This window comes from Psychromonas aquimarina ATCC BAA-1526 (assembly GCF_000428725.1).
Lineage (GTDB): Bacteria > Pseudomonadota > Gammaproteobacteria > Enterobacterales > Psychromonadaceae > Psychromonas > Psychromonas aquimarina.
Map to the genome: position 1 here is coordinate 1 of NZ_AUAM01000037.1, position 48,545 is coordinate 48,545.

The window sequence follows — 48,545 nt, forward strand, 5'->3', positions numbered from 1 at the left end:
CTATTTTAAAAGCTTCAAACTCAGCCTGGGAAATCATACCGCTGCCGTCACTGTCTATTTTATTAAAGTCAGCTAATAAGCGTCCCTGCACATCATCTCTGCTTAACTGGCCGTCATCACTGCTGTCCAGCTGTGCAAATGTCGGACGCTGCTTGTGCTGTTTACCGCCTTTGCCTGCGTTATCTATTTTAAAAGCTTCAAACTCAGCCTGGGAAATAGTACCGCTGCCGCTTGTATCAGCATCATCAAAATGTACTAATAAACGACCACGCGCTTCGGTTTTACTTATTTCACCGTCGCCGTCCTTATCAAGCTGCGCAAATGTCGGACCTTTATGCTGTTTATCTGACTGAGCCGAGCTGCTGTTTTCCGGGTAAGTAACCACGTTCTCATTTACCAGGTTAGCAAAGGTATAGCTGGCGGTGCCCATTAATACTGCTGCTGTAATCAATGCGTATTTTTTCATAATTATCTCACTTAGTTCATATAGCCTAATATTCATATCATTCGTTTTAATAGAAACGAATATGCTGAGTTAATTAACAGTTGTGCAGTGCCTGGCGAAACCCGGCACCTCTGCAGACCGCTCTATTAACTTGATGAATAAACTATAAGATGCAAATGAGCAGGAAATGTGGAGAAAATAAGGAGATTTATAATGCTAATTTATAACCTACGCCGTAAATTGACTTAATATATTCACTGTCAGCCGAAATATCCTGCAGTTTGCGGCGTAAGTTTTTGATATGACTATCAATAGTACGATCCGTTACAATGCGGTTATCGTCATAAATCTGGGTCATCAGCTGTTCACGGCTGAATACCTGCTCAGGATGTTTATTAAAAAATGAAAGCAGACGGAATTCAGCCGGGGTCAGCGGTACAGGCTGCTCATTAAGCTCTGCCTGCATTTTTTTATCATCAATACAAAGCCCGAGGCTTGGCTGGCGGATACTATTTTCTTCACCGGAGCGGCGTAATATATTTTTCACGCGCACCACCACCTCTCTCGGGCTGTAAGGTTTACAGATATAATCATCAGCTCCCAGCTCGAGTCCGACTAAGCGGTCTATTTCATCGATTCTAGCGGTCGCCATCACCACTGGTACCTGACTGAAAGTACGCAGTTCACGGAAAATATCCAGACCGTTACGCTGCGGCAGCATTAAATCAAGGATCAGCAGATCCGGATGATGCTGCTTCACCCAGTCGATAACTTCTAAACCGTTATCGATAATATGCGTCTGAAACCCGGACTGAGAAAAATATTCACATAAAACTGCCGCCAGTGACGGTTCATCTTCAACCACAAGAATTGTTTTTTTCTGATAATTCATAACTTAAAGTTCCTTAATCGGCAGTGATATTTTTATCTGCAGACCGCCCAAAGCTGAATGGTCTGCACAAATACTGCCGCCGTGCGCGTTAACAATATTACGGCAGATAGATAAGCCAAGTCCGGAACCGCCGCTGGCTCTACTGCGGGACTTGTCAACACGATATAAGCGGTTAAACAGCTTTTCTAATGAGGCATTAGGCACCGCAGGGGCGCTGTCTTCAATAATCAGCTCAATGCTTTGTTCATTATGCCGCAGAGTTATCTGCATCAGCCCGCCGGGATCCGTATAACGGTAGCTGTTTTCAAAAATATTTAAAATCAGCTGTATTAATGATTTCTGGTCAGCCTTTAATATCACTGCACCGCTGTTTTCATAATTACGTTTCAGCTGTATATTTTTTTCAGCCAGACGGGCTTCATTCTGATCCGCAACCCTCTGCAGCAGCTGTGTTAAATCAACCTGCTGGGATCTTTCAATATTCACACCCGCATCAGAAAGTGATAACTGGTAAAGATCATCAACCAGACAGCGCAGATTCATAACCTGATCATGCAGGGATTTTATATACTTAGGCTCTGCTTTACGAATACCGTCTTGGATCGCTTCTATTTCACTGAGTAAAACAGCAACCGGCGTACGCAGCTCATGGGATATATCCGCCAGCCACTGTTCTCTGCTCTGCTTCTGTTCTTTTAATGTATTAGTTAAACTGTTAAAAGTTATTGATAACTCAGCTAATTCATCATTTCCCTGGACCGGAATCTGCTGCTGGAAATCACCATTTTCCAGCGCTTCGGCACTTGTATGCAGATTTTTCAGCGGCTTGAGAAAATGCCGGACCAGCAGAGCAGCCACAACAAATGAAAACAAAGCGGCCCAGGCGGCAATCAGATAAAAGTTATTTAACTGCTGCTCAAAAAAGCTCTCTGCAAGCGGCCCGGAAATCTGGTTTTTCTGAATAATAGAGATCCAGCCGACCGTTTTCTCATTCACCAGAATAGGTACTTTAATAAACTGCAGCTGCACTTTTTGATGTCTATGTTTTTTAGGGCCGTAAAGAACCGGTTTTTCCTGCGCATCAAGCAGAAAAACTCTGTCATACAGAGCCTCAGCGGAACGATGCCCTCGTGACCGCTTATCTCTTGATGAGTGTTTATCTCTTTTTGGACGCTCAGCAATATGTTTCAGTAAATTATCCCATAGCCTCGGCTGAGTTTTAATTTTATTCCAGCCGTGCTGCTCTGAGTAATACTGACTGATCTGCACCGCAATCACCTCAAGCTTTTCCACCTCGCGCTGATTAAGATAGGTCTGCAGCCCGCTCTGAAAACTATTATTAATCAGCAGTGCCATACCGGCCATCATTATGGCGCTGATCAGCAGCAGAGAAATAAACAGTTTATGAAAAATGGTTAAGCGCATTCAGTGAACCTTGCAATGATAGATAAAATGACTAGCTTTAAATTAAACAACAGCATTTTATGCTGTCAACAATTATTTGCAGATGCACTAACTATTGAGCAGAGCATTCAGCAGAAAATGCCGCATTGTTATTTTAAAAGCTATGCTGCCCAGTCTTTTATCAAAACTGTGCATTGTGATAAAGCGTAATTAAATGAATAGATTATTATGTACTAAATAAATCCGGCTTTTTAGCAAAAATTTCAACTATCAGAATGATATACAAAAATATTTAACAGGGACTTCCATGGCTAAAACTAAAACAATAACAACAGATGATATTCTGCTGGTCTTATGTAATTCGGTAAAATCTGTACTCAGCACTGCCACCGACCATCCGATTAACTACTCTTCAATGGTGCAGAAGATTAATAAAACCTGCCTCAAACCGGATCTCGGCTGTTTTGTACTCTTTGACGGTGGTTTCTCCGGATTAGTTATTATCAACTTCACAGCCCAAGCAGCCATAGAAATCTATCAGAACTATATGATTCATATGGGAATTCCGCAAAACGAACTGGCACAGTCGCATACCGCCGATGATGTTGGTGATGTGATGGGCGAGCTGATGAATCAGATTGTCGGGGATTTTACCGGCGTGATCGGCCATGAGCTGCATACATCAATTACACAAAACCAGCCTAAAATGTTAACTATTAATAAACAGGTGATGCTGTCAATTGATACTAACCTGGACCGTCCGCAGGCAAGACGCGTTACTTTCACCACCGAAAAAAACAGTATCTTCTATTTAGAGTTAGCCATGGATAAAACTGAATTTATCAAGCTGGCTAATTTTGAAGAAAGAGAAGCCTTTGATGCTGATTCAATTCTTGAGCAGGAAAACGGCAGAAAAGAGAGTAAACCAGAACCTAAAGATGAAAGCAGCGATCTGGTGGATCAGGATCTGCTCGACCAGCTGGGGTTCTAAGACCTGCTTTTTTAATCCGCACCACAGAAAAGCGTTTAACTGCACCACAGCAGTTAAGCGCTTTTTTCTTTTTCAATATTTTCAGCTGAAATAATAGATCAAAAAAACTGAACAAACTGCGCGATATAATCCCCTGTTTAAATATTTCCTGACCCGTATACTTCTAAGCAAGCCAACAGAAAAGGATAAAGTTATGACTAATGTATTAGCGTTGAAATCGAGCATTTTAGGAGACTACTCCAGCTCGTCAAAATTAATTGATGAATTATTAGCACAGTATGCACAGCAGCAGGCGGCGGTTACAGTGCACGACCTTGCGGAGCAGCCTCTGCCGGTTTTAGATGGTGAAATAGCGTCAGCAATGAGATCACCCGAACAGCTTAATGATAAGCAGCAGCATGCCCTGAACCTTTCAGACCAGCTGATTGCTGAACTGGAGTCTGCCGATCTGTTAGTAATCGGCGCCCCTATGTATAACTTTATGATCCCGACACAGTTAAAAATCTGGATCGATCTGGTTGCACGTGCAGGTAAAACATTTACTTATACCGAACAGGGGCCCGAGGGGTTAATCACAGGTACCCGTGCTGTTGTTGTCACTACCCGCGGCGGCATGCATAAAGATCAGGCCAGTGATCAGATGATCCCTTATTTAAAAAATGTACTTGCTTTTATCGGCATTACAGATGTTGAAGTTGTCTACGCAGAGTCATTAGCAATGGGCCCTGAAGCGGCGGCAGTTAACCTTGAACAGGCACGTGAACAGCTTGCTGTTGTCGCCTAACCCTAACAATCTTAGAATGCCGGGCAGCAGGGACTTAACCCAGCTGCATCTGCCGCTTATTTGCCATATAAACTATACTTTAGGTGACCCGTCACTAAAGGAGAGATTCTTATGAGCATTGTAGAAAGAGTGAGCACATATCTTGATAAAACTCGCATCCACTATCGGTTAGTCGAGCATGCACCAAGTAAAAATTCTCTCAGTTCAGCTATTCGTTCGAATGTTCCTGCATCTCAGGTTGCTAAAGCAGTGATGCTGGAAGATCATGCGGGAAACAAGCTGATGGCAATTTTACCGGCCAGCCATAAAATCAGCTTAACCGCACTCAACGAACAGTTAAATCGAAAATTTCATCTGATTAAAGAATCAGCTGTTTATGATCTGTTTGCTGACTGCAGTCTCGGTGCTGTACCGCCTCTCGTACAGGCCTCCGACATAGACAAAGTCTATGACGATAATTTACTGCTGCAGGAACAGTTGTATCTGGAAGGCGGCGATCATACTTCCTTAATACAGCTAAGTCAGGATGAATTCAGCCGCCTGATGCACAATACAAAACATCTACATTTCAGTCATAGAGTATTTCATTAATAAAAAGTACAGCTCAACAGGTTAATTAACGCTCAACATACACAATTATTATATGTATGTTGAGCGTCCTTATTTCTAGATCTCCCGACAGATCAATCCTGCCTTTTAAAAAGCACTGCAACATAAAAACAAAATCATCACAAGAAACTAAACCCAAGACTAAAAAAACACCACCACAGATCAAACCTGCAGCCTCAGCATAATTTACAACCTTAACCAATATAGATAATAGTTACGCATTAACAATAACTTACATGATTAACCACATGTAAAGCAGCCGGCACAAAAACAAGAGTTGATCTTAGTAACACTTTTACTCAAAACCATAAAAAAAACGCCCCACTTTACAACAAAAAAGTCACATACATATATATACGTCACAGTTAATGATTGAAAGCGCCCCTAGAATATGCCCGGTTAATATTCGCGCGGATTTAACCATAACCAATTTTTATACAAGGAAGAGCATAGTGAAAATACAGAGTTCTATTATCAGCATGAGCTTACTGGCTGCATTCAGCTCAGCTGCTTACGCGTCAAACCTGGCACAGACAGATTCAATATCTGATTTTATTCAAACCACCACCCCCTTCTTTCAGGAACAGTGTCATCTTTACGGCACAGAGGCGGAGCTGCCGAGCGATTGTGAATATTATCTATTAAATTTAAAAGATCAGAATCTAACTGACAGAAAAAACTTTACCTACCGCCTCTTAGGTTTAGGCATGCACAGTAACTACATGCTGGTCACTAAACCCGGCAGTCTTAAAAAAAGAGAAATTTACCTGCTTGATGAGATCGAGCTGGATTATATTGCAGAAAATTTAAGCACAGATTTAAGCAGATTAAGCCGCACCCGCAGATCAGCAGCATCAGATAACGGCAGTATTATGGAGCAGGTGATACACAAGCGCTTTAGTGTCGAAAGACAAAATAAGGGTAATGTCACTTTAAAATATAAACTGCGCTTCTATAGTAAATCTCCGTTTTATGCCCGCTCAGGTGATAAAGACAAGTATGTAGAAATCGTACTTGCCGAGGGCTCTGGAGTTGATATGGGCATGGCTGACAGCTGGTCTGATATTTATCGACGCTGGAACAGCAACAGTAATACCAGCTATGTTTATAATGAATACCTGGATGATATCAGCGTTGATATAAAAGTGAATGACTCCGCTAAATTACGCTCCGGGCAGATCTACCTCAATGATCTCTACCCGAGAATGCAGGATCAGGTTGAATCTAAAATTGAAAAAGAAACCAGCACCAGCATCAAAGTCGGTTTAGGTTTTTCTCCTAAAATTCCCATCAAAGATATTGAATATACATTTACTGATAAATACAGCATCACTAATAAAAAACAGTTCGGCCTGGTCTCGACAACTAATCCGGACGGTTACACTGTCAAATATGTAAACAACAAGTACGGCTCAGCAGTCAAAGCGGTAAATGGTTTTTGTAACCTAGGCACGGCTGACGGCTGGTGCTGGGATTATGATGAACGCCGCGGCAATCCGTGGAATTTTGATAAATTAAGAGATAACAATTCACTGGCGATCAGCGGTCTGCGCCCCGATTTTGTTGCCAAAATAGCAGCTAAAGAAAATGTATCTGGTTCATCGGATATCAGCGTAAAAACCAAGATAAGCAGCTTAGCGCTGTTCGGTCATAACCGCTGGATACTCGGACGCCGTTACGCATCTGGAAGCCAGTTATGGACCAGCAATACAGGTTCCGACTCTGACTGGAAAACCGACAGAGACTTTGAAAAATTAACCTATTCAGATCAGTTTTCTGTCACGGTTAACTGGGACAGTCCGTGGTTTCTGGGCACAGACTCCGTCACTATTAAATCAACTTATTTAAGCCAGGAAAGCGCACAGTGTTTAACCGTGCTTGGTGATAACAGTCTGGCATTTCAGGACTGTATTGACGGTGCCAAGTCACAGTCATTTGTCTACGATCAGGAACAGAGATACAGAAGTGTCGCCAATATTAACCAGTGCTTAGAGACATCAGGCGGCAGTCTGACATTAAGCTCTGACTGTTCAGCCGATTACGCGCGAAATACGCAGGTCTGGTACTGGCAGGAGCCTAACGGTTTTGCCAACGACGTACTTTATACCGTCAACTACGACCGAACAATTAACGCCATCGATGCATCCAGCCGGGTACCAGAAGTTATCACCTTAGCGGATAACGAAGAAAAGCCGGACAGTGTCCTTTATACAAGCCGTTTTACCGATTTCAGCACAGTTAAACCGTAACAAAACTTCCCGGGCGGAATAAGCTGCCCGGGATTTTATTCACAGCAATACTCTTTACTCAAAAATTATATGGATTTATACATGAAAAAGAATTTACTGGTTACAACACTGTTACTTTCACTATCCCCGTTTGCTTCTGCCGGCGAAGCTGTCACTCCTGAAAGCATAACCGCAGCAGAGGTAAAAAGCGTACAGTCATCAGACACTTATACTTATGTTAGATGCTGGTACCGTCCGCATTACAATCATAATGATCCTGCAACAGACTGGGAATGGGCGCTGAATGACGACGGCAGTTATTATAAACTGCCGGGTTACTGGTACTCCTCAATATCATTTAAAAATATGTTCTATACCGACAGATCCCAGGATGAAATAAAAACACGCTGTGATAAAACCCTGGATGTAAACCATGAAGCTGCTGATATTACCTATTTCGCATCTGATAACCGCTTCTCATATAACCATTCAATCTGGACAAATGACAGCAGTTATCAGGCGCCGGTCATTAATAAAATAATCAGTATCGGTGACAGTATCTCAGACACTGGAAATATGTTTAACGCTTCACAGTGGAAGTTTCCAAACAGTAACTCATGGTTCTTAGGTCATTTCAGCAATGGTTTAGTATGGACTGAATACTTAGCGAAAAAACATGATCTTCCTTTATATAACTGGGCTGTCGGCGGCGCTGCCGGAGAGACTAAATACCTGGCTTTATCGGGTGTTAATGATCAGATCGACTCATATTTAGTGTATATGAAAATGGCGAAAAACTATCAGCCGCAAAACAGCCTGTTTACACTAGAGATCGGATTAAATGACTTTGTTAATTACGGCCGCTCAGTAGCCGATGTATCAGCTGACTTCAGCAAGGCGATGCAGACGCTGACTGAAAACGGTGCACAGAATATTCTGGTTCTTAACCTGCCGGATGCAACTAAAGCACCGCAGTTTAAATACAGCGATCCTGCCGACGCCTTGAAGATTAAGCAGAAGATTGAAGCTTTTAACCTGTTTATTGAGCAGCAGGTTAATCAATATGCGGCGCAGGGAGTTAATATTTCTTTGTTTGATACCTATACATTGTTTAATGATGCAATCCAGAATCCTGAAAAATATGGATTTAAAAATACAACTGATGCATGTTTAGATATTAACCGCAGTAATTCCATCGATTATCTGCTAAGCCATTCTTTAAGTAATGGTTGTGCGGCAGACGGTGCAGACAGTTATGTGTTCTGGGGCGTTACTCACCCGACAACACAAACGCATAAAATAATGGCAGAGGAGATTACCCGTTTATCAATCGATAATTTTTCTTTTAAATAAGTAGTCTAACTTTAATAAAACAGGTGCCTTGTTGTTTGAAAAAATAACCAGGCACCTTCATTTTTTCCCGGCCTGCTTAAATAAGCAGCAGGCAAAAAGATAATTTCACATCGTAAACGCCCCTGTACACTTGTAATAAAAAGCTTAGCAATAAAACAAATTCTCCAGACCTGTTGATACAGCGCCATCTGCCTACAAGCTTATAACCATTTGTAAATACAATAGAATTTACATGCTGAACATGTTTAATAAAAGATCAGAAAATAAGCACTTTAGAGAAAAAAACAGGTAATAAAAGCGCACTTATTGTCAGCTAAAAATTTAAAAAAACAGAGTTTATCTACATTATTTTTTGACTAAAGAATAGCCAGTCAAGATCACAATTCAAAAACTGCAGCGTTGTTGAAATATGACAGCAGCGTTACTTTATTCGCACCACGGAACAAGGTTATCAACTCCTTTATATCCTCTTCAGTCTAATTTGGAATTGAACTTAAGAGGATGGTATTAATTATGAAAAAAATCAGAGCGCTAAGCCTGTCACTAATCACAATCTCTCTACTTTCAGCCTGTAATAATGACGAAACCATAATCAATGAAGAAACCATTGCCGATGCCGATATCGTTATCGGCTTAGGTCTGCAGGTAAACTATGCCAGTTGTTCGCCCCGAATTTTACTGGAAAGCCGCGTTGACCGACTGTACTTAGAGGGCAGCAAAAAAGAAAACCCTCTCTATGTGGTTTCAGGTAAGGGTAACCCAACTTCTGTACCACTTTGTGTTGAAGGTGAAGTAGACACAGATAAAACTGAAGCGGGTGCAATGCGTGATATCCTGATCAGTAAATACAGCGTTCCTGAAGATCAGATTATGCTTGAAGAGGAGTCAACCGATACCGTCACCAATGCGCAGTACGTTAAAGAACTGTTAGATGAAAAAGTGCGCAATAGAGAGTTTATTGTCCAGTCATACACACTGGTAACAAGTAACTACCATATGCACCGCGGCGGCGCGGGTAATGACTCCTCTGCTCCCTATTATTTCAATAATGAGTTTGGTGCAGGCACCTTTGTTGAAGGGGAAAACACCTTCGAATCCACCATTATTGATAATGAAAGCGTATGGACACAAGAGTTCACCAACAACGCAGGCTGGGTGGTAAACCAGGATGTCAGAACGGCTGCAGATATAAACGGTGACGGCAAAGCAGATGCCGTCGGGTTTCAAGCCGGCAGCGTATATGCAGGTTACAGTAACGGCTCCAGTCAGTTTGAAGATAAAGTACTGCTGACAGACAACTTCTTACCAGCTTCTGGTTCATGGACCGCGGCAGATTACCGCACCACCGCCGATATTAACGGCGACGGTAAAGCGGAGTTAATCGGCTTTGCAGCTGACGGAGTGTACGTCGCCAGCGCGGCCAATAATTACCAGGCAGAACTATGGACGACAGATTTTGCTTCAGCCGACATCTGGACGGCTGAACGCCACGTTTATCAGATGCAGGATATGAATAACAACGGTAAAGCCGATATTGTTGCCTTTGGTGAAGACGGCGTTTATGTCGCTTACGCTGAAGACGGAAGATTCGCTCCTATGCAGAAATACTCAGAGCAGTTCGGCGCAAAAGCAGTCGTTAACGGCAGCGAAGAGGGACACGATTTTGCTTCCAGTCTGACTAAATACCTGCGTTTAGCCGGAGATGTAACAGGTAACGGTTATCCTGATGCAGTTATTTTCGGCGCTGATGCCATCTATGTAGCGGAAAATAACGGCACTGAATTTGCGCAGGCAAAACCCTGGTTAGGACCGGAAACAGATGAGGAGGGTAATCACGCCAGTTTTATCGACGGCTGGGATAATGCAGATCATTATCGAGGTCTGGCTGATATGAACGGTAACGGCAGGGCTGATATTGTCACTATCGGCAATAAAGATGTAGTAATAGCTCACTCCACCGGCGAACGCTTTGAGCATTTAAACGGTGTCTGGTCTTACACCACTGAAAACCGTCATAATGATGAAAATGAGCTAGGCTGGCATCAGTTTACTAAAAATGTAGGCTGGACTGGTAATAACTCAGTGCGGGTATTTGCAGATGTCACCGGCAGCGGTATTCCGGATTTAGTCGGTTTCTATGAAGATAATGTTTATACGGCTATCTCAGCTGCTCATTAAAACCGAGCGGTTATAACAGCCGTACAACTCAGTACTCCTGCATAATCTGCCGGAGTACTGTTTTACTTTTGAGTTAAAGGATCGCTTCTACCTTTTCTTTCAGACAATCAGACCAGACACCAACCTGTACCTGACCAATATGCTGCTTTTGTAACAGCAGCATAGCCAGACGCGACTGTCCTATACCGCCGCCGATAGTTTGCGGTAATTTAGATTCTAATAACATCTTATGCCAGTCAAGCTGTAAACGGTCAACATCACCGGTGATTTTAAGCTGCTTCTGTAATGCTTCCGGACTGACACGGATCCCCATTGAAGATATTTCAAATACATCCTGTAAAACCGGGTTCCATACTAAAATATCACCGTTTAATCCGGCATATTTATCACAGGTTGCACTTGACCAGTCGTCGTAATCCGGCGCACGTACATCGTGAATTTTTCCGTCAGACAGAAGACCGCCGATACCGATTAAAAATACCGCACCGAACTCTTTTACGGCGGCTCTTTCACGGTCTTTAGATGACAGTTCAGGATGCTGCTCAGCCAGCTGCTGCGCATGGATAAAAGTAATAGTTTCCGGTAAAAACGGTTTCAGAGCATACATTTCATCCAATTGAGATTCTGTCGCTTTAATTGCACTGTACAGCGTACTGACAGTCTCTTTTAAAAAATCTAAAGAACGTTCTGAGCTTTCACAAATCACTTTCTCCCAGTCCCACTGATCCACATAAACAGAATGAATCGGGCTTAACTCTTCTTCATCAGGGCGAAGTGCTTTCATATGCGTGTAGATACCTTCACCAACACTGAAACCATGCTCGCCTAAAGTTTTACGCTTCCATTTAGCAAGCGAGTGCACCACTTCATAATCTTGAGCATGTTCAGGCAAAGATTTTACTTTAACCGAAACTGCTTTTTCATAACCGCTTAGGTTGTCTTGAATGCCGTCCCCTACTTTAGCTAAAATTGGTGCCTGTACTTCAATCAGCCCTAATTTTTGTTCCAGTTGAGATGAAAAGATCTGCTTGGCTTTACTGATCTGCTGCTGGCTTTGAATGTATTGGCTAGTCATAATTTTATTTCTCTATAAATAGTTTCTGGTTAACAAGTTGGTAAATATAATTACCTAATCAGGCACAAAGCTCAATATCCGCCAACAAAAATAGCTTTACACAAAAAGAATCATCAATAAAATAAGCGATTAACTAAGGAATCAATAATTACGGGTGATAAATATGACGGTAAATTATGAGATCGATAATCTAGATAAAGAGATACTTAACGCATTATCTGAAAATGCGCGTATTCCCTATGCAGAACTGGCTAAAAATTGTGCGGTTAGTGCCGGTACCATTCATGTAAGAATAGAAAAAATGAAGCAGGCGGGCATTATTGAAGGCACTAAAGTGTCGATTAATGCAAAAGCATTGGGTTATGATGTGTGCTGTTTTATTGGTATTAATCTGAAAAATGCCAAAGATTACCCGGATACCATTAAAAGATTAGAAGCACTTGAAGAAGTGGTTGAGGCTTATTACACCACGGGTAACTACAGTATTTTTATCAAGCTGATGACACGTTCCATTGACCACCTGCAGATGACTTTGATTAATAAAGTGCAGGCCATTGATGCGATTCAGTCAACGGAAACCTTAATCTCATTACAAAATCCGATTAATCGAGATGTACTGCCTTAGTATCGGGAGCTCCTATAATAAAGCCCGAAACAGTTACCTGCATCGGGCTTTAATAACCTGACTTAATGTTACTTACTTAACAGAGTTAAGCGCCAGATCGGGCTGCTCATTGTTATCTGTTTCTGAGATCTCTGGTTGAGTGCCTAACTGGCCGCGTTGTTTCTTATAGCGGTCTTCCCAGTAGTCAGCACCTTTAATACCCAGCGCAGCAGGGTTAAAGGTATACTGTTTAACACCGGCTTTCATCTGAGCTTCATAATCTTTTAATGCGGCCATTGCCGGTTTTGCCATAAAGAAGATAATTACAATACCGACAATATTTAACCATGCCATTAAACCAACACCAACGTCCCCCATTGCCCAGGCTAGACTTGCGGTCTTCACTGTGCCGTAAAACACTGCTGCCATCAGAACCAGCTTAAGCACAAATACCATGCCCGGAATTTTTATCGTGCGGCGTAAATAGGCGATATTTGTTTCTGCGATGTAGTAATAAGCCAGAATCGTTGTAAAGGCAAAGAAGAACAAAGCAAGCGCAATAAATACTTTACCTACACCCGGGAAGGTCTGCTCAATAGCCATCTGAGTAAAGACCGGACCGTTGGCACTGACCTCGGCCGCGATATTCTGGACAATAAATGCATCAGGAGCACCGCCGTGAACATTGTATGCACCGGTAAGAAGAATCATGAATGCCGTCGCAGAACAAACCAGTAAAGTGTCAATATAGATAGAAAATGCCTGTACCAGGCCCTGCTGCGCTGGATGATCAACGTTGGCGGCGGCAGCTGCATGAGGACCTGTTCCCTGCCCGGCTTCATTTGAGTAAATTCCACGCTTAACCCCCCAGCCGATAGCGGCACCAAAACCTGCCATTGGTGTAAAAGCATCGGAGACGATCATTTTAAAGATGCCTGGAACTTCACCTATATTCAGAAGAATAATAATAAAAGCAATAATGATATAAGCGAGTGCCATAAACGGAACAACAACCTGCGTAAAATTCGCAATACGTTTAACACCGCCGAAAATAATAAAACCAAGAATAAGCGCTGTACCTGCACCGGTTATTATTTTAGCAAAGCTGAATATACCAATACCGGTTTCAATCATACCGCCCGTACCAAAAGCATTCTCAACTGCATTACCGATACTGTTTGACTGTACACCGGGAAGCAGTACACCGCAGGCAAAAATAGTCGCAATGGCAAAAATCCATGCGTACCATTTCTGTCCCATTGCTTTTTCAATATAATAAGCAGGGCCGCCTCGGAACTGTCCTTCGTCTTTTTCTTTATAAATCTGCGCAAGCGTTGATTCCGCATAGGCTGTCGATGCACCTAAGAAGGCAACCACCCACATCCAGAAGACCGCACCTGGTCCGCCGAAACCGATAGCAGCGGCAACGCCGGCGATATTCCCCGTACCAACACGGCCGGATAAAGATACCGCTAAAGCCTGAAATGAACTGATCCCGCTGCTGGAGCTTTTTCCAGAAAACAGCAAACGCAGCATCTCTTTAAAAAGCCGCAGCTGCACAAATCGTGTAATGATTGAATAAAATAATCCAGCACCTAAACAAAGGTAAATTAGTACCGGACTCCAGATAATACCATTTAAAAAACCAACAAATTCCTGCATATAAACCCTTATAATTTATTTATATAGTTACTAGGGCCTGTTTATCTTTGCTCTTTGTTCCTGCTGGAGGCAATTTTCAAAGATAAACAGACTTCTAAAGCCGCCTTGCTGTATTAAAAGCAGACAGCAGACAAGCTGTCCTGATTAATAAAGTAATAGTTTTATAACCGCTGAATTCAGGTGCACATTTATCCCTGTTTAACTCAGTTAAAGATGTCGCTGAAAGTAAATGTTATGCTCTCCGCGCGACTGGTAACTGTTTATACAGAGGAATTTTCGAGATAAATAAGTGCACTGATACAAACAGTGATGCTTATCATTGTTTATTTTATATACTGCAGAGCAGGTCACTCTTCTGACAAAAATAACAATAATTTCACAACCATGTAACACAACTCAATTTCCCGACACGAAAGAACTTACCGCCTCGGCATACAACTAAGCATTAAGCGCGTTTACCAGCACAACAAAGCACTTAATAAACAATGCGTTACAAAAGCAAAATAAACATCTGCCGTACATCAACAGAAGCAGGACAGATTAAAATCCTGCGCATGATAAATGTCCACTCAGCGTTAGCTTTAACAAACTGCATACCAGGAAAAATAAATAAAGATAAAAATCAGCGGTTTAAGTTTTATTATTATTTATAAATCAGCAGCTCTCGGCACAACAGACTGTTGTTAAGAGCAATTTATATGCCAACAGAATCAAGCACTCATTAAGGAGTACTAAAACCCTCTATGCTCAACAGCTCAAGAGTTTTTCTATAGCAGCAGAACAGATTAAATACGCTATTTTACTGGCTGATAAAGAAAAATAACGCACCACATCAGTGCATAACGCACTGTTTTGGATCGTTCGTTTTATGCACAGGAAACGGATTAAAGAAGGGAAAACCGCTGTTTTGAATAAACAACGGCTTGTCAAAAAACGACAGGGATCTACGTGCTTTAACCTTAAGCAGTAATTTAACGGTTTTAGGTTTACTAAAACGGGAAGAATTGAAGGGTCTGCTCTCTGCTTTAATAAATACAGTTAAATAGAAACAGATGCAGCTGATCAGCTTTTTCACGACGTGCTGTATCATCCGCATTGTCATCAAGGGCTGTTTTATATTCTTGATAAGCCGGACTGTTTAACAGCCGCTCTTCAAACTGCTGGCCCGTTTTATAACTACCGGCTGAAACCGGGATTAAATTTCTCAGCTTTTCCAACTCGCCGAAATCAAACCAGATACCGGCACAACTCGGGCATTTATCGACTTCAATTTTATTCTTCGAGCTGTAAAAACTTCTATCCATTACAACACCACTGCACTTTGGACAGTTGATATGTTTATTTAAATCCAGTGACGGCGGGGTAAACTGTTTCAGATGCTGGACTAATAAACCGCCGCGGATTTTTGTTTTCTGATCGAACTTTTCTATTTCATCATGATCAAAAAATACACCGCCGCATTTTTCAGAAATATCGACGGTAATCCCGCCTATATTAACGGGTTTCAGGTCGACACCTGTTCTAGGACATTTCATATGACTTCCTTTTACAAAAATAAAGCGTTTAAACTTCAATTATGTCACTTATATACCATAACTAGAATAATTTTTATTCAAAGAATAAGCCCCAGAGTATTTTTTATATCCAGCCGCTGTGTTCACATATATGAGTAAATTACAGCTGAATTTGGCAGGCTTTACTTTTTAAATTCAAAAGCTTGATATATGCACCATTAAAAAAGTGATGCCTGAGCAGGATGAACAGCAAGCTGTAAAAACATAGGTTTAATTCACTTACCTCAGAGAGATATTATGAAACAGAAAAACGTTTACCAACCTTTCTTGATTTCAAGTTTCCAAAAAATACATACCCTTACTTTAAGTGATATGAAATGGACTGCATTTGAACGCCATGACTTTTTGGGTGATGGAGAAGACTGGGCCCTGCTGATAGAAAATCTGCTGACAGAAAAGAATCCACAGCTTCTGTCAAAACTCACCTTTGGCGATGAGACTATGATGTTTTGTATCCGCAGCGAAGATAAAGATGCATTACACGAAACTGCACAAATGGTTTTTGCATTTTACCAGGATGATGCTTTATTAGATGCGCATATTGCACAATATGCTCAGTATGAATTTGAGCCTGATACTGCTTAAACAGTTTTTATCCGCCTCTGTTTTAACTTCGTTCCCGCACCGTTCAGGGAACGAAGAATTCAAAAAAGAGAGCGCAGACACGCTGATAAAATCAAGCAATTACACTCATTTCATTTAAGGTAAAGTCCGCAACAGCTCCTTCAGTTGCCTGCATATATTCCGCTAAATGGGTATTATTCATATGCATCTGCCAAAGATCTCTGCTTTCCCAGTTTTCATAAAAAATAAAAACACTGGGATTAAGTCTATCTTGATGCAGATCGTACTGAATACATCCCTCTTCCCGGCGAGTCGGCTCAATTAGTTTTACTAACTCGCTTTTCACTAATTCAACCTGATCTGCTTTTGCTTCTATTCGTGCGACAATCGTTAATACATTTTTCATTTTACTTACCTTCTGTTGTTGAGCTGCAGTGATTATAGCCATTGCTAAACTAACCATAAACAGGGGCAAACACCTTACACTTTCAAAAAAAAATTGATAATGAACACAACCGGTCTTGAACTTGTTATTCGTATAGCAGACAACCACAGCACCCCCCCCGACTGTACAGAAGCCTGATATAACAGCAGCAGCCGCCAGGCAATAAATGTTTTAAACGAAAACTTACTGTCTGTTAACAGCATAAAAGATGAAATATCCGGTGAGCTTCGCCTTCCGGTTTAGAACGTAATATACTGCTTCCCTGGATAGATGAAATGATGGACAGCAGTTATCAGTTCATTTAAGCGTAAGTGATACTCTGGCCTGTTTTTATCAGGACAGAGTGGATCTGCTTTTACGCTATGGTCAGCAGCTGGACTCTTCACTGGCGGCTTTCTCGATTGCAAAAATAAACAGAATAACCTGTGCTTCACCCGCTTATCTAAAGCTGTTCGGCCCCCGAAAGTGCCGCGGGAGCAGCTCAATCATAACTGCTTAATCTACCGCCTTAGAAACCGGGTTTATATGAGTACTGACCTTAAACTCGGCCGTGCTGTCGAAATCTTATCGCCATACAGGACTCAGACAGGGCTGTTTATGGTCTGCCCTAACCGCAAATCTGTTACGCCTGCGGTATTAGCACTGCGAGATATGCTGCGCAGTAAAATATCACAAGTTTTAAGCAGTAATACCAATTCCATTAATTAGATAATCTATTTAGGCGAAGGAAAAATGGATGAAAGCAAGGCGTTGATTGCAGTAACTAGTTATTCTAATTACAAAATCAAGAACGAAGCTAGCGTCCATTTTAACAAGCATCAATGAATAGAAAATTAGTGGATTTGGTATAATTAATAAACAGCCCTATTCAGCGCGTTTTGCAGTCCGGTAAGCTGTAGGGGTTTTACCCACCAGGGTTTTAAAACGGCGGCTGAAATTCGCTAGATCCTTGAAACCCACCTGCTGCGCGATATCCTGAATAGACCAGTGCTGCAGCGCTAAAGACTGTTTAGCCTGTTCAATACGCAGATCCTGCAGGTGCTGCATGGGGGTTTTCGCTAACCACTGATTAGTTAAACGGTATAAGTGTGCCGGCGAACAGTAAATAAGAGCTGCCATCTGCTCAACTGTCCAGTCTTTATGAAGCTGCTGACTAAGCAGGTAAGTGAAATGCTGCAGACGCATCTGCACCGCTGATAACTGCGTTTTTTTCTGCAGACTGGATGACACTATGTGCTGCAGCTGCTCCACCAGCATATTGTGCAGACAGGGATCATCAAACTCGCAGTATTTACCGCTGAGTACCAAGGACTCAATGGTATGGCGCAGTACCGCGCCATAGGTGGTGGACTGCAGATAAGCACCGGATTTTTTCTGTAGCGGCCACTTTAACCTGCCGTCGAGCATTACCCAGGTTACTGACCAGTGCGAACAGTCCATCTCAAAGCCATTTGCACAGCCCTTCGGCACCACAATTAATGATCCGGCTTCAAGTCGGAACGACTCATCCTGCGTATGCAGAAGCCCAACCCCGTGCGTAGTATATAATAGCATATGATACTTCGGATTCTGACGGTACAGACTGAAGGTCTCAAGGGCATCACATGAGCCAAGCTGCGCGTAACCCAGTGTCGCTAATTTTGCTTCATCTTCCCGCTCCAGTATATGCTGCTTACATTTACTGGAAATCTCACACAACTCCGGCCACTGCATCTCAACTCACCACTGCTTTACTGTAAAAAATTAAAACCAAAATAGTTTAAAGCAAATTAAAGCAATACATCGACAACTATTTTTCATCTAAGCGGTTAAAACGCACTTCGTGAATCAGATCACATTTTAAAACCCTGTCATCAAAAAACACAAAATATACAGGAATTGTTTAATCCGGCATCACCTGTATCACTGCAGGCAAGCAATAAAATCTTCTACTCAGTATGAGATGCTCTCCCACAGATGCTTGCTTTCTCCCAGCTGCGAGTCTTGTACAAAACTTAGTATTTTTCTATTTCAGGTGCATTTTCGATGAAAATGAAAAGTGTGCATGATAACTCTGCTCACTCGGAAAAAGCGAACGTGGTCAGTGTGACCTGTTAAAGAATAGCAGGCCATTACCCTTACTTAAACTATGGTATAACAGGCTGTAACAGTTATATTTAGTTGACATGTTTCGCTTAATGTAATGGCGTTAAAAGAATCATAATATTCGGCTGTCCTGCCTTTTTGCTCCTTACACAAATGGTCTTTAGGAAAAAGAATGCTAAGCTATAAAATGAATTTCATTAACTATAACGGTAAGTTATTACATGAATAAAAATACGACAAGTGAATCGTCAAGTACTAAAGTTATTAGCAATATCGTTAAAAAAATTCACACGTCATCACCGCTAAAAGATTCTGTATACGAAGAAGCAGCAGCTTATTTTGCCCAATTACCAGAGATAGAGAAAAATTTGGCGGCTCTGCACCAGAGCTTAACTACTGCACAGCAGAATTTATCTGCTAACAGCAAATCAGAAAACGTCAAAAAACTGAAATCTAAGGTGGAACAGAACCTTAAAAAAATTAAGGTGTTTGAATCTCAACAGAATGAAGAACGGCTCTCTCGCTTACGTAAACTAAAAAGTATATGCGATGAAATTTTATCTTTCTGTATTGGTCAAAACAGGGATGACACAGATAAAAAAATTGCTAAGTTACTCGGTACTCTATCGTTAAGGGCGCCTGAAGGAATAAATCCTGCCTTGCAGTACAATCAGCAAAGTCAGCACTTATACCAAGCCGTACTCAGTCTGAAACTGCTTGATCAACTACTCGAAGATAACAAAATAGCCAATGAGTATATCCTTAAATGGATTTTGCCGGACGATACTGAAGAACTCCTCTCCTTTGGCGCGGAAGTACAAATCCCTTTATTAATGACTTCTTTATTACATGATGTGGGTCTTTGCCATCCTGCTGCACAACAGATATTAAAAGGAGAGTCTGGTGATGCAGACGAATTCAGAGTATTAAGTGCTGATGAAAGGCTAGACTTGTTAAAATGCAATTATCAGCAAACGTTAAACTATCTAACGGATGGTTTGGGGCTTGATAAATATATTGGAGGCTCAAAAGCCGAAAGAGAAATATTTAACAAGAAGGAAGAAGAAAAACTTGCCTTTATCCGCTTGTTGTTGAAAAGCTCTCTCAATCCTAAACAGGGCATTGGTAACCTGATTAAGGTCCCTCAAATTTACACTTCAGTGGTCCTGTCCACCAAACGAAATTTTACTTATGCCTCCCTTCCCAAAGTATTTCAAGTGCTAAATAAAGGCGTAGAAAGAGGATCCATTAACAAGCAGGTGGTAGAGACCCTGCTCAAAATCACCGGTATCTTTCCTCAAGGCTACGGCATTGCTTATATCCCTAAAAACTCGAAGGGATATGATTTGGAGAGGTACGAGTTTGCCATAGTAAATACACTCTATCCTCAAGAACCATACAGTCCTATCTGCCGTATTGCCACGAGAAACCAGGTTTTCATCTCATCAGGCGGGGATCTTAATATAGCGCCGGTTAATAACTTATATTTCGCGGATGCACGAAAAAAATTGATGAAGATTAGCCCGGAAAGACTCAAAGGAATACTGAGTAAACTCTGGAGCAACTTTGAAGAGCGGCATGAAGAACTCGACTTGATCCCGAAGTGCTGGCATCCTTATGAATTTTTTTCTTTTGCAAAACGGCAAAATATGTGGAACAAGACATTGTAGTGGTTAAGTAATGCCGGCCGCAAATTTGTAGACAACTCATATTATATAGGGGCGAAAGCGAGCGTAAATGTGGAATCTCAACAGATAAATAGAGCAAAAATTCTAACTCACTTTCTTCCCCTTTATGCCGTAGATAGTTAACTAGCCCCTAGACCATCAGTAAACAAGCAGATAAAACTACAGTTAAGTTAGCCGTTTTACTCAGCAGCATGATGACAATGGCTAGTCCTTATCGAATGCTGCAACGCTGTATTGGTTTTCGAGCTAGCGCCCCACAGGGCAAGCCGTGAGGCAAACACTTTCGTTGTTGTGAAGTTTCGATTTAACCAGTTAGATCTTCACCTTCACGCCTAGAAACTATTCACCTCACGACTTGCTGATTTTTGCATCTTGAATGGTAACGGGTATAAACCTGTTTAGATACTTACCTGCTTCAAAATCTCATCTGAAAATGAGAGCACTTTAAACGTGCCCTCTTCGTACAGCCCGTAACTAGGCGTATAGCCTTGTTTAGGGAAAGTTATCGAACCTGGATTAAAAATAAACTGAGCGCCGTTTTGTTCTGCCGCAGGTATATGCGTATGACCATGTGCAATCACGTCACCTGCTTTCAGCGGCGGTCGATGATCACTATTGTACAGGTGGCCATGGGTTAGAAATATTCGCGTACCGCTTTCCAGCAGAATCCATGAGTAGGTTTCAAGCATGGGGAAGTTAAGCAGCATCTGGTCAACTTCGCTGTCGCAGTTGCCGCGAACAGCCAGAATTTCATCACTGTAATTATTCAGAAGCTGCGCAACGGCCGCAGGTTGATACCCCTGTGGAACAGGGTTTCTAGGTCCATGATTCAACAGATCACCTAGAATCACCAGATAATCAGCACCTGATGCCTGGTACTTCTCCAGCACCTGCTCTGCTGCAGGTAATGAACCATGCAGATCCGAAGCAAAAAACAGTTTCATATGGGTAGTCTCCTAAAAGTTTTTATCCCATTTTACAGTCTTAAGCATCCAGCGCCATACCGTTTAACACGATATTATTGTAACTCACCATACCAATAATTTTACCATCTTCAATAACAGGAGCACGACTAACGCCAAAACGCTCAAACAATCGCGCACAGTGCTTCACCTTCATATCAGGTGAAACAGACAGCGCAGGTTTGGTCATGATTTCATAAATATTAGTACGCTCAACAGAACGGTTCTGTGCTAAAACCTTCTTGGCAATATCATTCATCAAAACAATACCGTATTCATCATCATCGTGACGCTTGTTCACTATTAACGCTTTTACGGCATGCTGTCGTGCTAAGCGAATACCTTCTTCAACTGTGGTTACTCCATCGACCATCACATAAGTATTGGCCATAACATCTCTTACTCTAATAATCTTATGCTGGTTCATAGCTCGTCCTCTACTATCTTAGTTAATGTTTCCACCTGATGGGCAACTCCAACCGCGTCTTCTATGTCTATTTGAATGGCAATGCCCCGCCCCGACTGCTGATCAAACTCACCAACCTTATCAATTGTTTCTAATATATGCCTGGCTAAGTGTTCTTCTACTACAAATAACAAAACGTCTTTTTGAACATCTAAGGTCAGGCCCATAAAGGTGGTTTTTTGATTCAGCCCTTCCCCTCTTGCGTTATTAATTACGGTTGCGCCAGTGGCTCCTGCTGAGCGCGCGGCATCTAAAACAGCATCTGTCTTTGTATCTTCTACAAAGGCAATTATTAGTTTAAAGCGCATCCTCATTCTCCTTAGAATCTGCTCTTGAGTTTAGCCATTGAGTAATCTGGGCGTATGCCATAACTGATATTATTGGAAATAAACTTGCAAATGCGATTAATCCAAAACCGTCAATAACAGGGTTTCGTCCCGGAACGGTGGAAGCTAACCCTAGACCTAATGCCGTGACTAATGGAACAGTCACCGTCGATGTTGTAACACCACCAGAATCATACGCTAGCGGTATTATCAGTTTCGGCGCAAAATAAGTTTGTATAATAACCACGACATAACCAGCCATAATGTAATAATGAATGGGATCACCAACAACGATCCTGTAACTGCCTAAGGAAATTCCAATCGCTACGCCTAACGCCACTGCAACTCGTAAACCAGTCACGCTGATGGCGCCGGCAGAGACCTGGTTAGCTTTAATAGCAACGGCAATTAACGAAGGCTCGGCAATGGTTGTGCTGAATCCGATAGCAAATGCGAACAGATAAACCCAATAATAATCAATCCAGTGCAGAGACTCTGTGATGTCATCTTTAAAAGAGTAAATAAATTCGGGTGCGGTCAGCTGCTCCGCCATGGTTTCGCCCAATGGAAAAAGTGCTAACTCCAGTCCCAGTAAAAAGAGAGACAAGCCTAAAATGACATAGAAAAAACCCAGTACAACTGTTGCTAAATTAGCAACTGGTTTTCTTAATACCGCAAGTTGAAATCCAAAGATGATGACCGCAATAGGAATAACATCAACCACTGTGCTGATAAACGTATCAATGAACTGCGACGGGCTTATCATGATAAAGCCATCCCGTAGAGCATCACAAACATCATGGGTAACAAGGAAGCGAATGCAATCAAACCAAATCCGTCCAGCATAGGATTTCGGCCTTTAATTGATGATGCCAGCCCTACGCCTAGAGCGGTTACCAGAGGGACGGTAATAGTGGACGTAGTAACACCGCCGGAATCGTAAGCAATACCGATAATGGTCTGCGGGGCAAACCAGGTTAGTACAACAACACCAAGATAACCACCAATAATCATTACATGGATAGGCCAGCCTTTAAGAATGCGAACCACGCCTAATACAATTGCGATACCAACCGAAAGCGCCACCGTTACTCTCAATCCATTGGCGTAGTCATCCATTTCATCAATAGTATGCGGGATCAACCCGCCTTCGGCTGCTACTTCTGCGGCTTCATCGGCCACAGCGGTTAATGCCGGCTCAGCAATAGTGGTTCCAAAACCTAAACAAAATGCGAATAAGATTAACCAGAAAAGACTTCCTTTTCGGGCGAAAGCCTGCGCCATGCTTTCACCAATGGGAAACAATCCCATGTTCAAACCAAAAATAAAGAATGTCAGACCCAGCACGACAAAAAATAAGCCGAAAAGGATAGGTAATATATTTGGAAGAGGCTCCTGCAGCACCACCAGTTGAAAGAAAGCTATCACACATACTATAGGCAGAAGATCAGCTAAGCTTCCCAGCATTGCTTTAAATAATGCAGTCAGTGCTTTCATGACTCCCTCCCTTTAGAATATTCTCCTGTTCTTAATGTTGGTCAAATATTAAAATTCCGTCCATTACTATCTCTTTTTTTTTACATAAATGAGAGATTTAGCGCGATGTAAATACAAAAAAGGTCGCCGATTAGGTAGCCTCTAGAGAGTTAGAGTATAGCGGGTAATAAAAACACTTAATAATAGAGAAAAATGCTGAGGCAGGCAGTTACTTCGCTGCTTTACCAGACAGTAAATCTGGATTAGTCACTAGATTTCTCACACCATGAGCATGATCTTCCTCAAATACATTACCTTCAAGCCATTTTCCAACACTTTCAATACTTACTTTAGCAACATTAGGCCGAACGCTCCAGGATACCTGGAAAGGAGATCCTTTTTCATTGTAGCTCGGGCCGGTTGTTGATCCGGCATACTGCACGGCAGTACCGGTATTATCTGGAATGTTAAGGGCTTGATGATAACCATCTTTTAATCCGTGCTCTGTGAGTTCTGAAAAATTTAATGCATTGTTATCATTAACTAAAACATATACCTGCGTTTCTACGCGCAGCTGTGGATTACCAGTTGATTCATCTAAACAAGCGCCTAATGTTGGGCCTGGTTTTACCTGTGCCGTCGAGTGTACGTAGTGGACTTCTATAGTATCACCTGGATATAAACTACCGTGCTCTCCCCCGCCAATATCTTTTTTAAGTGGTGCTAACTCAGTCTTGCTTAACTTACCTGAATAAACATAGCCGCTGTTGTAACCGAGACCATCTCCGTTACCGGCATATTTAGTAAATTCGCCGCCTTTATGCTCAGCATTTTTATGAAAATGTATATTACATAGATTCATTGACGTATAAGCGGGAGCACTTCCAAAAGTACGTTGGTTATTTCCCTGTATTGAATCGATATCACGTGGTGATTGAGGGCCGAAACCTTTACCTTCAGTATTTTTGGCTAATTCAGCACGCTGCTGTGCAGCCACTTTATCTGAAACCTGCTCATCTTTTCCCGAGTGAAAGTCCGCTGCATTTGCTGCTGGTAATAACGCCGCCGCGGCACAAAAAATTAATGCTTGTTTTTTCATAGTGAATCCTACTTATAAAGAAAATGATACTACTAAAGAGATACAAATACTTCAATACGGTTAGATTGCAAACATAGAATATATAATATATTTATAAACAAGGTAAACAATAATCAGCCAGGCCGTAAAAATGAAGCAGCGCTTAAGCGGAGGTTTACTAATTTTATGACCTGTTTTACACGTTAAAGCCGGACTTATTCAGCATTACCTCCGAAAAAACAGCTCTGTTAGCCCGCTCACATAATTAGTTCATTTGCGTTGAATATCTGTTAAAATCCCGCACCAAATTAGCAGGAGATTTATTTATGACAGACAATAGCCAAATTAAAGTGATCGTCGGTATGTCCGGCGGTGTTGATTCTTCAGTATCCGCGTATTTATTACAGCAGCAGGGATACCAGGTTGAAGGGCTATTTATGAAGAACTGGGAAGAGGACGATACCGACGAGTATTGTGCTGCAGCCCAGGACCTTCAAGATGCCCAGGCAGTCTGTGATAAATTAGGTATAACTCTGCACACCATTAATTTCGCAGCTGAATACTGGGATAATGTCTTTGAACACTTCTTAGCGGAGTACAAAGCAGGCCGTACGCCGAACCCCGATATCATGTGTAATAAAGAGATTAAATTTAAAGCCTTTTTAGAATTTGCCGCCGAAGATCTTGGCGCGGATTATATCGCTACCGGCCATTATGTACGCCGCCGTGAGACAAACGGTCATGTACAGCTGCTGCGCGGACTGGATAATAATAAAGACCAAAGTTATTTCTTATATGCGATTGGTGAAAAACAGGTTGCTAAAACACTGTTCCCTGTCGGCGAACTGGAAAAACCAGAAGTACGCCGTATTGCTGAAGAGCAGGATTTAATTACCCACAATAAAAAAGACAGCACCGGTATCTGTTTTATCGGCGAGCGTAAATTCACTGACTTCCTGCAGGAATACTTACCTGCACAGCCGGGTGACATTGTTACACCAACGGGTGAAGTTATCGGTCAGCATCAGGGCCTGATGTATCACACACTTGGTCAGCGCAAAGGGCTGGGTATCGGCGGATTACAGAATTCTAATGAAAATCCCTGGTATGTTGTCGGCAAAGATATGGAAAACAACCGTTTATTAGTCGCTCAGGGTGCAGATAATCCGGCGCTGTTTTCTTACGGTTTATTGGCCAAACAGTGTGACTGGGTTGACCGCACAGCTAAAGATAAAACCTTTAAGTGCACAGTAAAAACCCGTTACCGTCAGACCGATATTGCCTGCACTGTTAAACCGCTGGATGATGATACATTAGAGGTGATTTTTGATGAACCTCAGGCGGCCGTCACACCGGGACAGTCTGCGGTATTTTATATTGATGAAGTTTGTTTAGGCGGCGCGATTATTGAGCAGCATTTACAAAAGTAACTGTGCTCTGTTCATATGCCGTAAAATTAAGGCTCAGCTGAAGAGCCTTAATAATTCGTCTCTTAGAAAACATAACCGTATTTATTAAAAGAGAAATATTCATGCCATATCATAATTTACAATCCCGCAGTCTCGCGTTTGCAGCCATCTGTCAGGCGGCTTACCTGGTTGATAAAATTGCCAACAAAGGTTTATGCCCTGATGCAGCCGCATTTAATGCTTCGCTTCATTCTATTATGCGCACTTCAGGCGATTCTCCATTAGATATATTCGGTGGTTACGAGTCACTGCAGGTCGGTTTTAAAAGCATGATTGAACAGCTTGATAATGCGGGTAATAACCGCAATATGCAGGTAACCAAATATGTAATCGGCATGATTGCCCTGGAGAAAAAGCTAAGCCGCAGCTCAGGTGCACTGAACATGCTCGGCGAACGTATTAATCAGGTACAGCGCCAGCTGGCACATTTCGACATTAATGATGACAGTGTATTAAGCAATTTAGACTCTATCTATAAAGATATAATCAGTAATCTGGGGCCGAAAATTCAAGTCAACGGCAACCCGGCCAGCCTGCAGCAGGTACAGACACAGCATAAAATCCGTGCATTACTGCTTGCCGGTGTTCGTGCAGCCGTTTTATGGCGTCAAATCGGCGGTAAACGCCGTCAGCTGGTTTTCTCACGCAGAGCGATGATCCACCAGACAAAACAGAATTTACAACGCGTTTAAAGCGCGCTTTAAATAAGCAGAAAGATACACACTTAACTAATCAGCTCTCGTCGTTTATTCAGCTAAGCACGAGGCAGAACAGTTACACAATAGTTTTAAAACAACCTACTTTTATTTAGGAGCAACAAATGAAACTTTCAGGACTAACAGCTGTATCACCAGTTGACGGCCGTTACGGTAGCAAAACAGCACTTTTACGCAGTATTTTCAGTGAATTTGGTCTAATTAAATTCCGCGTACAAGTTGAAGTCCGCTGGTTACAAAAACTAGCGAAGACTGACGGGATTGCAGAAGTTCCTGCTTTCTCTGATGCTGCTGACGCACATCTTGATGCAATTGTTGCTAATTTCAGCGAAGCTGATGCACAACGTGTTAAAGATATTGAAGCGACAACCAACCATGATGTAAAAGCGGTTGAGTACTTCTTAAAAGAAAAAGTAGCTGATGTTGCGGAACTGGACGCAGTCTCTGAATTTATTCACTTTGCCTGCACTTCTGAAGATATCAATAACCTGTCTCACGCATTAATGCTGAGCACAGCAAAAACTGACGTTATTCTGCCTTACTGTAATAAAGTCGTTGATGCAGTTAAAGCTAAAGCCCAAGAATACAAAGCAATGCCGATGATGTCTCGTACACACGGTCAGCCGGCTTCTCCAACAACACTGGGTAAAGAGATGGCTAACGTGGCAGTACGTCTGCAGCGTCAGGTTAAGCAGATTGAAGCAACGGAAGTATTAGGTAAAACCAACGGTGCAGTAGGTAACTACAACGCTCACCTGAGTGCTTATCCGGATCTTGACTGGCAGGGATTTGCAGAAGAGTTTGTAACCAGCTTAGGTGTAACATTTAATGCTTACACTACACAGATTGAACCGCATGACTACATCGCAGAGCTGTTTGATGCAATTGCCCGTTTCAACACTATTCTTCTAGACTTTGACCGTGATATCTGGGGTTACATCTGCCTGGGCCACTTCAAGCAGAAAACCATTGCCGGCGAAATAGGCTCTTCAACCATGCCGCATAAAGTTAACCCGATTGATTTTGAAAACTCTGAAGGTAACTTAGGTCTGGCTAATGCTATCTTTGATCACCTGGCGGCAAAACTGCCTGTTTCACGCTGGCAGCGTGATTTAACGGATTCAACCGTGCTGCGTAACCTGGGTGTTGCTATTGGTTATTCTGTTATCGCTTATGAATCAAGCCTTAAAGGTATCAGCAAGTTAGAAGCAAATGAAGAAAACATGCTTAAAGACTTAGATGCAAACTGGGAAGTACTGGCTGAGCCTATTCAAACAGTTATGCGTCGTTACGGTATTGAAAAACCATACGAAAAACTAAAAGAGCTGACTCGCGGTAAACGTGTAGACGGCCCGGGTATGGCAGATTTCATCGATACACTTGAGCTGACAGATGCAGTTAAAGCAGAGCTTAAAGCGATGACACCGGCAAATTACATCGGTCAGGCTGTTGATCTGGTAGAAAAATTAGTCGACTAATATTCGTGTTAAACGAATGTGACTTAAGGCAACCTTCGGGTTGCCTTTTTTGTATACTCTATAATATATCCTAAATAAACAAAGCATTGTGATTCAATAACCCTATGAGGTTTCTATGTTCGAACTAAATTTAGATATTAACCAGTTTCTCGACACCTACTGGCAGAAAAAACCAACTGTTATTAAAAATGGATTTATCGACTTTGAAGATCCTATTTTACCCGATGAAATTGCCGGGCTGGCAATGGAAGAAGAGATTGAAAGCCGCCTTGTTTATCAGGAAGAGGACAAGTGGCAGGCAGAATCCGGCCCCTTTGAAACCTTTGAGCGGCTGGAAAAAGACGGCGCAACGTTATTAATACAGGCTGTAGATCACTGGCATGAAGATGCGCAGCAGTTAGTACGCCCTTTCCGTTTTCTGCCTAACTGGCGTATTGACGATCTGATGATCAGTTACTCAACCCCTAAGGGCGGAGTTGGTCCGCATATCGATAATTATGATGTGTTCATTATTCAGGGCAAGGGCAAACGTCACTGGCGGGTTGGTGAGAAAAAAGCACTGCAGGAATTTGCCGCTCACGGCGCATTAAAACACTGTGAAGCCTTTGCCGCTTTGATTGATGTAGTGCTGGAGCCCGGCGATATCTTATATATTCCCTGCGGCTTTCCACACGAAGGATATGCTGTTGAACCGTCAATGAATTACAGCGTAGGTTTCCGCGCACCGGATCAGAATGATCTGATCAGCAGCTTTGCCGATTACTGTTTAGACATAGATCAAACTGCACAGCGTTACCTTGACCCGGAGATGATAATACGTGAAAGGCCGGGCAGAATAGAAGAGCAGGAACTTAATGAACTGCACCGTTTATTAATTGAGCGCAGTAAAAGCCCCGTAGATCTAATCCCCTGGTTCGGGCGCATGATCAGTGAAGCAAAACATGAACTGGATATTGCATCCTCAGATATTCCGCAGACTAATCAGCAGATATTAGACCTGTTTGAAGCCGGTGCGCAGTTTATCCGCTTAGGCGGCCTGCGGGCAGTTTATTTTCAGCAGTCACCGGAGCTGCTGTTTATCAACGGTGAACAGTTTAACTGTGAAGGTTTTACTGAGCTAGGTCATCACCTCTGCGATCAGGATGAAGTAGCCGGCGAAATCGTCGAACTGCTCAGTGAAGATGAAAATGCCTTAACTCTGTTTACCCGCTTAGTAAACCTCGGTTACTGGTACGCGGCTTAAACAAAAAAATGCCGTTCAAATAAATGAACGGCATTAGTTACACTACTATATTAATTTATATTGCTTCAAGCAGGATCAGACCTTCACTTCCAGCGTCAAAGCTGACAGAACCATTAGTTACGGTTGCTACTGTTCCGTCATAAGCATTACGTACACTGCTGCCGTCAGCAAAATAACCGTCGACATTAATGCTTACCTGACCTGCACCGTCCAGCACCACCACAACATTATTGACACTGCCGGAAACAGGATTAGTCCAGCTGCGCGCAAATGCTCTGCCGCTTGACTGACCAGAAAGAGTTCTGTGCTGACCAGCACCAACAGCAGGGTTATCACGACGGAACTGTCCAACTTTCTGCCAGTGCTGATGAACGGCATTATTATCGCGGCTCCAGTCAATACTTGAACGGCTGCCCTGATCTGCATCACTGCCGCCGTCGCCGTTTACACGCCCCAGCTCATCACCATAGAAAATCTGCACACCGCCTGGTAATAACAGTAAAGCTGTACCAGCGCGTTTTTGACGAGCATCATCACCATTGTAAAAAACGGATCCAGTATCATGGCTGGAGATATAACTCAGCACATTCCAGTCTGTTGAGCTGTTAACCTGCCCCGCATAACTGGCAAATTGATTAAGCATAGTATCGGCATTTGCAGTCATACCGTCTACTGCGCCTTTAAAGCTGAAGTTAATCACCGAATCAAATTGAGCTGTTGTGTGGATATCTGACTGACCAACGCCATGCCCCCACACTTCTGCTGTTGACCAGAACTCATCATTCCAGTCTGCACCAGGCAGGTCCGGGTTATTTTGACGCCACTCATTTAATGCTGCTTTAGCTTGTGCATTGAGGTTTGCCCAGTTGTCATAGGTTACGTGCTTAGCAGTATCTACGCGGAAACCATCAATGCCGTAATCTTTAACATATTGAACTAACCATTCAGTTATCCAGTCACGAACACGTTTACTGCCCGCGACCTGATAATCACTTAAATAACCTTGACCGAAGGTTGCTTTATTCGCTAAAAAGGCAGGAATGCCGACAGCCTGAGTTGACTCCGTTTTAAAGTCCGGCAGGTAGGCTAAACATTTACTGAGATCATCTCCGCCGCATGCATCATAACCAGGCAGACCTACGCGCACCCAGTCTTTACCCCACCAGCTCAGCCACTTAGACTGATCACCGTCATAGTTAATAGTGCTGTGATAACCAAACCAGTTGCCGTCGCCTGGTGTCCAGTATTCGCCAGCCGTGGTTGAGCCGTAGTTAAACTCATGCATATCTTTAAGGGTGTTGTAACCTGCATGGTTCATTACCACATCCATCACTACGCGGATGCCTTGACTATGCGCCGTATCGACAAACTGTTTAAATTCAGCCCGCGTGCCCATATTGGCATCAAGGTTAGTGTAATCCTGTACGTAATAACCGTGATACGCATAATGAGCGAAGTCACCGTTACTGCCGCCGCCGACAAAACCGTGCGCCTGCTCGTATGGTGCAGTCAGCCAGATAGCGTTGACACCAAGATCAGTAAAGTAACCGGCATTAAGCTTTTCTGTCAGGCCTGCAATATCGCCGCCGTGGAAAGTACCAATGTTTTTTCCAGTAGCATCAATACTTGGACGACCATAAGAGTTGTTATTCGACGGGTTGCCGTCTTTAAAGCGGTCGGTAATAACAAAATAAACACTGGCGTTATCCCAGGTAAAGTCAGAAGCCTCAGGCGGCGTTACTTTAGTCAGCGTGAAACACTCATTCGCGCGGCTGCTGCTGTTGGCTGCCCATAAACAAACCTGCATTGACTGATCAACTGCTAATGCTCCGCCGACAACAATGGCTGTGCCGTCAGTAAAACTAATGCCGTTAACAGGATCACTTCCGTCAATAGTATAACGGCCGCCGGATATATCATCACCGGCTGCGTGAAGTGTTACGCTTAATTCATCAGTAAAGAAAGTCGCACTGCTAGGATCGATGCTGACATCAGCATCTTTCGGCTCGATACAAGTCTCAACCCAGCTCTGCGTTTCAATAATGTAGCAGCCGTCTTTATCACGCGTTAGATCAGCTGTCTGCTGTGCGCCGTTATTACTGAAAATCATATTGCTGAATGTACTTGCAGCAAATGTACGGCTATATATACCGTCGCCAAGATCCTGCATTTCATCACTGCCGGGCCATGTAGTATTATCTTCACTGCCAGCAGGTAGTGCGCCCCAGTGGTGCATTGCTGGAACCCAGTTTGACGGTGCTTTTAACCACACTGTGAAACCTACTTTCTGAGCTTCTGTTTTAGTGTAAGTGTAAGTCTGCGTTACCGATCCCTGTGCATTAAGCGCAAAGACCTGCAGATCAACCGACTGACCCGCTTGTAAATCCGCCCCGACAGAAATAATATCGCCGTTACTGAACACTGTTCCCTGAGTTACATCACCACTGCCCAGTAGATAACGGCTGTCGCTAATATTTTCGCCCTTATAACTTAGTGTCACCTGATAACTGTCGCTGTTAAAATCACTGCTTCCCGGATTTACAGTCAACTCAGGTTTTACCGGCAGCGCGACTTCAGCGGCTAGAATTTCATGGCTGGATGCATTAAAGCTGACAGCGTAGTTACTATTATCAACTACCGTGAAATCCTGCGCTGGATAATTTTCAGCCCATGTTCCATCAGCTGTACAAGCTGCAATTTTAAAACGTGCAGGTATCTCTTCCCCGGAAAATGCCTGAGTTAACTCATATAAACCAGTCTCTGAATTAAACTGCAGTGCTGTCTGCTCCCAGTTGTTCGGCGTCCCGCGCAGACACCATAGTGAAGGCTGTTCACCGGCAACGGTGATATCAACACTAGCAGAGGCACTTACAGCACCGAGATCATCAGTCACCTGCAGTGATATTGTCTGACTCTGTGAAAAAGTAACAGTAATTGATTCTGATGCGGCACCTGTGCTCCAGTTATATGCGGCAACTGAGCCGTCTGCATCACTTGAGCCGGCGGCAGTGAAGGTGATGCTGGTACCGGCATCAACAGTTTGCGCACCAGCTGGAGATATAACTGCAACGGGGGCCTGGTTACTTGAACAGCTGCTGACCGGGTCAGCTTGAATATTTTTACTGTCACTGTAAAAAGTGATCTGGTAACTTCCCGCAGAAACTGTGTAGTCAGCGCCTGGATATGCCTCACTCCAATTGCCGTAACGATCTATTTTAAAGCGGGGATTATCACTGCCGAAAGTTTGGCAAGTTTGATACTCACTTCCAGAGATATGTTCCAGGGCTGTATTAGCCCAGCCGTTTGGTGTACCGCGGAAATCCCATTCTGCCTGCGCAGACAGCGAAACCGCAAACAAACCAAACAATAATGCTTTGTTCATTTTAACTCCTTTTAAAACTAAGTTAGCGCAGCAGCCCCTATGACTGCTGCTGATTGTGTAAATAATAAAGAACTACATTGGTTGTAAAACATGTCTAAGGGGAGCTGAAGGGCTCCGCTAAAAAGTAAATATTTTTAATAAGCGCAATGCTTTATAGAGCTGCTTTTATCCGCCTTTGCTGCTCTTATCCATGGCCCTGTCGATACTCAACATGACTTAACAGCGCTGACTTCATTTTGTTTGATTTGTGATTTTTTTTAGAATAATCAAACACTGCTCTTTATCAGCCTTAGTCTATTTAAAGTAAATATCACCATAAATCCCAGACAGCACAGACGCTATAAAACTGCCGTTTCAATCTACTTTCACACTTCCACAACATGCATAAAACAATCTGATATATAGGGATTTTTAGTTAAAAAGTCACACTTAGTGCATATTATGCAGACAGCAAATACTGCTTACTTAAGCGCTTCGGATACTAGAACCGTGCAGTTCAAAATACCAACAACAAGTGTTTAAAATACGAGCACCCTCAAAGTGTAAACGATTGCAGACACACAAAAATGATATTTAATTGCTTTTATTTTGCATTTAAATAAAGACAGGAAGGGATAAAACAGGTTTACTTTTTGCTGTTGAGAGAATAGAAAAGCAGCCGTCAAGGCAAAGCATCAAAGCTGAAAGATCAAGCCGGCAGACAAACGAAAACCGGCAGTCAGAAAAAGGGCTGTTTTTTTAAAGACCGCCCCATAATTGATTAGCACCTAAATACAATGAAATCCCGCCAACTACGGGCATAAAGACTGCCGGCAGATAAAACAGCACCGCTCTGCACTTGGCGTAACTGAGTAACTTTTTAGCGGCCTTGGCATAGGTGACCATAATACTCACATCAATCACTACCCATAAAACTAAAAATATCAGCGCCTGCTGGGTAAATGATTCCGTAGCGATAACAAACGAAGGTAAAAACGCGACAAAAAACAGAATATCTTTCGGATTAGATATTCCCGCGCGCATTGCACGCCAGAAACAGTTTTTATTATGAGATTTCATATCATCAATGCTTACCTCTTTACGCAGAGCTGTCAGCCCCAGATAGATAAGGTAACAGCCGCCGATAACACGCCCCCATTCTAATAGATGCGCATCCAGAGAAACGGCAAAATTCAGCGCAATGAGTGCACAGACAAGTAATATCAGTGAAGCAAGCGCACTGCCGAGAATGGTGCCAGACGGCCAGCCGTGTTTAGAATCAGAGATAATTAAAGCAATAAGCGGACCGGGTGTTGATATTAATATAGCGATAGATACAGCATAAGTAATATAAATGGATAACACGATACATCCCTAATAAATTTTAAACGACCGATCATAGTGCTTATGTGCATAATTAGGTAATCAAAAAAAGCTACTAAACAATTGTTCTTTTCATTAAGCACACAATTTCCACACAATTACTAAAAACATATTAAAAACAATGAAAATACTCAACAATATCAATACCTTAATTATATTTTACTTCTTCATTTTTATACCACAGTGCTTTTATATACTGAGCATAAATCGACAGTTAGACATTACCCGGCAAATACACAGGAGTGTTATTATGAAGCATAAAATATTGATATTAATCCAGGCAGTTTTAATCTCTAACCTTTTCGGCTGCGGCTCAGGCGGCGGCGGTTCAACAGACAGTACAGCAAGCTCCACAGCAGCCGCTTCCGAAGTCACCACGACCGTGACAGACAGTTCCAGCCAGACACCAGGCACGGCAGAATCCCCTGCCCCGGGAACTTTTACCATGGCACAGACTCTTTCCGACGGCGCGCAGCGCACAACAATCGCCTTTGCCGGCTTAGGTATGATAACCGGTAATCTGCAGGCACAGTCCTTTTTCCCTCCCGGTAAAGTAGCTGACTACTGGGGATTTCAGTATCTGCGCGATAATGATTCCGACGGTATGGGCCACAATACAAGTTTTCTGACCAGAATTGCCAGCAATGTACTCTATATTCTTGATGATCAGCAGTTAGCCGTTCTGACCACACTGGCTTCCAGTCAGGTCAGTCAAATTAATGAATATGCCTACCAGCGCTATCCGCTGATGCAGGCTTTCCGCAGTCATATGCTCGGAGACTTACCCTTAGGTACTTCAGGTTTAAGTGTGAGCGCAGTTAAACAAGCCTCCAAAGAGCTCTACCAGCTGGACGGACAGATCAGTTATGACCGTGCAGTTGTATTTGCAGAAATCTACAGAGGTATGAGTGCCAGTCAGTTAAGCTACCTTGATGATATGAAAGGCAGCGGCTGGGAGTCATGGGCGGACATTGACCAGTCAGTACTTAAAGAAAGAACCCAGGGCCTTTCCCATGACGAGTCAGTCGCAGTAATGACCTACGCCGGGGATCTTTTCAGCTGGTATGCCGGATCGCTTGAAGCCGACGCTTATTTCTGCCCCGAACGCCAGGGCACCTATTACGGCTCTTTTTACATAAAAGATGCACCTGCTATCGGTGTTGAAGGTTACAGCATTAATGAACAGTTAACCGCCACAGCGGGGCGCGTCCTAAGCGACAGCAGCGAGGGTTACGTTTCGGCAGATCAGGCCGCATTAGTTTCCAGCCTGGTAGATACCCAGCGCAGTAACCTTTATGCAGGAAACTTAAACATAGTTCAGGCCAGAACGGATATTTCCACCGCCCTGCGCAGCCTGATCAGCAGCGAAGAACTTTCGGACACCTATAAAGCACAAGTACTGGCTGAAGTACTGGAAAAATCAGCTGTCTATGGTGAACTCGACGGAGAAAATAATTTCCACTACGCCGGCGTTTTTGCACAGCTATATCAGTCTTTATCAGACACACAGATGCAGCAGTTAACGGCGCTTAGAAAAGAGATCATGTCCGGCACCTATGACAGCGGCGCCTCTTTTGATTTTTCTACTGCGACAAGCCTGTTCCTTTACTCTGCAGAAATCACCGACACTTCAGTGCTTGACAGCTATCTGGCAGAGGGCGCTGACCTGTTTGAATAATAATGGTACTCACTAAAGACAGTGTTTTGTGTCTGGGCGTAATAACCTATGCCCAGACACAAGCCGTAAGTGATATCAACAGCACTTTCAGCACCTTAACAACGGAACAGTGCATAACTGTTACTCTATTAACTCGAGGGAGTATTATAATGAAACAACCTATTATACTGCTAAGCTTAGCAGCAGCTTCACTTTTAATAACAATAGCTCCGGCACAGGCACAAACGAACTCCGCTGAAAACAGCGGACAAGTTACTCAGGAATCTGCAGACAGGAAGCCGAAGAATAAAGCGCCGCAGGCAGGAAAACCGCCTCAAACGGCCATTGATGCCTGTTTACAGCAGGCGCCTGCAGCACAATGCAGTTTTCAAGGACCTAAAGAGATAGAATCAGGTGTCTGTGAAGATACGCCTGATAAACAGTATTTTGCCTGTAAACCGGATCGGAAAAATATGATTTAATGCACCGCTTATTATAATCAACAGTAAAAGCAGCGCCGCGGCGCTGCTTAATTTTATTATTAACAGCAGTTCCATTAACTGCTATAACAGGGGACGTTTTTTGAAACTGCTGCACAAGTTCTTTCTCGCCTTCTTTGTCAGCAACCTGGCTGTTGTCGTGCTGCTGCTGACAGCTATTAGCCTGAGTTTGTCCTCTGATTTTAATAAGCTGGTTAATGAGACTGAAGATAAACACCTGCAGGAAACTATCGGCCAGTTAAGGACCTTATACCAGCAGAGCAGCAGCTGGCAGGCAATTATTAACGACGTGCAGATCTGGCGTGATATCGTTGACCCCAGACAGCAGCGTCGACCACTGCCTCCCCGGAATAATCAGCCGACATACGATGATCCCCCACGAGATAAACGCGGACAGGATCGCCGCAAAGATAATCCCCCGAGGCAGGAGAGACGAGCAAGGCAGGAGCCGCTGCAGGGTCAGCGGGACACATCCGCTGCATTTCTCAAAACAGGTCAGCGTATGAGTTTATACGACAGCAGTAAAAAAGTTATCGTCGGGCGAAAAGAGCTTAGCGGCCATAGCCGTATTGAGCCGGTTATCAGCGGCGGAAAAACCGTAGGCTGGGTAGGGTTAGCCGTTTCAAATGCGCTTGAAGACAACCCGGCGGCTGAGTTTCTGCAGCAGCAGTTTAAAACATACCTGCTGATTGCCGGCATCGTATTATTAATATCCGTTTTTACAGCAATAATGCTGGCTAAACATCTAGCAGCCCCGATAAAGCAGCTTATCAGCGCAACCGGCAGGCTGAGAAGCGGCGACTACAGCAGCAGAATAAACAGCAGTTCAAAAGATGAAATCGGCATCCTATCGGAGAATTATAATGATTTAGCGAATACGCTGGAAAAAAATCAGCACAGCCGCCGTCAGTGGATGTCTGATACCTCCCATGAATTACGCACCCCGTTAACAGTGATTAAATCACAGCTGATCGCCATCCAGGACGGCGTTCTTAAAGCCGCCCCCGAAAAACTGCAGATGCTGATTGAAGAGGTTGATAAACTCAGCCGCATTGTTGCGGATCTGTATCAACTTTCCAGCTCAGATATCGGTGCGTTAACCTACAAAAAAATCAAACTTGATCCGCTTAAATTATTAAATCAGACCCTGGACAATTTTCAGGTAAAGTTTGCTCAACGAGAACTCACACTGTCGCGCAGTGCACAACCTGATGTACCATGCTACCTGTTTGCTGATAAAGACCGGCTGCTGCAGCTTTTCTCAAACTTATTTGAAAACTCATGCCGATATACAAATCAGGGTGGTAAAATCCATATTGTTACCCGCATCGACGGCAGACAGCTGCAGATACAGATACAGGACTCAGCCCCCGGCCTAACAGAAACGGACAGGGTTAAAATTTTTGAACGCTTCTATCGTGTAGAGCAGTCCCGCAGTCGAGCCCACGGCGGTTCCGGATTAGGACTCGCTTTATGTTCACAGATAGCGGCGGCGCATCAGGGAACAATCACAGCACAGAACTCCCCGCTAGGAGGTGTAACCATGCTGATTACCCTGCCGGTTAATTTAGGAGCAGAACAATGATGACAAAATACCATATTCTTATTGTTGAAGATGAACCGGCCATTGCCGAAGTATTATGTGCCTACTGCACCGCTGCCGGTTACAGTATTAAGCACTTAAGCACCGGTCAGGGGGTCCTCGCTTATATCAAAGAGAATAACGTTGATTTAGTGCTCCTGGATTTAATGCTGCCCGATATTGACGGTGTCACTCTATGTAAAGAAACCCGCCTGTTTTCACAGGTACCGATTATTATGGTGACCGCAAAAAATGAAGAGATTGACCGCTTAATAGGATTAGAAATCGGCGCTGACGATTATATCTGCAAACCCTTCAGCCCAAGAGAAGTGATAGCAAGAATAAAAGTTATTTTACGCAGAGCGGGAAACCTGAGCGATAAGATTATCCGCCAGTCAGGTTTTGAGCTGGATATGCACAAATTCAGTGTCACCCTGCATAACCAGCCTCTGGATCTTACTCCCATCGAATTTAAGATACTGGAGCGTTTTCTGGCGAATATCAGCCGGGTATTCAGCCGCCAGGAAATAATGGATGCTGTGTATGACGGTTTTGAAGAGATAAGTGATCGTAATATTGATACGCATATAAAAAATATCCGCAAAAAAATAGCGGCCGTTTCAGCAGATCTTAACCCGATAGTTTCCGTTTACGGAGTGGGTTATAAAATGGAGTGCTAGACACTTAATCAATTAAACGGCGCGCCTGCCAGTAGTTCGATTTCCAGTAGACATTATCCAGCGATGATATCATCACACCTCGACTGGTTGACGCATGCAGAAACTGTCTGTCCGTAATGTAAATGCCCACGTGGCGCACTTTCCAGCTGGTTTTAAAAAAAACTAAATCTCCAGCCTGCAGATCCTTTTCATTTACAAAAACACCTGAATTTGCCTGCACCTTGGTTGTACGGGCAATATTAATATTAAAGCTGTTTTTATAGATAACCTGCGTTAATGCAGAGCAGTCGATGCCCCTTTTATTACTACCGCCTAAGCGGTACGGCGTGCCCTTCCAGTCCTGATGTTCGCTGTGCAGAAGCATCACAAACTGTTCACTATCTTTCCGGGAGAGACTGTTATCTGAGCGGCCCGAAGAGACACTATGCGATGAAGGTGTCGTTGAACAGGCACTGATAAAACTCAGTGTGAAGAGCAGACAAACGGCTTTTAAATTAAATTTTATCAAGCTGATACTCCTCGATTAACGGCTCAGACAGTTTTATTGACTGCCTGTTACTAATGCATGTAATAACGATATATGCTCATCTGAATCATTTAAACATGGTATATAATTGTATTTTTCACCACCGCAGCTCAAAAATAGTTCTCTGTTTTCGATAGCTAACTCTTCTAATGTTTCTAAACAGTCACTGGCAAATGCCGGGCTGATAATATCCAGCGTTTTTGTGCCGGACTTAGCGGCCTCAGGTAAAAAATTATCTAAATAAGGTTTTAACCACTCTTCTCTTCCGACGCGGGACTGATAACATAACTTATACTGACTTTCATTTAAGCCTAGCGCTTCAATAACTAACTGCACAGTAGACTCGCAGTGAGCCTGATAGACATCACCAAGTGTGACATAACGTTTCGGAATACCGTGAAATGAAAAGACCAGCAGCTGTGCCTGTCCGTTTTCCTGCCAGCTTTTTCTGATGGAGTTAACCAGCGCAGTAATATACAGCGGGTGGTTATGATAATCGTGAATAAAATTAATCGCAGGAAAATTAAACTGCTGCTTAACTGCCGCACTTAACTGATCAAAAACAGAAGCTGTGGTTGAAACTGAATATTGAGGATATAAAGGCAGTACGGTTAAATCCGTCACCCCCTGCTCCTGCAGCGTACTCAACTGTGATGCAATCGACGGCTTGCCGTAGGTCATTGCATACTCAGCCCTTATATTTTCAGAATTAAGGCTGGCGGCTAATTTCAGGGTCTGCTGCTCGGTATAAAAACGCAGTGGGGAGTCGTTTTCAAACCAGATTTTTTTATACAGCTTAGCAACACGTGCGGAACGAAAGGGAAGAATAATTAAATAGAGAATCGGCAGCCAGATTAAGCGTGAGGTATCTACAACACGTTTATCTGATAAAAAATCACCTAAAAACTGCCTGACACTTTTTTTATCCGGAGACTCAGGAGTACCTAAATTAACCAGTAAGACAGCTCGTTTTTTCATTTTTCTTTTACCTGCAAAAAAGGGGCTGAAAGCCCCTAATTATAATTTACAGTCTGAGAATTAACCAAGAATTTCAGCTAACTCAGCACTGATAATATCAACGGCTTTTGTACCGTCAAATTTATGATGCGCGCCGTTACCCTGCGCAGCTTCATTTTTGTAATAAGCAACAAGCGGTGCTGTCTGTGCATGGTAGATATCTAAACGTTTACGTACCGTTGCTTCTTCATCATCCGGACGAATTGCCAGATCATCACCAGTTACATCATCTTTACCTTCCACTTTCGGCGGATTGTAAATGATATGGTAAGTACGGCCTGAACCAGAGTGAACACGACGACCGGCCATACGTTTAACAATTTCTTCATCCGGCACGTCAAATTCAAGTACGAAATCAACAATCACACCCGCTTCTTTCATTGCATCTGCCTGCGGGATAGTACGCGGGAAACCGTCTAATAAGAAACCTTTTGCACAGTCTTCCTGGGCAATACGCTCTTTAACCAGACCAATAATTAGTTCATCAGAAACAAGTTGTCCTGCGTCCATTAACTCTTTTGCTTTTAAGCCAAGCTCAGTGCCTGCTTTAGCGGCTGCACGCAACATGTCACCCGTAGAAATTTGCGGGATATTATATTTGTCCATCATAAATTGAGCTTGTGTGCCTTTACCAGCACCTGGAGCACCTAATAAGATAATGCGCATTCCTGCATCCTTTGTAATTAATAAATTGAAAAAGAAACTTACACGGTTAGTTTAAGTTTCTCAAGACTAACAGCAAAAAAGGCCAGCATAAGCTGACCTTAGTAACATATATATATGTAAATTAACCTAACAGTAACTTGTTGATACGACCAACAAACTCAGAAGGATCATCAAGGCTGCCTTTTTCAGACAATACAGCCTGCTCCAGTAATAACTCAGACCACTGAGCAAACTGCTCTTCATCAGCCATATCAGCTAATTTAACCACCATTACGTGATCCGGGTTAAGTTCAAAAATCGGTTTGCTTTCCGGTACCGGCTGCCCCATCTGTGCCATTAGTTTAGCCATCTGCGTACTCATATCATCATTATCAGCAACGATACAAGAAGGTGTAGAAGTTAAGCGGTGTGTTAAACGCACATCTTTAACTTTATCGCCTAATACTTCTTTAACACGTTCAATAAAGCTGGCAAATTCAGTCTCCTGCTTTTCCTGCTCTTTTTTATCTTCTTCACTGTCCAGTTTACCTAAATCCAGGTCACCTTGAGTTACAGAAGTGAACACTTTACCGTCATACTCTGGTAAGTGGCTTAATAACCATTCATCAACACGGTCAGAAAGCAGTAATACTTCGATACCTTTCTTACGCAGAACTTCTAAATGCGGGCTGTTTTTAGCTGCATTAAAGCTGTCAGCTGTGATGTAGTAGATCTTATCCTGACCTTCAGTCATACGGCTGATGTAAGCATCTAAAGATACAGTCTGTTCGATTGAATCAGTTTCTGTTGAAGAGAAACGGAACAGTTTACCGATTTTCTCTTTATTAGCCGCATCTTCAGCCGGGCCTTCTTTTAATACCTGACCGAACTCTTTCCAGAATGCGTTGTATTCTTCTTCGTTTTTCTTAGCGAACTTAGTCAGCATAGAAAGTGCACGTTTAGTACATGCACTGCGCAGTTTCGCTGTTACACGCGTATCCTGCAGAATCTCACGAGAAACGTTTAACGGCAGATCATTAGAATCAAGCACACCTTTTACGAAACGCAGGTAAGTCGGCATAAACTGCTCGGCATCATCCATAATAAATACACGCTGTACGTATAATTTCAGGCCGTGCGCTTTTTCACGGTTCCAAAGATCATAAGGAGCACGTTTAGGGATATATAACAGACTTGTGTATTCCTGCTCACCTTCAACTTTGTTATGGCTCCAGGTTAACGGGTTTTCAAAGTCATTGGCAATATGCTTGTAGAACTCCTGATATTCTTCATCATTAAGTTCATTTTTAGAACAGCTCCAAAGTGCAGTGGCTTTATTGATCGCCTGCCACTCTGCAGCTGTACCTGGAATTTTTTCACCGTCAGGACCATCAGACTCTTCTGTTGCTTCTTTGAACATCTCAACAGGGATGCTGATATGATCAGAATATTTAGAAACCACAGTGCGAAGTTTGTAATCATTTAAGAATTCACTTTCATCTTCACGCAGATGCAGAATGATTTCAGTACCGCGATCGGCTTTTTCGATATCCGCAACTGTATAGTCAGCTTCACCCGTTGAAGACCAGCATGTACCTTGAGACGCTTCTTCACCCGCTTTGCGAGTATTAACCGTTACTTTATCGGCAACAATAAATGCCGAGTAGAAACCAACACCAAACTGACCGATTAACTGTGAATCTTTAGCCTGGTCACCGGAAAGCTGCTCAAAGAAATCACTTGTACCTGATTTTGCAATCGTACCTAAATGCTCGATTACTTCATCACGTGTCATACCGATACCGTTATCACTAATAGTAACTGTTTTAGCATCTGCATCAAAACTTAAACGAACACGCAGATCGGCATCATTTTCAAAAAGAGAACCATCAGAAAGTGCTTTGAAACGTAATTTATCAGCGGCATCAGCGGCATTAGAAACTAGCTCACGCAGGAAAATCTCTTTATTAGAGTATAAAGAGTGGATCATTAATTTAAGAAGTTTGCCGGTATCAGCACTAAAAGTATGATTTTGTTGATGTTCCATAATATCTATTTCTCTTTGAATTAGCCTAAACAAGACTTTGGTTTAAACGATGATAATAAAATGGGGATACTGGAGACGTTTTCAAGGTCTTAAAGTGAAATTTGTTCAAAATAAATATAGTGTGATCTAAGTCTATATTTTAATAATGTAACTCCCATAACACAGCACTACTCAAACTAGGTATATTTTAAATTATGATGAATATTAACCAGTTAGCAGAGTGAGCATTTTAAAGCGCTAAAACTACCTATATCGGCTAGTTGACGGCCGCATAAGCACAACCTAAAATTCCACGCCTCCAGCCGCCAATTAACATTTGATCAACCTAAAATCAACACAAGGTTAACCTGGAGCAGGCACAACCATAATATCAGGACAGTTATGGAAGAGTCGCAGACGGACTCAGTTAACACCTCAAGAAATCATGGAGCATGACAATGACATACAAGTATTCACTTCTTTCAATTTTTACAGCGGCGGCGTTAGCAGGCTGCGGTGGTTCATCGGGCTCTTCAAGTTCGTCAACGGCATCAACTTCATCGGACACTTCAAGCACAGAGCAGGCAGTTACCACGACACTCTCAGGTAAAGCTGCAGACGGTTACCTAAGCAATGCAAATGTTTGTCTGGATCTTAATTTAAATAAAGTCTGCGATACAGGTGAACCATCAGCTGCAAGTACAAGCGGTGGTGAATTCTCCTTAACAGGTGTTACGCAGACACAAATTGATAAATTCCCGATAATTGTAGAAGTAGTTGCCGGTGCAACCATTGATGAAGACGATCCAGGTACCGTATTAACCCAGGGTTATACATTAAGCGCACCGGCAGGTTTCACTTTTGTCAGCCCGTTAACCACCATGGTACAGAACGAAATTGAAAAAGGCAGCACGGCCGAAGAAGCTGAAACAGCCGTTAAAGGTAAATTAGGTACGACTTTAAATTTAGCTGACGACTATGTTGCAGGTAAAAAAGATGACTCCCTTTCCGAAGAAGATAAGGCTGAATTTAAAAAACTGCATCAAGTCGCACAGGTTACTGCAAATGTAATTTCCAGCAATATGGCGTTACTTGAAGACACTGCACAAGCAGAAGGCATAAAGGTTGATGATTTAATCTCACTTATTGTTGATCAGGTTTTTGACGCTATGGATGAAATCACGGTGCAGATTGAAGCGGCAGAAGCAGATGACAGTACTGAATTCGATTCAGATTCAATAGCGGCAGATATCGACAAAGAGCTGATTACGCTTGAAGCGGATAAGCTGCAGGAGCAGATTGCCCAGCAGGAAGCAGAAAGTCAGGCCGTTGCAGCCAGTCTGGTGGATCTGATCAAAACAGAAGGTATTAACTGGTTCTGGGGTGAAACAGACGATACTGCACCTGAATTTGAGTACGGTACAATAACAGTGAATGAGCAGGGTCTTGTCAGTGATATTGAGTACTCCTGGGAAACAGAACAGTGGGTACTGCAGAGTAATGATAATGATGATAACAATGAATGGTTATTAACTTCAGCGGGCTGGACTGCCTATGATGACTCAGTAGAAACGGTCACATTAAACAGTGATGCAACTATAACTCTGCATCATGCCGGACTGCCGGAACTGAATGAAACCATTAAAGGTACACAGCTGGCACTGGCCGGGTTAAATGCCTCATTAATCATGGATGAAACAGACGGAGACGGAACCTGGGCTGAAGCAATACCGGAAAATGTTGTTTTCCCGCAGGGCGCTGTTGGTTATAAACTGGATTTCCAGCAGAACGGCGACCGTTACACCTTTAATAACTGGGACGGCTGTGATGATCAAAATAAACTTGGCGGCTTATGTAATACAGTATGGCATCAGAAGGGAACAGGTAATTATGAAGATAACGGCGCGGCGGTAACTCTGGCTGAAATGGTTGTTGCTAATGCACTTTCTCTCAGCGGCACCCAGGAAGACATTCGTAACTTAAATGCAGTTCATCTTGGCTGGATGGGTAAAGACACGTTAGCTGCAGAGCTGGTAGCTGGAGGCAAAATTAACTATTACAAAATTAATTATTATGACTCGACTGTTGCATTATTAACCACAGGCAGCTGGAGTGATATCACAGTTCATGGTAAAACCCTAAGAACCATCAGCGCACCAAATTACTTTAGCGAGTATGACGGCTTCTTTGATGACCGCGACAATATCATATTATTAGAGTATTTAGACGGTGTTCGTATTGGTGAACATAAAGCTGCAGATGAACAGGAAAACCAGGGATTTGTATTTAACAGTACAGCAAGAGACTTTATCCTGGCTAACTTTGACAGCACGCTAATCAGCGAATAAGCAGTAAAACTTAATCTAAGTTATTATTTAATACCTGTCAGCTGAACACTGACAGGTATTTTTTTATATGACCTCCACAAAGCGCCCTGAATCAGTGCTGAAAAGTTACCGTCTCAGTCTGCTCAAGGTTGATCGTTGACAGCGCAGGCTGCGTTTGTGCAATAACTTTGCCGTGACGAATTGAATAACGAACCGCGACCTGACGGCGAACTGCATCAAAACCATTTTCAGCAGGAAGGATCAGCAGGCTGGCACTTTTACCTTCTTCTATTCCATAATTTTCCAGAATATTCAAAGTACGTGCTGAATTACAGCTGATCAGATCCAGTGATTTATTAATCTGCTCATAACCCATGACCTGAGAAACATGCAGTCCCATATGCAGCACCTGAAGCATATTCGCCGTACCGAGCGGATACCAGGGATCAAATACATCATCGTGCCCGAAACAGACGTTAATATCAGCAGCCAGCATCTCTTTAACACGCGTCATGCCGCGGCGTTTCGGATAATCATCGAAACGTCCCTGCAGATGAATATTCACCAGAGGGTTAGCCACGAAATTAATACCCGACATTTTTAATAACCGGAATAAACGTGATGCATAAGCACCATTATAAGAGCCCATTGCAGTAGTATGACTGGCCGTTACCCGTTCACCCATATCATATTTGTGTGCAAGCGCAGCCAGCGTTTCAACAAAGCGCGACTGTTCATCATCAATTTCATCGCAATGAACATCAATCAGGCGCTCATATTTACGTGCCAGCTCAAATACATAATGTAGAGATTCAACACCATATTCACGGGTAAACTCGAAATGCGGAATGGCGCCGATAACATCAGCTCCCAGCTGTACAGCTTCTTCCAGCAGCTCTTTACCGTTAGGGTAAGATAAAATACCTTCCTGCGGAAATGCAACAATCTGAATATCCACCCACTGCTTCATCTCTTGTTTAACTTGCAGCATTGCTTTTAATGCCGTCAAAGTCGGATCGGAAACATCAACATGAGTACGCACATGCTGAATACCGTTGGCAATCTGCCATTTTAAAGTCTGCTTAGCACGGGACTTTACATCTTCAATGGACAGCGTTTGTTTACGTTCTGACCAGCGTTCAATGCCTTCAAATAAAGTACCGGAAATATTCCAGCCTGGCTGACCAGCCGTTTGTGTTGTATCTAAATGAATATGCGGTTCACAGAAAGGCGCAACGGCAAGCCCGCCTTCACCATCAATAATTGTAGTGCCGGGTTTTATCTTCAAATCACCCGCGTTTGCAGCAATCGCTTTAAAAATTCCATTTTCAATGTGAATTTGATGTTTACCTGGCCTGTCCTGCAGGCAGATATTTTTAATCAGCATATCTAAAGAGTGCATTTTTTTATCCTCTAATTTATAGAACAGGTTCTGATATTTTTTCAGGCGGCTGCTTGATAACTTCACGGTTTAAAAACGGGTTAAGAATTAAATAACTAACCGCACCGCCAAGCACCGCATTTAAAGGTACAATCCCCGGCAGAAAATGTCCTGCACCGATTCCCGCAGCAACGGCTGCAACTGCAGCCCAGTTAACACTTTTAAATTGAGCATTAGCAAAGTCTTTGTAATACTTACGGTTTACCAGAAAATCCGCAATGATAATGCCGCCGATAGGCGGAATGGCGGCAGAAAGAAATGTTAACCAGCCGACAAAGTTATTGTATAACCACAAAGCACACAATGTACCAATAATCCCGTTGACCATCGAAAGGTATTTACTAGGCAGGCCGGTTACATTAGAGAAACCTAAACCGGATGCATACAGAGCATTATCATTAGTCGTCCAGATATTTAAACCCAGAACAATAATGGCAGGAATTAACAGACCTTGTGCGATCATAACTTCGGAAATATCTGCAAACCCGGTTGCAGCAGCCCCGGCCGCCCCAAAGAGAAACATCAGTGAATTACCGATAAAGAAAGCAATCATAGTAACAAAAACCGCCGTTTTAGGTTTTTTACCAAAACGCACAAAATCAGCTGTTAATGTGCCAGCTGAAATAAAAGAGCCCACCACTAAAACTAAAGCCGTTGAGAAATCCATCGACTCTTTAGGAATAATAGCAAACAGCCCTTCAATACCGCCGACACTTTCTACAGCTTCATTGACAGAATAGCCGCCAAGCACAGCGATAGCCGGCACCGCAACAGCAGAAAGGATCATCAGCGCTGAAATACCGAAATACACAGTAGCAGTCATCAATAAACCGGAAACCAGGATCAGAACGTTAGTATCAATACCAGTCGCTTTATGGACAGGAACAGCAAACATCGCAACACCGACACCAAACCAGCCGACTTGTGTACCACCGAGAAGAAGAGAAGGAAGCCAGGAGCCTTTAGAACCGAAAGAGAAACGAGCAAGAAGATGAGTAGATAAACCAGTGGAGGCGCCGATGTAACCAAGAAAAGAAGTGTAGATACCGAGAATTAAATTACCAATTAGAACTGCAAGAAGAAAATCACTGAAGGAGAGTCCCGTCCCAAGTGCCCCGCCTGTCCACATACTGGCGGAAAAGAAGGTTAACCCCAGCATCACCATGGTCAGTGAAACTATACCTTTTCTCGCCGATTGGGGGACGGGCCCCAAACTATAATTATTATCGCCAGCCATTCAATACCTCTATTAGTTATTAGCATAAAAGAACTGTTTACTGAATAAACACCATAAGCCATAGATTGGCGTCAGCTGCAGGAAACAGGCTGTGACATTGTGTTTAATTCAGGTAAACGGCGCGTATTCTAGTGATAATAACCTTGCTGTCAATGGGTTCACGGCCCGTCTAAAGGCCCTATGCAGTAAAGGATAAATTGGTTATAAAAGCTTTTTAAAGCATGATTCTTATATTTTTATCACAATTATAAAAGCGCCAGCACAAATCAACCAGTTATACCATTCCGCCTAATTATGTGATCTAATAGTATTATTATTTTAAATAATTAAATACTACTGGTGATTATGAAAAAAGATGACTTTAATTT

At 42.9% G+C, this 48,545-nt stretch carries 41 protein-coding genes; 19 read left to right on the forward strand and 22 right to left on the reverse strand.

Annotated features, from left to right (window positions below):
- The 3 genes from G337_RS0113850 to G337_RS0113860 form a co-directional block, all read right to left on the reverse strand.
- Nucleotides 1-466: EF-hand domain-containing protein (locus G337_RS0113850; RefSeq protein WP_037027532.1), on the reverse strand; the 466-nt coding region annotated here is incomplete at its 3' end.
- 187 nt (nucleotides 467-653) lie between these two features.
- Entirely contained in the window at nucleotides 654-1,337 is a 684-nt protein-coding gene (locus G337_RS0113855) for a response regulator (RefSeq protein WP_028864427.1), read from the reverse strand.
- Between the two features lie 3 nt (nucleotides 1,338-1,340).
- Entirely contained in the window at nucleotides 1,341-2,762 is a 1,422-nt protein-coding gene (locus tag G337_RS0113860) for an ATP-binding protein (protein WP_037027535.1), read from the reverse strand.
- Nucleotides 2,763-3,048: 286 nt separating this feature from the next.
- Between G337_RS0113860 and G337_RS0113870 the strand changes: the two genes are divergently transcribed.
- The 6 genes from G337_RS0113870 to G337_RS0113900 all read left to right on the forward strand — a co-directional run bounded on the left by G337_RS0113870 (nucleotide 3,049) and on the right by G337_RS0113900 (nucleotide 10,884).
- Complete coding sequence (locus G337_RS0113870) at nucleotides 3,049-3,732, forward strand: DUF3334 family protein (protein WP_028864430.1); 684 nt, start codon at nucleotides 3,049-3,051, stop codon at nucleotides 3,730-3,732.
- Nucleotides 3,733-3,925: 193 nt separating this feature from the next.
- On the forward strand, nucleotides 3,926-4,516 hold the full coding sequence (locus G337_RS0113875; protein ID WP_028864431.1) for an FMN-dependent NADH-azoreductase: 591 nt from the start codon (nucleotides 3,926-3,928) through the stop codon (nucleotides 4,514-4,516).
- Nucleotides 4,517-4,627: 111 nt separating this feature from the next.
- On the forward strand, nucleotides 4,628-5,107 hold the full coding sequence (locus tag G337_RS0113880; RefSeq protein WP_028864432.1) for an aminoacyl-tRNA deacylase: 480 nt from the start codon (nucleotides 4,628-4,630) through the stop codon (nucleotides 5,105-5,107).
- 470 nt (nucleotides 5,108-5,577) lie between these two features.
- Nucleotides 5,578-7,374: an RICIN domain-containing protein gene (locus tag G337_RS0113885; protein WP_028864433.1), complete on the forward strand. Its 1,797-nt coding sequence runs from the start codon at nucleotides 5,578-5,580 to the stop codon at nucleotides 7,372-7,374.
- A gap of 81 nt (nucleotides 7,375-7,455) precedes the next feature.
- Nucleotides 7,456-8,706: an SGNH/GDSL hydrolase family protein gene (locus tag G337_RS0113890; protein ID WP_028864434.1), complete on the forward strand. Its 1,251-nt coding sequence runs from the start codon at nucleotides 7,456-7,458 to the stop codon at nucleotides 8,704-8,706.
- A gap of 513 nt (nucleotides 8,707-9,219) precedes the next feature.
- On the forward strand, nucleotides 9,220-10,884 hold the full coding sequence (locus G337_RS0113900; RefSeq protein WP_028864435.1) for an FG-GAP-like repeat-containing protein: 1,665 nt from the start codon (nucleotides 9,220-9,222) through the stop codon (nucleotides 10,882-10,884).
- Between the two features lie 73 nt (nucleotides 10,885-10,957).
- Here G337_RS0113900 and asnA read toward each other — a convergent pair whose 3' ends face one another.
- Nucleotides 10,958-11,959: an aspartate--ammonia ligase gene (gene asnA / locus G337_RS0113905; RefSeq protein ID WP_028864436.1), complete on the reverse strand. Its 1,002-nt coding sequence runs from the start codon at nucleotides 11,957-11,959 to the stop codon at nucleotides 10,958-10,960.
- Nucleotides 11,960-12,122: 163 nt separating this feature from the next.
- Between asnA and asnC the strand changes: the two genes are divergently transcribed.
- Nucleotides 12,123-12,584, forward strand: coding sequence for a transcriptional regulator AsnC (gene asnC, locus G337_RS0113910; protein WP_028864437.1), 462 nt, complete (start codon nucleotides 12,123-12,125; stop codon nucleotides 12,582-12,584).
- Nucleotides 12,585-12,656: 72 nt separating this feature from the next.
- On the opposite strand, the gene G337_RS0113915 is transcribed toward asnC, so the two are convergent.
- Nucleotides 12,657-14,225 (reverse strand): alanine/glycine:cation symporter family protein, encoded by a 1,569-nt coding sequence (locus tag G337_RS0113915; protein WP_028864438.1) that lies wholly within the window; start codon nucleotides 14,223-14,225, stop codon nucleotides 12,657-12,659.
- Between the two features lie 1,025 nt (nucleotides 14,226-15,250).
- A complete protein-coding gene (locus G337_RS0113925) occupies nucleotides 15,251-15,760 on the reverse strand; it encodes a TFIIB-type zinc ribbon-containing protein (RefSeq protein ID WP_028864439.1) in 510 nt (169 codons plus the stop codon).
- Between the two features lie 276 nt (nucleotides 15,761-16,036).
- On the opposite strand from G337_RS0113925, the gene G337_RS0113930 reads away from it, so the two are divergent.
- Nucleotides 16,037-16,384 (forward strand): Imm51 family immunity protein, encoded by a 348-nt coding sequence (locus tag G337_RS0113930; protein WP_028864440.1) that lies wholly within the window; start codon nucleotides 16,037-16,039, stop codon nucleotides 16,382-16,384.
- Nucleotides 16,385-16,475: 91 nt separating this feature from the next.
- Here G337_RS0113930 and G337_RS0113935 read toward each other — a convergent pair whose 3' ends face one another.
- Complete coding sequence (locus tag G337_RS0113935; RefSeq protein ID WP_028864441.1) at nucleotides 16,476-16,769, reverse strand: putative quinol monooxygenase; 294 nt, start codon at nucleotides 16,767-16,769, stop codon at nucleotides 16,476-16,478.
- A gap of 564 nt (nucleotides 16,770-17,333) precedes the next feature.
- Between G337_RS0113935 and G337_RS27755 the strand changes: the two genes are divergently transcribed.
- Nucleotides 17,334-17,516, forward strand: a complete 183-nt coding sequence (locus G337_RS27755; protein WP_028864442.1) for a type 2 periplasmic-binding domain-containing protein — start codon at nucleotides 17,334-17,336, stop codon at nucleotides 17,514-17,516.
- A gap of 156 nt (nucleotides 17,517-17,672) precedes the next feature.
- Here the strand turns inward: G337_RS27755 and G337_RS26290 are convergent, their stop codons facing one another.
- Nucleotides 17,673-18,521, reverse strand: coding sequence for an AraC family transcriptional regulator (locus tag G337_RS26290; protein ID WP_051303257.1), 849 nt, complete (start codon nucleotides 18,519-18,521; stop codon nucleotides 17,673-17,675).
- Between the two features lie 593 nt (nucleotides 18,522-19,114).
- On the opposite strand from G337_RS26290, the gene G337_RS0113960 reads away from it, so the two are divergent.
- Nucleotides 19,115-20,563, forward strand: a complete 1,449-nt coding sequence (locus tag G337_RS0113960) for a BAR domain-containing protein (RefSeq protein WP_028864443.1) — start codon at nucleotides 19,115-19,117, stop codon at nucleotides 20,561-20,563.
- Between the two features lie 416 nt (nucleotides 20,564-20,979).
- Here the strand turns inward: G337_RS0113960 and yfcE are convergent, their stop codons facing one another.
- The 6 genes from yfcE to G337_RS0113990 all read right to left on the reverse strand — a co-directional run bounded on the left by yfcE (nucleotide 20,980) and on the right by G337_RS0113990 (nucleotide 24,910).
- Nucleotides 20,980-21,525 (reverse strand): phosphodiesterase, encoded by a 546-nt coding sequence (gene yfcE, locus G337_RS0113965; RefSeq protein ID WP_028864444.1) that lies wholly within the window; start codon nucleotides 21,523-21,525, stop codon nucleotides 20,980-20,982.
- Between the two features lie 40 nt (nucleotides 21,526-21,565).
- Nucleotides 21,566-21,970 carry a CBS domain-containing protein gene (locus G337_RS0113970; RefSeq protein ID WP_028864445.1) on the reverse strand — a complete coding sequence of 135 codons (405 nt, stop codon included), beginning with the start codon at nucleotides 21,968-21,970 and terminating at the stop codon, nucleotides 21,566-21,568.
- A complete protein-coding gene (locus G337_RS0113975) occupies nucleotides 21,967-22,317 on the reverse strand; it encodes a P-II family nitrogen regulator (protein WP_028864446.1) in 351 nt (116 codons plus the stop codon). The genes G337_RS0113970 and G337_RS0113975 overlap by 4 nt, the downstream gene beginning before the upstream one ends.
- Nucleotides 22,307-23,101: a DUF1538 domain-containing protein gene (locus tag G337_RS0113980; protein ID WP_028864447.1), complete on the reverse strand. Its 795-nt coding sequence runs from the start codon at nucleotides 23,099-23,101 to the stop codon at nucleotides 22,307-22,309. The genes G337_RS0113975 and G337_RS0113980 overlap by 11 nt, the downstream gene beginning before the upstream one ends.
- On the reverse strand, nucleotides 23,098-23,832 hold the full coding sequence (locus tag G337_RS0113985; protein WP_028864448.1) for a DUF1538 domain-containing protein: 735 nt from the start codon (nucleotides 23,830-23,832) through the stop codon (nucleotides 23,098-23,100). The genes G337_RS0113980 and G337_RS0113985 overlap by 4 nt, the downstream gene beginning before the upstream one ends.
- A 208-nt stretch (nucleotides 23,833-24,040) precedes the next feature.
- The gene (locus tag G337_RS0113990; protein WP_028864449.1) at nucleotides 24,041-24,910 is read right to left on the reverse strand and encodes a delta-class carbonic anhydrase; all 870 of its coding nucleotides are present in this window, start codon (nucleotides 24,908-24,910) and stop codon (nucleotides 24,041-24,043) included.
- Between the two features lie 305 nt (nucleotides 24,911-25,215).
- On the opposite strand from G337_RS0113990, the gene mnmA reads away from it, so the two are divergent.
- From mnmA to G337_RS0114010, 4 genes are all read left to right on the forward strand, one after another.
- Nucleotides 25,216-26,319, forward strand: coding sequence for a tRNA 2-thiouridine(34) synthase MnmA (gene mnmA, locus G337_RS0113995; RefSeq protein ID WP_028864450.1), 1,104 nt, complete (start codon nucleotides 25,216-25,218; stop codon nucleotides 26,317-26,319).
- Between the two features lie 101 nt (nucleotides 26,320-26,420).
- A complete protein-coding gene (hflD, locus tag G337_RS0114000) occupies nucleotides 26,421-27,050 on the forward strand; it encodes a high frequency lysogenization protein HflD (RefSeq protein WP_028864451.1) in 630 nt (209 codons plus the stop codon).
- 128 nt (nucleotides 27,051-27,178) lie between these two features.
- Nucleotides 27,179-28,552, forward strand: coding sequence for an adenylosuccinate lyase (gene purB / locus G337_RS0114005; protein WP_028864452.1), 1,374 nt, complete (start codon nucleotides 27,179-27,181; stop codon nucleotides 28,550-28,552).
- Between the two features lie 115 nt (nucleotides 28,553-28,667).
- Nucleotides 28,668-29,795, forward strand: a complete 1,128-nt coding sequence (locus tag G337_RS0114010; protein ID WP_028864453.1) for a ribosomal protein uL16 3-hydroxylase — start codon at nucleotides 28,668-28,670, stop codon at nucleotides 29,793-29,795.
- 55 nt (nucleotides 29,796-29,850) lie between these two features.
- On the opposite strand, the gene G337_RS27760 is transcribed toward G337_RS0114010, so the two are convergent.
- Together G337_RS27760 and G337_RS0114020 are read right to left on the reverse strand one after the other, a co-directional pair.
- Nucleotides 29,851-33,177 carry an alpha-amylase family glycosyl hydrolase gene (locus G337_RS27760; RefSeq protein WP_051303259.1) on the reverse strand — a complete coding sequence of 1,109 codons (3,327 nt, stop codon included), beginning with the start codon at nucleotides 33,175-33,177 and terminating at the stop codon, nucleotides 29,851-29,853.
- Between the two features lie 738 nt (nucleotides 33,178-33,915).
- Nucleotides 33,916-34,521, reverse strand: a complete 606-nt coding sequence (locus G337_RS0114020; RefSeq protein ID WP_028864454.1) for a LysE family translocator — start codon at nucleotides 34,519-34,521, stop codon at nucleotides 33,916-33,918.
- A 268-nt stretch (nucleotides 34,522-34,789) separates the two neighbouring features.
- Here G337_RS0114020 and G337_RS0114025 point away from each other — a divergent pair, with 268 nt between their 5' ends.
- The 4 genes from G337_RS0114025 (at nucleotide 34,790) to G337_RS0114040 (ending at nucleotide 38,958) form a co-directional block, all read left to right on the forward strand.
- Nucleotides 34,790-36,217, forward strand: a complete 1,428-nt coding sequence (locus G337_RS0114025; protein ID WP_028864455.1) for a hypothetical protein — start codon at nucleotides 34,790-34,792, stop codon at nucleotides 36,215-36,217.
- A gap of 149 nt (nucleotides 36,218-36,366) precedes the next feature.
- Nucleotides 36,367-36,678: a hypothetical protein gene (locus tag G337_RS0114030; protein WP_028864456.1), complete on the forward strand. Its 312-nt coding sequence runs from the start codon at nucleotides 36,367-36,369 to the stop codon at nucleotides 36,676-36,678.
- 100 nt (nucleotides 36,679-36,778) lie between these two features.
- Entirely contained in the window at nucleotides 36,779-38,281 is a 1,503-nt protein-coding gene (locus tag G337_RS0114035; protein WP_051303260.1) for an ATP-binding protein, read from the forward strand.
- Complete coding sequence (locus G337_RS0114040; protein WP_211235809.1) at nucleotides 38,278-38,958, forward strand: response regulator; 681 nt, start codon at nucleotides 38,278-38,280, stop codon at nucleotides 38,956-38,958. Before G337_RS0114035 ends, G337_RS0114040 begins: the two co-directional genes overlap by 4 nt.
- A gap of 4 nt (nucleotides 38,959-38,962) precedes the next feature.
- Here G337_RS0114040 and G337_RS0114045 read toward each other — a convergent pair whose 3' ends face one another.
- The 4 genes from G337_RS0114045 to htpG form a co-directional block, all read right to left on the reverse strand.
- Entirely contained in the window at nucleotides 38,963-39,466 is a 504-nt protein-coding gene (locus G337_RS0114045) for a C40 family peptidase (RefSeq protein ID WP_245597663.1), read from the reverse strand.
- 33 nt (nucleotides 39,467-39,499) lie between these two features.
- Nucleotides 39,500-40,462 carry a ferrochelatase gene (gene hemH / locus G337_RS0114050; RefSeq protein ID WP_028864460.1) on the reverse strand — a complete coding sequence of 321 codons (963 nt, stop codon included), beginning with the start codon at nucleotides 40,460-40,462 and terminating at the stop codon, nucleotides 39,500-39,502.
- Nucleotides 40,463-40,522: 60 nt separating this feature from the next.
- Nucleotides 40,523-41,167 (reverse strand): adenylate kinase, encoded by a 645-nt coding sequence (gene adk / locus G337_RS0114055; protein WP_028864461.1) that lies wholly within the window; start codon nucleotides 41,165-41,167, stop codon nucleotides 40,523-40,525.
- A gap of 121 nt (nucleotides 41,168-41,288) precedes the next feature.
- On the reverse strand, nucleotides 41,289-43,193 hold the full coding sequence (gene htpG, locus G337_RS0114060) for a molecular chaperone HtpG (protein ID WP_028864462.1): 1,905 nt from the start codon (nucleotides 43,191-43,193) through the stop codon (nucleotides 41,289-41,291).
- Between the two features lie 437 nt (nucleotides 43,194-43,630).
- On the opposite strand from htpG, the gene G337_RS26300 reads away from it, so the two are divergent.
- On the forward strand, nucleotides 43,631-45,520 hold the full coding sequence (locus tag G337_RS26300; protein ID WP_051303262.1) for a hypothetical protein: 1,890 nt from the start codon (nucleotides 43,631-43,633) through the stop codon (nucleotides 45,518-45,520).
- Between the two features lie 91 nt (nucleotides 45,521-45,611).
- Here the strand turns inward: G337_RS26300 and G337_RS0114070 are convergent, their stop codons facing one another.
- Complete coding sequence (locus G337_RS0114070; protein WP_028864463.1) at nucleotides 45,612-46,901, reverse strand: cytosine deaminase; 1,290 nt, start codon at nucleotides 46,899-46,901, stop codon at nucleotides 45,612-45,614.
- 16 nt (nucleotides 46,902-46,917) lie between these two features.
- The gene (codB, locus tag G337_RS0114075; protein WP_028864464.1) at nucleotides 46,918-48,177 is read right to left on the reverse strand and encodes a cytosine permease; all 1,260 of its coding nucleotides are present in this window, start codon (nucleotides 48,175-48,177) and stop codon (nucleotides 46,918-46,920) included.
- Nucleotides 48,178-48,545: the final 368 nt, after the last annotated feature.

What these genes read in the sequence shown, in the direction of transcription:
- G337_RS0114025 (WP_028864455.1), top strand. Translation starts at nt 34,790, where the DNA reads ATGAAGCATAAAATATTGATATTAATCCAGGCAGTTTTAATCTCTAAC.
- G337_RS0113975 (WP_028864446.1), bottom strand. Translation starts at nt 22,317, where the DNA reads ATGCGCTTTAAACTAATAATTGCCTTTGTAGAAGATACAAAGACAGAT.
- adk (WP_028864461.1), bottom strand. Translation starts at nt 41,167, where the DNA reads ATGCGCATTATCTTATTAGGTGCTCCAGGTGCTGGTAAAGGCACACAA.
- G337_RS0113860 (WP_037027535.1), bottom strand. Translation starts at nt 2,762, where the DNA reads ATGCGCTTAACCATTTTTCATAAACTGTTTATTTCTCTGCTGCTGATC.
- G337_RS0114040 (WP_211235809.1), top strand. Translation starts at nt 38,278, where the DNA reads ATGATGACAAAATACCATATTCTTATTGTTGAAGATGAACCGGCCATT.
- G337_RS0113875 (WP_028864431.1), top strand. Translation starts at nt 3,926, where the DNA reads ATGACTAATGTATTAGCGTTGAAATCGAGCATTTTAGGAGACTACTCC.
- G337_RS27760 (WP_051303259.1), bottom strand. Translation starts at nt 33,177, where the DNA reads ATGAACAAAGCATTATTGTTTGGTTTGTTTGCGGTTTCGCTGTCTGCG.
- G337_RS27755 (WP_028864442.1), top strand. Translation starts at nt 17,334, where the DNA reads ATGAGTACTGACCTTAAACTCGGCCGTGCTGTCGAAATCTTATCGCCA.
- G337_RS0113970 (WP_028864445.1), bottom strand. Translation starts at nt 21,970, where the DNA reads ATGAACCAGCATAAGATTATTAGAGTAAGAGATGTTATGGCCAATACT.
- G337_RS0114070 (WP_028864463.1), bottom strand. Translation starts at nt 46,901, where the DNA reads ATGCACTCTTTAGATATGCTGATTAAAAATATCTGCCTGCAGGACAGG.
- G337_RS0113870 (WP_028864430.1), top strand. Translation starts at nt 3,049, where the DNA reads ATGGCTAAAACTAAAACAATAACAACAGATGATATTCTGCTGGTCTTA.
- G337_RS0113960 (WP_028864443.1), top strand. Translation starts at nt 19,115, where the DNA reads ATGAATAAAAATACGACAAGTGAATCGTCAAGTACTAAAGTTATTAGC.
- G337_RS0113925 (WP_028864439.1), bottom strand. Translation starts at nt 15,760, where the DNA reads ATGAAATGTCCTAGAACAGGTGTCGACCTGAAACCCGTTAATATAGGC.
- G337_RS0113985 (WP_028864448.1), bottom strand. Translation starts at nt 23,832, where the DNA reads ATGAAAGCACTGACTGCATTATTTAAAGCAATGCTGGGAAGCTTAGCT.
- hflD (WP_028864451.1), top strand. Translation starts at nt 26,421, where the DNA reads ATGCCATATCATAATTTACAATCCCGCAGTCTCGCGTTTGCAGCCATC.
- G337_RS0113915 (WP_028864438.1), bottom strand. Translation starts at nt 14,225, where the DNA reads ATGCAGGAATTTGTTGGTTTTTTAAATGGTATTATCTGGAGTCCGGTA.
- G337_RS0113980 (WP_028864447.1), bottom strand. Translation starts at nt 23,101, where the DNA reads ATGATAAGCCCGTCGCAGTTCATTGATACGTTTATCAGCACAGTGGTT.
- asnC (WP_028864437.1), top strand. Translation starts at nt 12,123, where the DNA reads ATGACGGTAAATTATGAGATCGATAATCTAGATAAAGAGATACTTAAC.
- codB (WP_028864464.1), bottom strand. Translation starts at nt 48,177, where the DNA reads ATGGCTGGCGATAATAATTATAGTTTGGGGCCCGTCCCCCAATCGGCG.
- mnmA (WP_028864450.1), top strand. Translation starts at nt 25,216, where the DNA reads ATGACAGACAATAGCCAAATTAAAGTGATCGTCGGTATGTCCGGCGGT.
- asnA (WP_028864436.1), bottom strand. Translation starts at nt 11,959, where the DNA reads ATGACTAGCCAATACATTCAAAGCCAGCAGCAGATCAGTAAAGCCAAG.
- htpG (WP_028864462.1), bottom strand. Translation starts at nt 43,193, where the DNA reads ATGGAACATCAACAAAATCATACTTTTAGTGCTGATACCGGCAAACTT.
- G337_RS26300 (WP_051303262.1), top strand. Translation starts at nt 43,631, where the DNA reads ATGACATACAAGTATTCACTTCTTTCAATTTTTACAGCGGCGGCGTTA.
- G337_RS26290 (WP_051303257.1), bottom strand. Translation starts at nt 18,521, where the DNA reads ATGCAGTGGCCGGAGTTGTGTGAGATTTCCAGTAAATGTAAGCAGCAT.
- G337_RS0113880 (WP_028864432.1), top strand. Translation starts at nt 4,628, where the DNA reads ATGAGCATTGTAGAAAGAGTGAGCACATATCTTGATAAAACTCGCATC.
- G337_RS0113990 (WP_028864449.1), bottom strand. Translation starts at nt 24,910, where the DNA reads ATGAAAAAACAAGCATTAATTTTTTGTGCCGCGGCGGCGTTATTACCA.
- G337_RS0113935 (WP_028864441.1), bottom strand. Translation starts at nt 16,769, where the DNA reads ATGAAAAATGTATTAACGATTGTCGCACGAATAGAAGCAAAAGCAGAT.
- G337_RS0113930 (WP_028864440.1), top strand. Translation starts at nt 16,037, where the DNA reads ATGAAACAGAAAAACGTTTACCAACCTTTCTTGATTTCAAGTTTCCAA.
- G337_RS0113855 (WP_028864427.1), bottom strand. Translation starts at nt 1,337, where the DNA reads ATGAATTATCAGAAAAAAACAATTCTTGTGGTTGAAGATGAACCGTCA.
- G337_RS0114030 (WP_028864456.1), top strand. Translation starts at nt 36,367, where the DNA reads ATGAAACAACCTATTATACTGCTAAGCTTAGCAGCAGCTTCACTTTTA.
- hemH (WP_028864460.1), bottom strand. Translation starts at nt 40,462, where the DNA reads ATGAAAAAACGAGCTGTCTTACTGGTTAATTTAGGTACTCCTGAGTCT.
- G337_RS0113890 (WP_028864434.1), top strand. Translation starts at nt 7,456, where the DNA reads ATGAAAAAGAATTTACTGGTTACAACACTGTTACTTTCACTATCCCCG.
- G337_RS0113900 (WP_028864435.1), top strand. Translation starts at nt 9,220, where the DNA reads ATGAAAAAAATCAGAGCGCTAAGCCTGTCACTAATCACAATCTCTCTA.
- G337_RS0114010 (WP_028864453.1), top strand. Translation starts at nt 28,668, where the DNA reads ATGTTCGAACTAAATTTAGATATTAACCAGTTTCTCGACACCTACTGG.
- yfcE (WP_028864444.1), bottom strand. Translation starts at nt 21,525, where the DNA reads ATGAAACTGTTTTTTGCTTCGGATCTGCATGGTTCATTACCTGCAGCA.
- purB (WP_028864452.1), top strand. Translation starts at nt 27,179, where the DNA reads ATGAAACTTTCAGGACTAACAGCTGTATCACCAGTTGACGGCCGTTAC.